Consider the following 42,618-nt stretch of genomic DNA (forward strand, 5'->3'; position numbering starts at 1 on the left):
TAGTGCGACAGCCCCTTTTTTACTATAAGGAAATTATAAAAAGTTTATCAGTGGATGGCTATTTATAATTTCTTTCTTTTAGTTTTCCAGTAGGCATATGTAAGTTTGTGTTGAGCTGGAGTAAAGCTATGGAATAAGCCAATTTACATATATCTACTTTTTATTACAAATAATTAATTATACACATAGTAATTTGCTTTGTCAATGTCATGAAATGAAATAAAATTTCATAATAAAACTATTGAAATATCATTTCAGATATGATAATATAATGTTGTACTGAAAACGTAATCAAAATATTTTGAAAGTTATACTTAGTTCGGAGGTATTATATGAAAAAAATAGATTTAGAAAAATTAACAACTGAAAGTAGAAATCAAAATACCTTAGATATAGATAAGGTTTCAACCTTAGAAATGGTAAAGAAGATTAATGCTGAAGATAAGAAAGTTGCAGAAGCAGTAGAAGTAGAACTTCCAAAAATTGCAGAAGCTATAGATGGAATAGTTAAAGGTATGCACAAAGGAGGTAGACTAATTTATATAGGTGCAGGAACATCAGGAAGACTTGGAATATTAGATGCATCAGAATGTCCACCAACATATGGAGTTTCAGAAGAATTAGTTCAAGGAATTATAGCAGGAGGACAGGAAGCAATCTTCAGAGCAAAAGAAGGTGCAGAGGATTCGAGAGAATTGGCTGTTGAAGACTTAAAAGCTAAGAGCTTAAATGAAAATGATACAGTGGTTGGATTAGCAGCATCAGGTAGAACACCTTATGTAATAGGCGGACTTGAGTATGCTAATGAAGTTGGAGCATTAACAGTAGCAGTTACTTGTAATGCAGGTTCAGAAGTTTCAAAAGCAGCTAAAATTTCAATAGCACCAGTAGTAGGGGCAGAGGTAGTTACAGGTTCAACAAGATTAAAATCTGGAACAGCTCAAAAATTAGTTTTAAATATGCTATCAACAGGAGTAATGATAAAGCTTGGAAAAGTTTATGGAAACTTAATGGTAGATGTAAGAGCAACAAATGCTAAATTAGTTGAAAGAGCTAAAAAGATAGTTTGTGAAGCTACTGGCGTAGATAGAGAAGAAGCAGAACAATTCTTAATAGAAACAAATTTTGATGTTAAGCTTTCAATATTTATGATATTATCAAAGCTAAATAAAGATGAAGCTAAAAATATCCTAGATAATAATAATGGATATATAGCAGAAGCTTTAAAAAGCATAAATTAATAAAAAATTACAAAATATAAGTAAAAAATAATACAATAAGATGGAGGGACTTAAAATGACAAATGCTGAAATTGCTAAAAATTTAGTTGAATTACTAGGCGGGAAAGAAAATATAAAATCAGTTGCTAATTGTATGACTCGTTGCAGATTAGAACTTAGAGATTACTCAAAAGCTGACATGGAAAAAATAAAGAAGTCAGAAGGAGCTTTAGGAGTTGTTAATGCAGAAGGTCAATTACAAGTAATATACGGACCAGGTAAGGTTAATAAAGTTACAGCTGAGGTTAGCAAAATAGTTGGTAAACCTGTTCTTTTAGGAGAAGATGCTGTTAAGGCAACAAAAGAAAAATTAAAAGAAAAAAATGATACAAAGTTTAAAAATTTACTTAAGAAATTAGGAAATGTATTTATACCATTAATACCTTTATTTGTGGCATGTGGACTTGTACTTGCTGTAAATAATATTTGTAATGTACAATTTGGGGATGCTTATAAGACAACTACAGCAGCTCAAATTATAGGACTTGTTGGTAATGGTGTATTCTCAATATTATCAATTTTAGTAGGTGTAAATGCAGCAAAAGAATTTGGTTCAGATATGCCAATGATGGGTGGAGTATTAGGTGGAATACTTTCATCAGCAGCACTAGCTAATATTACACTTTTTGGAAAGCCTTTAACACCAGGTAGAGGTGGAATTATATCAGTTATATTAGTTGTTGTTCTATCAGTTTATATAGAAAAAGCTTGTAGAAAAGTTGTACCAGATGTATTAGATTTATTTGTAACACCATTAGTTACATTAACTGTATCAGTACTTGCAGCATTATTTATTCTTCAACCAGTAGGTGGAGCTATATCAGATTCAATAGGTACTTTAGTTGCTCAAACAATTGCATCAGACAATATGGTTATATCAGTAATTTCAGGAGCAGTTTCAGGTGCTTTATTCTTACCACTAGTTATGACTGGAATGCACCAAGCATTAACACCAATACATGCAGATTTAATAGCTAATGCAGGATTTACAGTATTACTTCCAATATTAGCAACAGCAGGTATGGCACAAGTAGGAGCTACTATAGCAGTACTTAGAAGAACTAAAAATGAAAGATTAAAGAAGACAGCTAAAAATGGATTAGTACCAGGATTCTTAGGAATCGGAGAACCTTTAATATACGGTATAACATTACCACTTGGAAAACCATTCTTAGGAGCTTGTTTAGGAGCTGGAGTTGGTGGAGCTGTAATGGCAATCTTCAAGGTTGGAGCAGTAGCAATGGGAGTATCAGGATTACCACTAGCATTATTAATAGCTAATGGAAAGATGTTTGTATTCTTAATTGGAGTAGTTGTATCATATATAGCAGGATATATATTCACAGAAATGCTTGGATTTGAAGACCCTGTTGAATAATTTACAATTTACAATTGACAATTAATGAAATAATTCAGACGAGCTGAATTATGAAAATTTAATAGTAAAGAAAAACTAATGTAGATAGAGAAATTTGCAAGAATTTCTCTATCTAATTTTTATAATTAAGCATACGCTTAATTATTTCATCTTTAATTTTTTTCATTTTTTAATTAAAAACTGGAGGTTTTTTTATGTATTATGGATTTTCTGTTTATTTCGGACTTGATAACACAAAAGAAGAAAATATTCAATTATTAAAGGATGCGCATAGTTTAGGTTTTGGCAGAATATTTACGTCTCTTCATATACCGGAAGCTAATTATGAAGTTTTAAAGGTAGAAGTTAGAGAGTTTTTTAATTTAGCTAAAGAATATGACATGGATATAATTAGTGACATATCTCCCAATACTTTTAAATTTCTTGATTTAGAAGATATGGATTTAAAAGGATTAAGGGATATGGGAGTAAAAACCATTAGAATTGATTTTGGTTATAGTGAAGAAAATATAGCTAAAATGAGTAGAAATGAATATGGTATAAAAATTCAATTAAATGCTTCAACTATTACTGAAAGATTTTTTGAAGAACTTGATAAATACTCTCCAAATTATAGTAATATAGATGCTTTGCATAACTTTTATCCTAGAATTGGAACTGGGATATCTGAAGAATGCATGATAGATAAAAATAGAATTCTTAAAAAGAGAGGAATAAAGCCTTGCGCATTTGTTCAATCAAACAATAGGAAAAGAAGTCCATTAAAAGATGGACTGCCAACTCTTGAAGATCATAGAGGATTAAGTGTAAAAGAAGCTGCAAATCACTTATTTGCCTTAGAAAATGAATCTGTTTTTATAGGGGATTCTCTTCCTACTTATGAGGAATTAAAAGATTTATCATCATTAAAGCAGGATGTTGTAGAGCTAGATATAGAAATAAAAACTAATGATGAATTAATTCTTAGAATTTTAAATAATATTTATTCGTCAAGAACAGATGAAGCAAGAGATGCTATAAGAGCGAGTGAAAGTAGACTTATTTTAGAAGGGGGTATCATAGAGCCTTTTAATACAGTAAGTAAGAAATATGGAGATATATCTATAGATAATAAAGACTATATGAGGTATATGGGAGAGCTTGAAATATTAAAAAGAAATCAAGATGCAGATACTAGAACAAATATTGTAGCTTCTGTTTTACAAAAGGACTTTTATTTATTAAAATATATATGTAACGGAAAAAAATTTCATTTCAATATAATTAATAAATAAGTCAAAAAGATGGTAGGGTGTGAAAATGAACGTATTGCAGTATATAAAACAAAACTTCGAGAGCTTCACAGATAGAGAAAAATTAATAGCTGAATATTTACTTAGTAATAAAAAGAGTATTATAAATATGTCAGCAAAAGAAATTGGAGATGTTACAAATACTTCAGCTCCAACAGTTGTTAGATTCTCTAAAAAAATAGGTTTTGATTCTTTAAATGAAATGAAACTACGATTATCATTAAATTTACAAAATGATGAAGATAATTCTGATTTTGAATATTTGCATGGAGATTTATCAACTAAAAATATAATTTACGGAATAAAGGCTTCTATTGATTCTATAATGAATCAAACAATTGGAATTTTAAAAGAAGAAGAATTAGAAAAAGCAATAGAAATACTTAACAAGGCTAAAAATATATATATATTTAGTGTGGGTGTTTCTAGCTTAGTAGGAATGGATTTCTATTATAAATTAAGTAGAATAAATAAAAGATGTATTGCACATGCAGATACACATCTTCAAATTACATCTTCAGCACTTATGGAAAAAGGTGATGTAGCAATAGCAATATCATACTCAGGAGAAACTAGAGAAGTTATAAAGTGCGCAGAAAATGCTAAGGAATCAGGAATACCAGTTATATCAATAACAAAGGCAAGTATAAACAATACATTGGCTGATATATCTGATATAGTTCTTCAAGTACCATTTGTAGAAAAGACATTAAGAGAAGGTGCTATGAGTTCAAGAATATCACAACTTGCAATAATAGATATGCTATTTATAGGAATGGCAAAGAATAACTTAAAGGCAGTAGAAGAAAAACTTAGAGTAACAAGAAAAGCAGTAGAAGGACTAAAGAATTAATAAAAAATAAAAATTTATTTGAAATGAAAATTTCAAATTGCAGTGAAAAAGTTAAGGAGAGATTCGTTTGAATCTCTCCTTTTCAATTGTCCTTCAGCTTGTTATTTATGATTGAATTATATATAATTGAATATAGTATTTACCAATTTTTGTGTCATATATAAATTAGGGAGGGAATGAAATGAGAAGAAATTTACGTTTAACAATTATAGTTGTGATGATTTTTTTTATAATGACAGGGTGTATAGTTAGAAATCAAAGTTCAGCACATAATACTATAGAGCAAGGAAGTAAAATAAAAGATACTTATATTTATAATGTTGAAGATAATTTTAAAGGAATGAAGTTAGAAATAAATTTAACTCTTACTAAGGGGAATGTTAAATTTGAGCTTAAAGATCCAAATGGGGATATACAGTGGAGCGAAGAAGTTACATCTGATAAGCCTTTAAAAGAAATAAAAAGTTTTGATAAGATAGTTGGAGATTGGACATTGACATTTGAAAGTATTGATAACTCAGGAGAAGGTGAGTTTGATTTACAATTTAATAGACTATAAAAATAATGAATAATGGATAATTGAAGAATAAACTTCTATAAAGTTTAGAGAATTTAAGTAGAAATTCGAAAGAATTTCTATTTTTTATTTTTATAATTCAACGCAGACTAATTATAACCTGAATTATCAATTATCAAATTTTCATTGTTACACAGCTTGTCTGAATTAGTTTCACTATTTTTCTATGAGTAAAATTCTTCAATAATGTAAATAATAAACTTAGTCGAGTTTTAAAATGCCTTAACTAAAGAATAAGGAGAGGAGTAAGTTTATGAGAGATGAAGTTTTAAATAATACTAGAAGAACTATACTCATAGAGCTTAATGAAGCATTTAAGGGAGTTGTTAATAATCATAAATATTTAAATAAGCTTATTAAGCACGGGGAGGATGTTATTTCTTCAGCTGAATGGTTGCTTGATAATATTTATTTAATTGAAAAGGAATATAAAACAATTAAGTTTAATTTGCCAATAAACTATTTTAATAATTTACCTACAATAGAAATTGATTATATTAGTTATCCAAGGGTTTATATATTGGCTAAAAATTATATTGAGAAAAACCAAAATATAATAGATAAAGATGAATTAGTAAAATTTATAAATGAGCAAGGAGAAAGTTTTACAATAGGAGAATTATGGGCTTTTCCTTTAATGCTTAGGATTGCATTAATAATCAATTTAGGAATAATAACTAATGATATGGTAGTTCTTCAAAAGCAAAGATTGGGAGCTAAGGACTTAGCTAATACAGTTATAGATTCTTATAATAATGATAAGATAGATAGTTTATTATCTAAGCTGGAAAATAAATATCCTATAATTAAAGTTGAAGAGTCTAAAGAGGAATCTAAAAATAACTATATGGGAGATGACGAGAGTCTTCATGATGGACTGTTTTCTCCTGAGTTTATAGATAAGTTTTTTAGTATTTTAAGAGATAATTCAATAGAGGATGAAAGAGTATACAAGTTTGCTTTAGATAGATTGAAAGAAAAAGAAAACACAAGTTTTGAAAAGGAAATAATAAAAGATCATATAAGAGAAGGGAATATTGCTACATCAATAGGAATAACTATAAATTCTTTAAGAATAATGGATTCTATAAATTGGAAAGAATTCTTCTCAGAAACATCAAATGTAGAAAGAATATTAAAGCAAGATCCAGCTAAAATTTATGAGGACATGGACTTTGAAACAAAAGATTATTATAGACATAAAATAGAGGAAATTTCTAGAAAAACTAATATAGATGAACTCAAACTAGTAAAAACAGCTCTAGAACTTAGTAGTTTACATCTAGAAAATAGAGATTTTTATAAAAGACATATAGGATATTATTTAGTAGATGATGGGGTAAGAGATATACTAAAAAGATATAATATAACTAAAAATATAGATAAGAAGATGTCAAGGGGATGTTATTTATCAACTATATTTTTAGGAACAATTTTAGTAGATTTAGTAGTTTTACTATTAACATATCTAATTCCATTAAACTTTAATTTATGGCAATATATATTGGCATTTATTTTGATGATAGTTCCATCTAGTGAGGTAGTAATATCACTATTAAACTGGTTTATAGCAAAGGTTACGCCTGTTAGTTTTATACCTAAGATGGATTACTCTAAGGGAATACCTGAAAGTGAAAGAACTATTGTAGTAATACCAGCAATACTAGGTAATAGCAAGTCTGCAATTGATTTACTAAAAAAATTAGAAATATATTACTTAGCCAATAGAGATAAAAATATTTTCTTTGCTTTACTTGGAGATTTATGTGATAGCAATAATGAAAGTGAGACACAAGACAATGCAATAAATGAGGAAGGAATAAAATTTGTAAATAAGCTGAATAAAAAGTATGCAAAAGATGGAGAAGATAGATTTTTCTTCTTTAACAGAAAGAGATTATATAACGAATCAGAAAAAGTCTACATGGGCTATGAAAGAAAAAGAGGAAAGCTCATGGAGTTTATGGCTTTAATTAGAGGTAGTGAAGAAACTACTTATAATATAATTAGTAGTGATATAGATTCTTTAAAAAGTGCAAAATACATAATAACTTTAGATAGTGATACATTTTTACCAATAGGAAGCGCTAAAAAGCTTATTTCAGCAATGAGCCATGTTTTAAATAATCCTTATATAGAAAATAATTCTGTATTAAGAGGATATAGTATTATGCAACCAAAGGTAAGTGTTAATCTAGAAGATAAGCATAAAACATATTTTTCTGAAATTTTTGCAGGAGATGCAGGAGTAGATGCTTATTCAACAGCATCTTCAGATACATACCAAGATTTATTTGGAGAAGGAATATTTACTGGTAAGGGGATTATAGAAATAGATTCATTCTATAATATTTTAAAAGATCAAATACCAGAAAATAAAGTCCTTTCACATGATTTAATAGAGGGAGTCTTAACAAGATGTGCATTAATAACAGATGTTGAAGTAATAGATGGATATCCATCTAGCTATTTAGCTAGTGCATTAAGACTCCATAGATGGGTAAGAGGAGATTGGCAAATAGCAAGTTTTGCATTTTCAAAGAAGATATCAGCAATATCTAAGTGGAAGATAATAGATAATCTTAGAAGGAGCTTACTTGCCCCAAGCTTATTATTAGGATTATTAGCTATATTAACAGTTTTAAGTGGAGCAGTTCAAATATCTATATTGTTATTTTTAGCTTTAATAACTCCATTAATGTTTACAGTAACAGACTTTGTTGTTACACCTAAGAAAAAGCTTATGGGAACTTTTAAAACATTAAAACAAATAGTATTGATTTTAAGCTTTATTCCATACCAAGCTTGGCTTATGTTTGATGCTATATTTAGAACAATTTATAGGCTTACTATATCTAAAAAGAATTTACTTCAATGGAAAACTGCTGATAGGGTTGAGAAATCAGTAAAGAATACTTATATGTGGTATTATCAAAAAATGTGGATATCAGTAGGAGTATCTTTAGTAGTACTATTACTTAGTTTAGATAATTCTATAGAAATATTAATAGCTACAATAGTAATTTCTATTCTTTGGGCTATAGCACCAGCAATGGCATGCAGAATATCACAAGAAGAAAAGCTTATAAAAGATAGATTAGAATTAGAAGATGAAGAATTTCTTAGAGAAAGTAGTAGAAGAATATGGGCTTATTATGAAGACTTTATAAATGAAGAAAATAATTATTTAGCTCCAGATAATTTTCAAGAAAAACCTTTTAAGGGGTTGGCACACAGAACATCACCAACTAATATCGGTATGGGGCTTATTACTAATTTAACGGCTTATGATTTAGGGTATATATCAATAGGTGAAGTCATTTATAGAGTAGAATCAATTTTAGATGGAATGAGAGGACTTGAAAAATTTAATGGACATTATTTAAATTGGTATGATACAAAGACGAAAGAAGCACTTTGGCCTAGGTATGTATCCACAGTAGATAGTGGAAACCTCTTAGGATATCTTTGGATAATTAAAGATGTTATAAGAAAGTTTAATAATAACCCAATAATAAGAGAAAAAGAAATAACAGCTATAAAAGATACTTACAACATAGTAAGAAAAGATGAAAAAGAAGAATTTTATGATAGGCTTCCAGATAATATTGATTTAAGAGAATATAAGAATATATTATTAGATGAATTAAAAATAGTAAATGATAGACTTGAAAGTGATAAAGATAATAAGAAAAATGATAATGAATATTATTGGATAAAAAAATTAAAAAATGAAATAGAAACAAAAATAGATTTTTATGATTTTATATTCGATGGTATAGAAAAAATAGTCATAGATACCTTTAAAAATTATAAGGCTCCAACTTTATTACAATTGATAGATATATTAGAAGATATAAAGAAGTCATCAGGAGAAGAATTCCAAATAATTTTAGATAAAAAAATTGGTAAGCTTATGGAATTCAATGAAAGACTTAAGCTTCTTGCATGTGAAATAGACAGTATTATGAATGATATGAACTTCAAATTTTTATATAACAAAGATAGAGGGCTTTTTGCAATAGGATACAATGTAGAAGAAAAATCCTTAGGAAATTCCTACTATGATTTAATGGCTTCAGAAGCAAGGATATCATCATTTTTATCAATAGCAAGAGGAGAAATTCCAAAGGAGCATTGGTATAATTTAAGTAGAAATATGACAAAGGTATTTGGGCATAAAACTTTAGTATCTTGGAGCGGTACTATGTTTGAATATTTTATGCCATTTCAAATAATGAAAAGTTTTAAAAATACAATTTGGGATTTGACATATTCATCAGTTGTAAGTGCCCAAATAGGCTATGGAGAAAAGAAAAATACACCATGGGGAATATCAGAATCAGCTTATTATGAGTTTGATGTAAATCAAAATTATCAATATAAAGCTTTTGGGGTACCTGGAATAGGCTTAAAGAGAGGACTTGAACAAGAAGTAGTTATATCTCCATACTCTTCAATAATGGCCTTACCATATGATGCTAAATCTGCAATAAAAAATTTAAAAAAGCTGTATGATATGAAGTTTTATGGTAGATATGGTTTTATAGAAGCAATAGATTATAGTGATGAAAAACCAAAGGAAGAAGCAAAAGAAGTACGTTGTTATATGGTTCATCATTTAGGAATGTCTCTTTTAGCTTTAGATAATATATTAAATAATGATATTTTAAAAGAAAGATTTCATAATATTCCAGAAATAAAGGCGGCTGAAATTCTTTTAAAAGAAAAAGTTCCTGAAAACATAACCTTTGAAAGAGAAGTAGATATTAGTATAGCTAATAATAAAAAGTTAGAAAAGGAAGATTTTATTCCTAGAATATTTAAAGGAAATAAAGGTGAGGATCAAGAAGTTTTATTATTATCTAATGGTACTTATTCAACTATGATAGCTCATGATGGTAGTGGATATTCTAAAAAAGATGATATGACTGTATATAGGTGGAAGGGAGATAGCACTTCAGATTCAAGTGGAACTTTCTTTTATATAAAAAATCTAAATTCAAATGATTATTGGAGTGCTACTTATGAGCCTTGTAAGGAAAGTAATGAAGACTATTTAGTAGAATTTACTCTTGATAAAGCAAAGTATGAAAGAAAAGATGGAAGTATAACTACGAATTATGAAGTAACATTAGCTTCTGAAGATAATGTAGAAGTAAGAAAGTTATCATTAAAGAATACAGGAGAAAAGCTAAGAACTTTAGAAATAACAAGTTATTTAGAAGTAACTCTTCAATCTTTTGAAGGGGATGCTGTTCACCCAAGTTTTTCTAATTTGTTTATTAGTACAGAATATAATGAAGAAACTAAGAGTCTGATAGGAAATAGGAGACCGAGAGCAAAAGGAGCAATTACTAATTATATATTCCATACTATAGCTTCAAATCATGATTTAGATGGTGATTTAACTTACGAAACATCAAGATTAAACTTTATAGGAAGAAATAGAAATCTGAGATCTCCAGAAGTAATGGATAATGATGCCCCACTTCAAAATACAGTTGGAACAGTATTAGATCCTATAATGAGTATAAGAAGTAGAATCACACTTAAGCCAGGAGAAGAAAAATCAATTTACTATTTAACAGGAGTTGGAGAATCAAAAGAAGAAATTTTAGAACTTATAAGATCATATAAAGATGTTCCAAAGATAGAAAAGAGTGCCGATGCTTATAATTATTCTAATCAGTTAGAACTTAAGCATATTGGAATTAGATCAGCGCAAGCAAATATATACCAAAGTTTAGCATCTTATATTTTATATCTTCATAGTGGAAGAAAGAATAGAGAAGATTACATAAGAAATATTAAAATGAATCAAGAAAACTTATGGTCATATGGAATATCAGGTGACTTACCTATAATATTTTTAATTATTGAAAGCGAAGATGATATAGATTTATTAAGGCAAGTTATTAATATGCATTATTACTTTAGAAATAAAGGGATAAAGACAGACTTAGTAATTTATAATGAAGAAGAGTTATCCTATGAAGAACCACTCCAAAAAAATATAATTTCAACAATTAGAAATTCTGTTGCAAGAGAAAATATAAATAAATCAGGAGGTATTTTCATTCATAATAAATCTACAATGAGTGATAATATAAGAGATTTTATTATAGGTATTTCAAAACTATATATAAATTCAAAAGAAGGAGCTCTTGCTAAGCAGTTAACGGAAGCAGTAGAGTATAAGTATAATGAATATAGAAACAAAGAAGAATTATCACACATTAATAGAATAAAAGTAGATATAAATGAAAGTGATTATATAAAGGGTTTTGTAGATAGACAAATAAATAAGGTTGATAATGATTCAGATGAAGTATTAAAAGAAGTAAAACATAGTAATCATGAAAAAGAAAATATGAATAAAGCATCAGAATTAAGGAAAACTGAAATTGGAAACAATCATTTTGATATTAGTGAGTTAGACTTCTTTAATGGATATGGAGGATTTAAAAAATCAGATAAAAGCTATATCATAAGACTTAAAGATTATGAAAATACTCCAGCACCATGGATAAATGTAGTTTCTAATAAGGATTTTGGATTCCATATTTCCGAGGTGGGTTCAACTTATACCTGGTGTGGAAACAGTAGGGAAAATAAAATAACGCCTTGGAGCAATGATTGGGTAAGTGATCCAACAGGAGAAGCTTTATATATAAGAGATAATGATATGGGAGCATACTTTACAATAACTCCTATGCCAATAAGAGATGGAGGAGAATACATAATCGAACATAGCTTTGGGTATTCAACCTTCAAACATACTGCATACAATATATGTAGTGAAATGAAAGTATTTTGTCCTAAGGAAGAAAAGATAAAATTATGTAAAGTATCTCTTAAGAATTTATCTAATGTAGATAAGAATTTATCAATATTCTATTATGCTCAATTAGTACTTGGTGTATATAATTATGGAAGTGCTAAATACATAAGCACATCAATCCAAGGCCAATATATATATGGCCAAAATCCTTATTCAAAATATTTTGGGAAATTAAAAGCTTATTTATCTATTAATGGCGATAAAAATCAAAGTTTTACTGGTAATAGAAAAAGCTTTTTAGGAGTTGGAGGAGAATTATCTAGCCCTAAAGCATTACTAGAAAATAGTTTAGATAACTTAAGTGGAAGTATATATGATCCTTGTTTAGGAGCTAAGCTAGATATAAAATTAAAAGCTGGTGAAGAAAGAGAGATTATAATAATTTTTGGGCAAGAAGAAAGTGAAGAATTAATAAAAGAAAAAATAAATAAATACAGTAATATAGAGAATGTTGATGAAGAATTAAGAAATGTGAAAGATTATTGGTCAAATTTCCTAGGAAATATACAAGTAAAGACACCAGATTTATCAATGGATTATATGTTAAATGGATGGCTTATGTATCAAACCTATAGTTGTCGATATTTATCAAGAACAGCATTTTATCAAAGTGGCGGAGCCTATGGTTTTAGAGATCAACTTCAAGACTCTATGTCCATAGGAATATTAGATCCTAATATAACTAGAGAACAAATTTTAAGGAGTGCATCAAGACAATACCTTGAAGGTGATGTACAACATTGGTGGCATCCAGTAATAAACTCAGGAATAAGAACAAGATTTTCAGATGATTTGTTATGGTTGCCATATGTAACTTCTGAATATATAAAATCTACAGGAGATTATAGTATATTAGATGAAAAAGCTCCTTATTTAGAAGATGAACCACTAAGAGATGGCGAAGATGAAAGATACACGATAGTAAATCAATCCAATAAAGAAGGAAGCATATATGAACATTGTTTAAAAGCAATAGATAGAGGTTTAAAGTTTGGAAGACATAATATTCCTCTTATGGGTAGTGGTGATTGGAACGATGGAATGAGTACTGTTGGAAATAAGGGAGAAGGAGAAAGTATTTGGGTAGGTTGGTTTTTATATAAAATACTAGATAGCTTTAAGGAAATATGCAAGCATAAGAATGATAAAGAAAAAGAAGATGCATATAGCACATTCCAAAGCTTTATACAAGAAAATCTAGAAGAAAATGCTTGGGATGGAGGCTGGTACAGAAGAGCGTATTTTGATGATGGAACACCTTTAGGCTCAAGAGAAAATGATGAGTGTAAAATAGATGCCATTGCACAAAGCTGGTCAATAATTTCTAATGCGGCTAAGATTACTAGAGCACAAGAAGCCATGGAAGCAGTAGATAAATATCTTGTAGATAAGGATAAGGGTCTTATTAAGTTATTAGCACCACCTTTTGATAAATCGCCTACCTTAGAGCCAGGATATATAAAGGGATATGTACCTGGAGTTAGAGAAAATGGTGGTCAATATACACATGCAGCAGTGTGGGTTATCTTAGCATTAACAAAGCTTGACCTAGGAGATAAGGCATGGAAATATTATAATATGATAAATCCAATTAATCATACAAATACAGAACTTGAAGCAAGAAACTATAAAGTAGAACCCTATGTAATGGCTGCAGATGTATATATAAAAGAGCCTCATGGCGGAAGAGGTGGATGGAGCTGGTACACAGGAGCATCAGGATGGATGTATAAAGTTGGTCTTGAAGACATATTAGGTTTAAAGAAAATAGAAGGTAAAGGATATAAAATAGATCCGTGTATCCCTGAAACTTGGAAGGAATATGAAATAAATATTAATAATGAAAACGAAGATTACAATATAAAGATTAAGCGTGGAGAACATAAAAAGATTATAATTGATGGAGAAGAAGTTAAAGATAATTTAATTCCGAAAGATAAAGGAAAGCTACATATAGAAGTCGTAATATAATTAACAGTTAATGTAATTAACAATTATGGATTTTTTGCTGCACAAAACTTAAAATTCATTAAACTGTTAATAGTTAAATGTATAAAAATGTATTGACATTGTAAAAAGATGGGCTTATTATAATAATAAATGGATAATAATAAAAATTCTATGAAGAGAAAAAGTAAGTTATTAATTTGTTCAACAGAGAGTTGGTGTATGCTGAAAGCCAATGTTCAAAGTTAACCGAATATCATCTCTGAGAAGCAGTACTGAAACAATTTGTAGTAAGTATTGACGGAGTCTTTCACCGTTAAAAGATAAGCGTATTGATAGATATGTAGCTAAGTGCTATAAAAGGTTTATGAAAAATAAGCTAATTTTATAGAATTAGGGTGGTAACGCGGATATTTCCGTCCCTTGTTTTCAAGGGACGGTTTTTTTTGTTTAAAAAAGGGGGCGATTATTTGGATATTGAAGGTGAGATTATTAATTAAAAAATAATTATGAGCAAAATATTATATATGAATTTTAATTAAATTATTATTTGTTAATTAGAATATACTTAGGGGGATTTTGACATGGAGAAATTATCAAAAAGAGATTTAATATTAATAGGACTGATGCTTTTTTCTTTATTTTTTGGAGCAGGAAATTTAATTTTTCCTCCTTTTATGGCTGAGGCAGCAGGGGAAAACACTTGGATAGTTACAAGTTCATTTTTTATAACAGCAGTTGGTTTTCCTGTATTAGGAGTTGTTGCGGTAGCAAAATCTGGAGGTTTAACTAATTTATCAAGAAGGGTAAATCCTTTATTTGCCACAGTATTCACTATTTTAGTATATTTATCAATAGGACCATGCTTAGGTATTCCAAGAGCAGGAAGTTTACCATTTGAAATGGCAGTAGCACCATATTTGCCTGAAAATATATCAATAGCATTAGCATTATTTATATATACATTTATATTTTTTGCAATAGCATATTGGCTTTCATTATCGCCTAGTAAGTTAGTAGATCGTATGGGAAAAGTACTAACTCCTGCTTTATTAATTCTAATTTTAATTATGGTAATTGGATCTATAATTAAGCCAATTGGAGGATACGGAGCAGCAACAGGAGATTATGCAACCTCTCCATTCGTTAAGGGATTTTTAGATGGATATTTAACAATGGATACAATAGCTGCACTTAATTTTGGAATAGTTATTGCAGTAGCTATAAAATCTAAAGGAATTAATGATGAAAAAGAAATAGTTAATACATCAATAAAAGCAGGAATAATAGCAGGAATTTTATTAGCTGTTATATATGCCTTACTTGCACATTTAGGAGCTGCTAGCGGAGGAAGATTTGGAGCAACTGAAAATGGAGCTCAAACTTTAACAAATATCACAACATATATATTTGGAAAGCCAGGAGCTATATTATTAGCATTAATCTTTACATTAGCATGCTTAACAACTTGCGTTGGACTTATTACTTCATGTAGTCAATATTTCTCGACATTAACTGAGAAAATATCATATAAAAACTGGGTAAGAATATTAACTATATTTAGTATGACTTTTGCAAACATGGGACTTACAAAGATTCTTAGCGTAACAGTACCAGTATTAAATGCCATTTATCCAGTAGCTATAATGCTTATAATACTTGCAATGATGGACAATATACTTAAAGGAAGTTCTGTAGTTTATAAATTAACAATATTATTTACAGGAGTAATAAGCGTAGTCGATGCTTTAGGACAAGTTGGATTGACTTTAGGATTTGTTACAAGCTTTATTAGTAAACTACCTTTTTATAAAGAAGGACTAGCTTGGATAATTCCAGCTATAGTAGGAATGATTTTAGGTGTATGTATTAAATTTGCAAAAGAAAGTTTTAACTCTAATAAAGTTTTAAGTGATAAAGCAAGTAATTAATTTGATAAAGTGTTTATTCCTATATCAATACAAGCACACCATGCTATTTGTGATGGATATCATTCTAGTAGATTTATTAATGAGATGCAAGAATTAGCATTTAATTTTCAAGTATGGCTAAAAGATAAATAGTTATTGATTAAATATCGCATATCAGAAATGAATATGCGATATTTTTATATTGTTGTAAACTAATATTTAATTATGTATAATTTTAGTATTAGGTAAAGTTATATAAATGATTTGAGTCTAGTTTAAGAAAGCTTACTATATTAAGATTCATATAAAAATTAACAACTTTATTTAAAAATAAATATTTTATAAGAACTAGGGGGAGCATTATGGGAGACTATATTATGGGTAAAGCAAAAAAAATAGCACTTATAGCTCATGACAATAGAAAATCCGCTTTGATTGAATGGGCAGAAGAAAATAAAGAAATGCTAAGTAAACATATACTTTGTGGTACTGGTACAACTGCTAGTCTTATTAGCGAAAAAACTGGATTAAAGGTTCAAGGATTTAAAAGTGGACCAATGGGAGGAGATCAACAAATTGGAGCCGCTATTGTAAATGGAGAAATTGATTTAATGGTATTTTTCTGGGATCCATTAACATCACAACCTCATGATCCAGATGTTAAAGCTTTGCTAAGAATAGCTGTATTGTACGATGTAGCGATAGCAATGAGCAAATCTACAGCAGATTTTCTTTTAAGTTCTAATAAATTTAATGAAGAATATGAGAGAAATATGATAGATTATTATGGTAGAATAAGAAAAGATAATTTCTAAGAAGGTGAAAATTAGATGAACAAAACTAAAAAGGCTATTTTTGAATCAGCTATAAAAGTTTTTTCAAATTATGGCTATACAGGAGCAACAATGGATGATGTTGTGGCTAGAGCTGGAGTAGCAAAGGGAAGCTTATATTATCATTTTAAAAGCAAGGAAGAACTTTTTATTTTCATAATTAAAGAGGGAATAAATCTTATAAATGAAGAAATAGAAGAAGCAACCAAAGATGTTACAGATCCATATGAAATAATAAAAGTTTCAGCAAAGGTTCAACTTAAATATGTTTATGAAAATAAAGATTTATTTAAAGTAATAATAAGTCAACTTTGGGGAACCGGAGAAAGAAACAATATGTTAAGGGAAGAAATAAGAACTCTTATAGATAAGAGTTCAGTTAAATTCAAAGCCGTTATGGACGGAGGCTTTATAGAAAATGATGATCCAATATTATTAAGTTATGGATTAATAGGTGTATTAGTTTCTTCGGCTCTTTATGAAATTTTAAATGAAGATAAGTATAATCATGAAGAGGTAGTGGAGAAATTTATGAAGTATTTTCAATATGGAATAAACGTAAAAAGATAATGAAATCGTTATTATGATGATATAATTTATCTATTTCAAGATGAAAACAATTAAAAAATAAAATTGTAGGAGAATAGTATGAGAGAAAAAGAAAAAATGATGCAAGGATTACCATATGATCCAAGTGATGAAGAGTTAACAAATGGAAGATTAAAGGCAAGGAAATTAACTAGATTATTTAATAATACTATAGAAACAGAACTGGATGAACGTAAAAAGATTTTAAAAGAACTTTTAGGATCAACAGGTGAAAATTTATATGTAGAGCCTAATTTTAGATGTGATTATGGGTACAATATACATGTTGGTGAAGGTTTTTATGCTAATTTTGATTGCGTAATGCTTGATGTGTGTGAAATAAGAATAGGAAAGAATTGTTTTATTGCACCAGGAGTACATATTTATACAGCAACACACCCAATAAATCCTAATGAAAGGCTTAAATATGAATTTGGAAAAAGCGTTAGTATAGGAGATAATGTTTGGATTGGTGGACATTCAACAATAAATCCAGGAGTAACTATAGGAAATAATGTAGTTATAGCATCAGGTTCAGTAGTTACAAAAGATATTCCAGATAATGTAGTAGTTGGAGGAAATCCAGCTAGAATAATTAAAAATGTAGAGTAATTAAAAATTAAGATAACTTAGAATTAAATTTGTTTTAATTAATATTTTTTAGTTTTGATTTTTAATTTTAAAAGCTAGATTGATACATGTAAGTATTAGTCTAGTTTTTTTTGTAAAAAAATTTAAAAAAATAATATTGACTACTTAGTACAAAAGTAGTATAAATATATCATACTGATTGACTGACTATTCAGTACAAAAAATTAAACAGAAGGTGATTGTATGAATTTCCTAAAGATTGCAAGGGAAGACATCAAGAGCATATTTAAAAACAGATTCATACGAGTATCGATAATTGCAATTATAATTGTACCGCTATTATACTCATTATTATACTTATATGCATTCTGGGACCCATATGCAAAACTTGAAGATGTCCACATTGCAGTGGTAAATAAAGACGAAGGAGCTACTTTAGATGGCTCAAAGGTAAACTATGGTAAAGATATTGAGGAAGAACTCAAAGGGAACCATGAAATTGGATGGGAAATAACCTCGGAAGTAAATGCTAATGATGGTTTAGAGGGAAAAGGATACTATGCAAAAGTAGTTATTCCAGAAGATTTTTCATCTAAGATTATAGCAGCAAAAGAAGGGGCTCCCAAAGTTGCAAAAATTGATTTTATATCAAATGATAAGAAAAACTTCTTAGCATCACAAATAAACTCAAAGGTAGAGCAAGAACTTAATGCCAAAATAACAAAAACAATATCACAAAATTATGTTGAAGTAGCTTTTGATAGTTTATATGAAGCTAAAGATGGATTAACACAAGCAGCTGATGGAAGCAAACAAATTTATGATGGCATGAATACTTTAAATGAAAAAGTCCCAACCTTAGCAGAAGGTGCAACTAAGTTAAGTGATGGATCATCTCAATTGTTAGATGGGCAAGCAACTTTAAACAATGGTATAGGCTCAATAATCAATGGAGCAAATGCACTAAATTCAGGACTTGGACAAGTATATGAAAAAGTTCCAACATTAAGTAGTGGAGTTAGCGCTTTAGCAAATGGAACTAATGAATTAAAATCAGGAACATCTGAAGCTTTAGCAGGTTCAAAGCAACTAGCTGATGGAAATAAAAATTTATATAATGCTTATATAGAGAAAATATATCCATCTATTGGTCAACTAAAAGCAGGAGCTAATAAAATGAGTTCAGAATTAGAAGCTGGGCAAGGAGATATAGTTAAGCTAAATAATGGAGCAAAATTAATAACTGATAGCTCAGATTCAATAGTTACAGGATATGATGAAATACAAGATGGAGTAAATAAGTTAATTAAAGGCGTATCAGATTCAACAAAGGCAAATGCTACGATACAAGATATTTTGACAAAAGCATCTGATAGTTCTATCACTGTTGAAGAAAAAAATTCATTAATACAACAAGCATTACAAATAACTCAAAAAGTTCAATCTGATGCTTCAGAAAATGCAACAAAAGTTAAATTGTTATCAGAAGGAACAAATTTATTTAAATCTTCATTAGTTGAATATACCACTGGATCAAAAGATTTATCTAAAGGTACAGTTAGCTTAATATCAAAGATTGGAGAAGTTAAAACCGGAGTTTCAAAATTAGATGTAGGATTAAATGGCTTATATACTAATTTAGATCCTCAAACTAGTGAGTTTGGAGTAGGATTAAAATCAGTATCAGATGGAGCAAGCAATTTAAATACTGGATTAACTAAATTAAATGCAGGAGCTAATGCATTAAATGATGGAACTAGTGCTTTAAAATCTAATATTCCAACATTAACTTCAGGAATATCAGCACTTTATAATGGTTCAAATGAATTAGCAAATGGATCAGTTAAACTTCAAGATGGTTCAAGCAAATTATTAGATGGACAAAAATCATTAAATTCTGGTATTTCAGAATTAGCATCAAAGGTTCCAGAATTAACTGATGGAGTTAAAAAACTTTATGATGGAAGTAATGAATTAAGCACAAAGCTTAATGAAGGTGCAGATAAAATGAAAGATGGATTAAAAAATTCATCAGAAACAATGGGAGAATTTGTTTCGGAACCAATAAATATGAATTTCGATTCAATAAATAAGATTCCGAACTATGGAACAGGATTTGCACCATACTTTATTCCACTTTCATTGTGGATAGGTGCTATAATGATGTTCTTTGTAATTCCTTCAAAATTGAAAGAAGAAGAAAATTTATCTAAATTCGATAGAGTTATGGCTAAATATTTATCTTATGCATTTGTAGGAATTTTACAAGCAATTTTAGTAAGTATAGTAGTGCTAATTCTTGGATTAGAAACAAGTAATCCAGCAGCATATATAGGAACAAATATATTCCTATCATTAGTTTTTGTTTCAATTATTCAATGTTTAATTTCATTACTAGGGGATGCTGGAAGACTATTAGGTATAGTTTTATTAATACTTCAACTTACTGCATGTGCAGGTACATTCCCATTAGAAGTAGTACCTAAATTCTTTAGAGTATTAAATCCATACATGCCATTTACTTATGCAGTTGAAGCTTTAAGAGAAGTAATATCAGCTGAGGTAATAAATAGCAGTGTAGTAGGAAAAGATTTCTTAATTCTAGGAGTAATACTAGTAGTATTTTTAGCTATTTCAGTTTCACTAAAAAATGTTGGAGAAAAAATAGCAGAAAAAATAGAAGGAAGAAAATCAGATATAGTAGCTTAATACTAATGTGATGGAAATATAAATAAAAAGATACTAATAAAGCATAATGATGTTTTATTAGTATCTTTTTTAATATTTAGAAATTATAAAAAGTTTATCACGTGGATAATTATTTGTAATTTTATTCTTTTAAAAAATATTTTAGTATTAACTTTCGTAACTTGATAAATGTATTTAGCTGCTATATTATTTATAAATAAGTATTGAATAATATTAATATAAGATATATAAATTAATATAAGCACAAGTGTAAATTATTAGCATTAAATAACTAGATTATTATTTTATTAGAAAGTATTAGATAATTTATATTTTATCTTATAATTGGAGGGTATATGAAAAAAATTCTAATAGCAGAGGATGAAAAGCAAATAGGAAAAGTTATGAAGTTATATCTTGAAAAAGAGGGTTATAATGTTACTTTAGCTAATGATGGAAAAGTAGCAGAGAACTTAATTGAAGAAAATATATATGACTTGGCCGTATTAGATGTAATGATGCCATATAAAGATGGATGGTACCTTTTAAAGAAAATAAAATCTTTAAATAAATATACACAAGTTATTATAACTAGTGCTAGAGGAGAAGAGGAAGATAGAATTTTTGGCTTTGAGCTTGGAGCAGATGATTATATGGTAAAGCCTATTAGTATGAGGGAATTAGTTTTAAGAGTTAAACTAAGAATTAATAGTTTCAAAAATGAAGATATTAATGAGATTAAACTGTGTGACTTAAGAATAGATGATAATAATAGAAGGGTTTTTGAGAAGGAGAAGGAAATTATTTTAACACCTAAGGAATATGACTTATTAATGTTTTTAATAAAAAATAAAAACAAGGTTTTTACAAGAGAAGATTTAATAACTAGTGTTTGGGGATATGATTTTTATGGAGATACTAGAACTATAGATACTCATGTAAAAAAACTTAGAGAAAAAGTAGAATTTTTTAGATGTAATTTAAAAACTGTATGGGGGGTAGGCTATAGCCTAACTATAGAATAATGAACAAGATAAGTAAAAGAATAATAAAGTATATGATATTAATGAATGTAATAGTAGCAATTGTTAGCTTGATTTTAACATCATTTATATTACCAAAGATATATATAAATAATGAGTATATTGATTTAGAAGAGGCCAGCGAATATGTTTTAGAAGCGGCAAAAAACAATACGGTTACAGAATTTACCAATATATATGCAGTATTAATTAATGATGGAAAAATTATTAATATGTGCAAATCAAGTAATGGTAATGGACATATGAATCAAATGGGAATGATGGGTCAAGGTAAATCTATAAACTTTGAAAAAATAGAAGGAAAACAAATTTTTAAGTCAAATAATGGCGATACATATATAGGTATAAAAAAGAATTCTAGTTATGGAGATATAGTTGTTTATAAAAGTTATGAAGGAACAAAGTCATTAATAAAAAGCGTTAATTTGATAATGGTAGCAATATTTTTATTTTCAGCAATAATATCAACATTTATTGCTATTTATCTTGGCGAAAAGTTTACAAAACCAATAGTATTTTTACAAAAGAGAGCTAATGATATTTCAAAGGGTATATATGAAAGTAGGTTTCAAATTAAAACAAAAGATGAAATTCAAGAACTAAATGATAGTATAGATAGCATGGCAAGAGAACTTGAAGTAAAGGATAATATGCAAAAAGAATTTATTGCAAATGTAAGCCATGATTTAAAAACTCCATTAAGTGTTATAAGAGCAAATAGTGAAGTTATAAGAGATAAATTAGTTTCTGGCAACGAAACTGTTGAATATGCATCTAGTATTATTGAAGAAGTTGATATATTAACAGAACTTGTAGGAGAAATATTAGTTTTAAGCAAACTAAGAGATAATAAAAAAATAATTAAATTATCAGAGTATGAGCTAGATAACTTCATAAAAGAAACTTATAGTAAGTTAAATAATTATTTAAATAAAAATAGTTATAGTAATTTTAGTTTAAAGCTTAAAATACAAGAAAGTCTAAAAAATAGGGGGATAGTTGTTTATATAGATAATAATTATTTATTTAGGGTATTATCAAACTTCTTTATAAATGCAATAAAACATTCTAAAAGTGATAATAAGAATATAGTATTTGGAGTAATAGAAAATGAAGAAAATATAGAAATATATATAAAGGATTATGGAAAAGGAATAGAAAAAGAATGTATAAAATATATTTGGGATAGATACTATAAGGAAGATAAAAGTGGAGGAATGGGTTTAGGTTTAGCTATTTCTAAGGAAATAATATTAGCACATGGATTTAATTATGGAGTAGAAAGTAAAATAGGGGAGGGAAGTAAATTTTATTTTATTATCCCTAATAACCTAATAAAACAAAAATAAATTTCACAAATTAATCACAAATTAATCATTAACTTATAAAAAATAAAAGTTATTATATTATTAAAGAACTTAAAGTAAGAATAATTAATAAAAATTCTTGCTTATAAAGTAATATTTAATGGAGGTATAATAACTATGAAAAAATTAATTTTATCATTATCAATAATAGGGGCTATTACAATAGGTACAGGAGCCATAGCCTTTGCAGCAGAGGAAGAAAGTCCAGTAATAAATTCAGGTGAAGCAGTAGTGAGTGATACAGAAAATTACAATATATCTGAGGATAATAATTCCGGCTTAGGAAATCCAAACTGTCCTTATTATGGGGAAGAAAACAGGGGTCAAGGGCAAGGAAATGGAGAAGGAAATAGATATGGATTAAATTCAGAAAATAGAGGAAGAGGAAACTGTGGAAGATCTGGCTCTATGATGGGATTTAGATACGGAGTAGAAAAATAATAGTAGGTAGATTCTAATGAATCTACCTACTTGATTTAAAATTTAAATTGAGATAATAAACTTCTAAGTTTTATAGCCAATTCAGCTTGATTTATAGCTGTTTCGGACATTTTTTCTATAGCACTAGTAGTATCATTTATACTATTCTTTACTGAATTTACATTTGCTGATGAATTTTGAGTCATAGATGCAACTGATTGAACAGCATTACTTAGCTCATTCATCGTAGCAGATACTTCTTCAGACATAGCAGCAATGTCCTCACTCATCTTTCTAATAAATACTCCATCTTTTTCATATTTATCACCTATTTTTATGAACTGTTTAAATTCTTTCATTATTTCACTATCCATAAATTCAAGTAATTTATTACTACTATCAGTGATATTATTAAAGGCAAGTCTGACTTGATTTATTGTCTCTTTTACGCTTTGAACTGAACTCCTGGATTGTTCTGCAAGTAGTCTTACTTCCTCAGCAACAACAGCAAATCCTCTACCTTGTTCTCCAGCTCTAGCAGCTTCAATTGATGCATTTAAAGCAAGAAGATTAGTTTGTTCAGCAATTTCCTCAATAGAATTAGTCATATTAACTATTTCATTAACTATTTTTGCTTTTTCAATAGATAGTTTTATATCATTTTCTACACTTTCATATAAAGTTGACGTATTATCGATTACGAATTCAGTATCTTTCTTTATAGTGGTTGCTCTTTTTTGAATTTTTTCTGAATTAATATTACCATCAGTAGCTTTTTCAGAAAGAGTATCTATGCTTGCATTTACTTCTAAAATAGATGCAGATAATTCTTCTGTTATAGCGCTAGTTTCCTGAATTGTAGAGTTAATTTCACTTGATGAATCATTTATTAAATCAAATTGACAAGTTACTTCTTCAATAGATGAAGCTAAATCTTCACTTGATAAATTAACTTCATCGGCGCTAGAGATAACTGAATGTACTATTTCTTTTAAGTTATCTTGTGCTATATTAAGAGCCGTAGCTATTTGTCCAAATTCATCATTATGCTTTATTTCAATCTTTTCAGACAAGTCATATTTAGCTATTCTATTAGATAAAGACATTATTTTAGATAAAGACTTAGTTATTCTTAAAGTTATACTAGCAGCAGACAGTATAGAAATAAATATTGAAAGCCCTAAAATAATAGACGTAAGTATTAATGAATCATTATATGTATCTTTATTCATTTGTAAAGTTTCTTCAGCCCATTTGCTGTTTAATTCTACAAGTCTATCTAATTTAATTATAAAGTCTCCACGAATTTTATCTAAATCATAAGAAGATAGAGTAGCATCATTTAATCTATTTTCATTTACAGCTTTAATTATATTATCAGATTGCTCTTCTAATTTAGCTAAAGAAGATATTATTTCATCAAAACGTTGTTTATCTTCATCTTTAGTAATTAAGTCTTTATAAAGCTGAACAAGTTGGGAATTTCTTTTGTTATTATAATAAATGTTTTGAGTTAAAATCTTCTTTTCAGCCTCATCCTTGCTTGTTATTAAAAGTTTGCTGCTAAGATAATTATATGTAGAATTTTCGCTTAATTCATTTATATATATAATTCCTAAAGTGTTATTTGAGTAAAGCTTTTCAGAAGAACTATTAATTTTATTCATATTATATAGTCCAAGTCCCCAGATAAATAATAATAAAGCTATAATTAATGCAAAGCAACTTCTAAGTTTATTAGATATTTTAATTAGCTTTTTATTGTGACTTTTTTTAGTTTTATTAATATTTTTAGTTTTTTCTTTTTTAGTATTTTTGTCTTTTAGTATTTTTCTCATATGCCCTCCCCCTAAATTGCGATAAATTTAAAATAAAAATGAACAACTACTTAAATTATCGATACATAGATAGAAAAATTTAGTAGTTGTTCATTAAAAGATTTCCTTTATTTATTTTTATTAACGTTTTTGATTAGATTTAGAAACTCTATCTATATTTTCTAAATCTGTATATTCATAAGCAGAACTAGATGTATTATTTGAATTAACAGGAGTAGCAACATCTTTATTTTTCATAGGAATTGTTCCATCTGTTCTATTTTTCTTATTGTTAGACATATCGAATCTCTCCTTTGTGATATTTATTTCTTACTATTTTTACTTGTTTCAGTTTTAGTATCACTTTCATTGTCTAGTTCAGGTTGTTCTGTATAATCAAATTCCATATAAGCAATATTATTTACTACTATATCATCTTCTACAGTACTAGGTAATGGACTTGGTTCAGAATCAACTTTTCCATGACTAATTAAAGCATGTTTTTCCGGAGCATACCCAGTTCTATCATTAGGTAAATAAATTTTTTTACTGTTAGGTTTTGTTGGCATAATAATCCCTCCTTATGTTTATATTATTTGAGTTATATTTTTTTTAATCCCTAGTATTATCTTCTAAAAATGCATAAAGATTTATTTGAATTTTAGGGTAAAATATAATATCTTTAAAATTTGAAATTTAAATTTGTAGGTAGGAAATTTCCTCTACATAAGGCAATTATATATATTTGAATATGTTTTCATAAAATATATAATTTTAAAAGGTGATGATTTATGATAAATAGTGAAAGACAAAAACAAATAATTGATATATTAATGAATAAAAATAAGATAGTAAAAGGTGAAGATTTATGTACTACAATAGGAGTTTCTTCGAGGACTATAAGAAGTGACATAAAAGAGTTGAATGATACATTAAAAAATCATGGAGCAGTTATATCATCAGAAAAGGGAAAAGGTTACTTTTTAGATATTCAGAAAAATGATATTTTTAAAGAGTTTTTAAATCGGTTAAATGATAATAAAAAAAGTTATTATATTAATCTAAGCACTAAAGAAAGAGCAGAATATATAATAATAAGACTTCTTTTGAATGAGATTATTGGATTTGATGGAATTATTCAAATGGATTTAGCAGATGAACTTTTTATAAGTTTATCTTCATTAAAAAATGATATTAAATTAAGTAAGAATATTTTACATAATATGAAGTTAGATATTGTAAAAAATAGTAATAAAGGCATAGTTATAAGTGGTAAAGAAGATGATATACGAAAATGTATATTAAAATATCTAAAATCTAATAATAAGTTTTTTATTAGTGAATTTAAAATCATCTTTGAAAGGGAATTAGGCAAAGGAGCTTTAAATAATATAGAAAGAATCTTAATAGAAAACCTACAAAAATATAAATTAAGATTAACAGATATAGCCTTTAATAACTTATTAAACTTTACGTACATAATGGTAATAAGAAATATTAAAAATAAAGATGCAAAGTATGATGATAAAGAAATAGCGTTATTACATAAAGAAAACAAGATAGAGATAGCACAAAGTTTGTGTAAAGATTTGGAGAATAGTTTAAATATAAAGCTAGATAAGCAAGGAATTTGCTATATAACAAGGTATATTATTTCAAGTAACTTAATAATAACAGACTCAGAAAAATCGTATTTAGAAACAGAAAAATCTAATTTTAGTTTAATAAATGAAATATCAAAAGAGATTTTAAAAATATATAATATAGATTTAAGTAAGGATGATATACTAATAAACTTTTTAGATAATCATTTAAGAGCTGCAATAAATAGAGCTAAATATGAAATTAAAATTGAAAATAGCATGCTTTCGACAATAAAAAATAATTACCCCTTTGCATTTGAATTAGGTGTTTTAGCAAATAAAACAATTGAAAGAATTGTCGGTATAAGACTAAGCGAAGATGATATTGGATTCTTAACATTACATTTTGCAGCATCCTTAGAGAGAATAAAAGGTAAAAAGGTAAATGTGAAAAAGGGTATATTAGTTTGCACCACAGGAGTTGGAACATCTTTATTACTTAAAGTTAAATTAGAAAGTAAATTTAAAGATAAGTTAGATATAGTTGATACTATTCCTTGGTATGAATTTGATAAAGATATACTTGAAAATATAGATTTAATAATTACAACAATCCCTTTAGACATAGACTCTAAAAAGGTTATATATATTAAAAACTTATTAGATAAGGAAGAAGTTAAATTAATAAAAGATATAATATATGATTCTAATATATATAGTACGAGATTATTAGATATATTTAAAGAAGAGTTATTTATGAAATCAATAGATGGATTGGGTAGATACGATGTTCTTGAAAAAATAACTAATAATTTATTAAAGTTAAATTATATAAATAATATTGTGAAAGAAGAAATATTTAAAAGAGAACAATTATCTAGTACAGAGATTGGAGATTTGGTGGCAATTCCGCATACAATGCATGATGGAATAGAAAAGTCATTTATAGCTGTGGCAATATTAAGAAAAGCAATTACATGGGAAAAGGAAAAAGTGCAAGTAGTATTTTTAGTTGGCATTGCTAAAAAAGATCATCAATTATTAAAGGTAATTTTAGAGCAAGTTTATAAAAAAATTTTAGATATTGACTTAGTATTTGAATTAATAAAGGCCAATAATTTCGATGAGTTTATAAAAATAATTGATTAAAAATTTCCTCTAGTAGGTGAAATTATATAACTGTGAATATGTTTTCATCGGCTATATAATTAAATCATCAAAGGAAGCAAAACGATATAATAAAATTTGTAGGAGGAGATAAATATGAAATTATTAGCAGTTACATCATGTCCTGTAGGAATTGCACATACCTATATAGCAGCAGAAAAGTTAAATAAGATTGCAAAGAAAATGGGAGTAGAAATAAAGGTAGAAACTCAAGGATCAACAGGAGCAGAAAATATTATAACCGATGAAGATTTAAAAGAAGCAGATGGTGTTATAATAGCGGCGGATAAATCAGTAAATTTAGATAGATTTGAAGGAATGGCAATTTACGAGTGCCCTATAGCAAAGGCTATAAAAGAACCAGATGCTATAATTCAACTGTTTTTAGATGGAAAGGTTGAAAAGAAAAAAACAACTAAAATAAAATCAGTTGATGAAGCTAAAAAAGAAATGAAATCAAAACAACCATCATTTTATAAGCATTTAATGGGTGGAGTTTCATACATGATTCCAGTTGTTGTCGTAGCTGGATTACTTATAGCAATAGCACTAGCTTTTGGTGGTGAACCAACACCTAATGGATTAGCAATACCAGAAGATTCATTTTGGAAAACTATTGAGAAGATAGGTGGAGCAGGATTTACATTTATGGTTCCTGTATTATCAGGATTTATAGCATTTTCAATTGCAGATAGACCAGGTTTAGTTCCAGGATTAATAGGTGGGTATATAGCAGCAAACGGATCTTTCTATGGATCAGAGGCAAATGCAGGGTTCTTAGGTGGAATAGTAACAGGATTCTTAGCTGGATATGTTACTAAAGGTTTAAAATCTATAAAAGTTCCAGAAATAATAAAACCAATTATGCCAATAATAATAATACCAATAATATCAACATTAACAACAGGCCTAGCGTTTATACTAGTTTTAGGTGGACCTATAACATCAATATTTGAAGGATTAACTAACTTCTTATCAGGATTATCAGGAGCAAGTTCAGTAGCTTTAGCCACAATACTAGGTGCGATGATTGCATTTGATATGGGTGGTCCAGTAAATAAAGTTGCATTCTTGTTTGGAGTAGCAATGATTACAGAAGGAAGACCGGAGATAATGGGACCAATAGCTGCTGCTATAGCTGTACCTCCAATTGGAATGGGGATAGCAACATTCATAGGAAAGAAACATTATAGTAAAGATGAAGTAGATGCAGGTAAGGCTTCATTTGCAATGGGACTTTGTGGAATTACAGAAGGAGCAATACCTTTTGCATCAGTTGATCCATTAAGAGTTATTCCATCATTAATTGTTGGATCTATAGTTGCAGCAAATATAGCGATGTTTGCAAAAGTAGCAGATAGAGTTCCTCATGGTGGACCTATAGTAGCACTAATGGGTGGAGTAGATGGAGTAGTAATGTTCTTAGTTGCAATAGTAGTAGGTTCAGGAGTAACAGCTATTATGGTAAACTATTTAAAATCTATAAGAGATAGAAAAGCAGAAAAATAAAGTAAGATAATTTAAGAAGAGGCTAAAGAGAGGTAAGCAAAATGAGCAATAAATTATTCGATATAAAATACATGGATTTAGATTTAGAAACAAATGAAAAAATAGAAACAATAGGCTACCTAGCACAATTAGCTAAGGATAGGTTAATAGATGTAAATAAGTATATAGAAGACGTGAAAAAGAGAGAAGCTATTTCAACAACAGGAATAGGTGATGGAGTAGCAATCCCTCATGCTAAATCTAAGTGGGTAAAGGTCCCTACAGTTATTGTAGGTAAAAGTAAAAGAGGAATAGAGTGGGAAAGTTTAGATGATGAAAAAGTAAAGATGGTATTTTTAATAGCAGTTCCAGATGGAGAAGGAAATGAACATTTAAAGATTCTTCAAATTTTAGCAGTAAGCTTAATGGATGATGAATTTAGGGAAGAAATTGAAAATGCCACAGATAAATCAGTAATAGAAAAACTATTACTTGAAAGAACAATTATATAAATTAGTTGTAATAATAGACTTAAAAGTTAATCTTTTAAGTCTATAACTTTATTCCTTATAAAAATATACAAAAGTTATATTAGTTAATAATTTTTATAATCCTTTGTTAGTTTTAAAGTTGATATATTCAATTATTTATTAACTTCAAATAGAGTAATTAAATAAGTAAAGTTACATATTTTACTTTTATATTTATGAAGAAAAGAATTATTGTGGTAAAATTATATTATAAAAATATATACTTACAAACAAGTAAATTTGGAGGTAGAAATGAATAAACTATTTGCTACAGACTTGGATGGAACATTAATAAATAATAATAAAATTAAATCAGATGATAGACAAGCATTACTTAATCTTCAAAATAAGGGGAATTTAGTAGTTGTTTCAACAGGAAGACCTTATAATGCAATTCAAATGTTAAAAGAGCAATACAAAATACATGCGAATTATTTCGTTTTATTAAATGGTGCACTTATAATGGATTCAACAGGAAGTAAAATAAAGCAAGAATTAATAGAAAAAGAATTAATAGAAAAAATATTATATGAAATAAATGAGGATAATGTTGATATATCTGTTGAATCAGGTTTTAAGACATATATATTAACAGAGTGTAATAACTTGCCTTATCCTAATAAAATAAAGGTTAATTCAATACAAGAAATAGATGATGATTTAAGCTTAATTTCTCTGCATATGCCAAATAAAGAAAAAGCTGAAATAGAAGAATTAAAAAATGAAATAAATAACAAATATGGAGACAAAATAATTGCATATAGAAATGATATTTATATAGATATTGTTCCAATAGGATGTTCTAAAGGAAATGGAGTAGAATATCTAGCAAATCAAGAATTAATAAAATCAGAGAATTTATATACTATAGGGGATTCATGGAATGATATTAGTATGTTTAATATAACACCAAATTCATTTACTTTTAATCATGTAGAAGAAGAATTAAAAAAACATACAAGATATATTGTAAATTCAGTTTCTCATTGTATAGAAGATTATATATTATAACTATAAATTTTTATGAAAATCTATAATTATGATACTTAAAAAATGTGGCAATATGGTTTAATATAAAATTACATGAAACTTAAGTAATAATTAACTTAGTAAGTTTCACTAAAATGCTACAAGACATATAATAACAAAACGTTTTAAATTCAATAAATTTTGAATGGTATAGATAATAAAGAATATTTAAAGTAAGGTGGTAATTTAATGTATCCAATTAGATTTGAAAATTTATATTATGAAAAAATATGGGGTGGAAGAGATTTTGAAACTTTTAGAAACAATATGCCAGAGGGTGAAATAGGGGAGAGCTGGGATATAGCATGTCATCCTAATGGAACAGGAATAGTTGAAAATGGTTCATTAAAAGGAACTAAGTTTGATGATTTGATTAAAGAATATGGAGATAAACTTGTTGGAGAAAAGATAACTCTTGAAAAGTTTCCATTACTTATAAAGCTTATAAATTCAAAGGAAAAGCTTTCAGTTCAAGTTCACCCAGGAGATGAATATGCAGCAAAGTATGAAAATGATTATGGTAAGACAGAGGCTTGGTATGTTATTGATGCCAAACCAGGTGCTTCATTAATAGTTGGCACAAAGGATTGTACAAAAGAACAGTTTGAAGAATCTATAAAAAATAATAATGTAGAAAGTTATTTAAATAAAATTGAAGTTAAAAAAGGAGATTGCTTCTTAATAAATAGCGGATTGGTTCATGCTATATGTGAAGGAGTTATAATTGCAGAAATTCAACAAAATAGTGATGTAACATATAGAGTTTATGATTATGGAAGACCAAGGGAAATACATGTTGAAAAGGCTTTAGATGTTATAAACTTTGATCTGCAATGCGAAAATTTAAGTGAAAAGAAAGAAGTTAGCCATGAAGGATATAAGCATAGTTTATTATGCAAAAATGAATATTTTGGAATAGAGAAAATATCAATAACTTCAGAGTATAAAGATGTAAGTGATATAGAAAAGTTTGATATGTACACTTGTGTTGATGGTGAAGGAGTAATAGTAGGAAAAGATTTTGAAGAAGTAATAAAAACAGGAGATAGCTATTTAATTCCTGCTACTTTAGGAGAATATAAAATAAAAGGAAATGCTACAGTATTAAAAAGTTATCCAGTAATAGCTTAAAATTGCAAAGAAATTTTATTCAGTTCACAGTGTACAATTCATAGTTCACAGTTTCTTGGATAAAGTAACAGGTAACAGTGTTAGCTCTTTTTTAGAAAAATAATGACTAAATATATAAGGGAAAGCTTAATTTAGTTTTAAATAAGACCTACCTTATATCAATTAAATTCTAAATTTTAAACAGCAGGCATTGAATACTTAGTGAAGTTGAGTGTAAGGATAACTAAACTTAGTATGAAAGCCCATCTACTGAAGCTTATCTGAAGTAGATGTTCATTTGACGAATACTTAGTGAAGTTGAGTGTAAGGATAACTAAACTTAGTACTTGTTACCTGATACCTATTCCCTGTTACCTAAAAAATGAAAACAACTGTGAACTGTGCCTTGTGAACTGTGCACTAGAAAATTGCTTCGCAATTTACATTCTTACAGAAAAAGATGTAAATTGAAATTTATCATATCTATGTCTAGAAATAGAATATTCAAAGGCTCTTCCATTATTTAAATAAGCTATTTGTTCAACTTCTAAAATTGGATCATTGTCGTATAGATTTAAGTATCTTTTATCTATATCAGTACTTTTATCAGCACGAATAACTTTATTTGCGCTACTTATTTTTAAGTCCAAATCATTTTCTATAAAATCATAAATAGATTTTTTTAATATATCCTTATTAAGACCAGTTATTAGTGTTGCATCTAAGTAAGTATTTTCTATAACAACAGGTTCATTATTTATTAATCTAAGACGTATTATTTCATAAATTGGAGAATTTTCATTAATATTTAACTTAGTTGATATATTATAATCAGCAAAGATTAATTTAAATTCTATAATTTCAGTTTTAACATTATTATTAACTAATCTAGTTAATCCCTTCAAATCTCTATCAGAAATATTTATTCTTGAATCCACAGGAAGAACATCCATAATAAAGCTTCCATGACCTCTTTTTCTATAAATTATTCCATCAAAAACTAGTAAGTCAAGAGCTTTTTTCATAGTCATTCTGCTACAATGAAATTCCTTACATAGTGTTATCTCATCAGGAATTTGATTAGTCGGAGAATTATATATTCCATTTCTTATACGTAATCTAATTTCATCACTTATATCTTTGTATTTGGGCATAGTAAATATCCTTTCGTCCTTTACTTTAAGATTGTTAAATAAGTTAGTAATTTTTCAAATTTCACACTTTTACTATCTATATATTATTTTTAATAAAATATAAATACAGTATATAAATATATTACTATAAAAAATAAGTTTTACAATAACATAAGTATATATAGTTATATTAAATGTCTAGACAAATAAAAAATATGGCTATATAATTTTCTTGTAATGTTTAAAGAATATATAAATTTATTTTATATAAAGTTTTAATTTTACAACAAAAGGAGGAATTAGTATGAACAAGAATTTTATATTTCCTAAGAACTTTTGGTGGGGATCGGCTACATCAGGACCTCAAAGTGAAGGATCATTTAATAAAAAACATAAAAGTGTATTTGACTATTGGTATGAAATAGAACCAGAAGTATTTTTTAATAAAGTGGGACCAGAAGTTACATCTAATTTTTATAATAGCTATAAAGAAGATTTAGCAATGCTTAAAGAAATAGGATTAAATAGTTTTAGAACATCAATTCAATGGACAAGACTTATAAAGAATTTAGAAACTGGTGAAGCAGATGAAGATGCAATTGAATTTTATAATAATGTCATAGATGAAACTATAAAAAATGGAATTATTCCAGTAATAAATTTACATCATTTCGATTTACCAGTTGAATTATATGATAAGTATGGTGGATGGGAATCAAAGCATGTAGTAGATTTATTTGTAAAGTTCGCAGAAACGGCATTTAAATTATTTGCAGATAGGGTTAAATATTGGACTACTTTTAATGAACCTATAGTAATTGTAGAAGGACAATATTTATATCAATTCCATTATCCAAAAGTAGTTAATGGTAAGAAGGCGATGCAGGTATTATATAATATAAACTTAGCATCTTCGAAGGTAGTAAAGGTGTTTAAAAGTAGGGGGTATAATAAAGATGGAGGGCAAATAGGTACAATACTTAATTTAACGCCATCATATCCAAGAGATATAAATAATAGTGAAGATGTAGAAGCAGCTAGAATTGCTGATACATTCTTTAATGAATCATTCCTTTCTCCTGCAGTAAAAGGGGAATTTCCAAAATTATTAATAGAGATTTTAGAAAAAGAAGGAGTAATTTGGCAATCAACAGAAGAAGAACTTAATATAATAAAGGAAAATACCATAGACTTCCTAGGAGTAAATTATTATTTTCCTAGAAGAGTAAAGGCAAAGGAAACAACATGTAACAGTAAGGAATGGATGCCAGATAAGTACTTTGATAATTATGAAATGCCAGGAAGAAGAATGAATCCATATAGGGGATGGGAAATATATCCTAAAGCAATTTATGATATAGCTATAAATATAAGAGATAACTATAACAATATACCATGGTTCATTTCAGAAAATGGAATGGGAGTAGAAGGTGAAGAAAGATATATAAATACAGAAGGTATTGTAGAAGATAATTATAGAATAGACTTTTTTAAGGAGCATTTAGAAAATCTTCACAAAGGAATAGAAGAAGGAGCAAATTGTTTTGGATATCATACTTGGACTCCTATAGATTGTTGGTCTTGGTGTAACGCATATAAGAATAGATATGGATTTATTGCACTAGATTTAGAAACACAAAAGAAAACAATAAAGAAATCAGGAAGATGGATAAAAGAAGTTACAGAGAACAATGGATTTTAATGGACCTTTATGGTCCATTAAATTGGAAATTTACAAGAAAACGTTTTATAATTTATATATAATATATTAAAGAATGAGAGGGAAATATATGAGTAATTATATAGTATTTGATATAGGTGGTAGTAGTGTGAAGTATGCCATAATGTCAGAAGAGGGAGACTTTATTACTAAGGGAAGTTATAAATCAGAAAGAAATAATTTTGAACTTTTTAAAACTGATATGGAAAATGCAATTAATAAGGCTAAGGAAGAATACTCAATTTCAGGGGTAGCTGTTAGTGCGCCAGGTGGAGTAGATAGCGATACTGGAATAATAGGAGGCGCTAGTGCACTACCTTGTATTCATGGACCTAATTTCAAAAAAATCTTTGGTGAGGATTTAGGGGTTAATTTAGAAATAGAAAATGATGCAAATTGTGCAGCTTTAGGGGAAGTTTGGAAGGGGGCAGCTAAGGATAATAAAGATGTACTATTTGTAGTATGTGGAACAGGTATTGGAGGGGCAGTTATAAAGGATAAAAAGATTCATAAGGGAAATAATCTTCATGGCGGAGAATTTGGATATTGTATTTTAAATACTAAGAAAGAAGGAGAAAATATAATATTTGAAACTTGGAGTACCATTGCTGCAACAGGAGGATTATTAAATACCGTAGCAAAATTAAAAAATATAGATGTAGAAGAATTAGATGGGAGAAAGATATTTGATTTAGCCGAAAAGGGTGATTCTGACTGTATTAATGCTATAGATGAATTTTATTTAAATAACGCTAAAGGAATATTTAATATTCAATATATGTATGATCCTGAAAAAATTGTTATTGGTGGAGCTATAAGCAGCAGAGAAGATTTTATAGATAAAATAAATGAAAAATTAGATTTAATAATGAAAAATATCCCTGTTGCAAAAGTAAGACCTATAATTGAAAAATGTAAATTTGAAAATGATGCAAATCTTTTAGGAGCATTATTTAATTATTTACAAAGAAATGGTGAATGTTAAAAAATAAACACAAGCCTTTAAGTAAGTATTCTTTATAAAAGATATTTACTTAAGGCTTTTTTATTTTAATTGAAATAAAAATCTACATATTAGTATAATGTATCTAGATTTAGTTAATTAAATATAAAATAAGTACACTATAAAATAATATACTAAAATATTATAATCATCTTGTAAACGTTATTAAATTAAGGGGGAAGAAAAAATCATGAGAAAAATAAAAAAGATGATTGCATTAGCAGCTTGTGCTATAATGGCAACTTCAGCTATTTTTACAGGATGCGGTAAGGCAACAAATGATTCTAACTCAAAAGGTAACACACCAACTAAACTAACTTGGTATGCAATCGGTGAAGAACCAAAAGATTTAGACAAGGTTTTAGCTGAAGCAAATAAATACTTAGGAGATAAAATAAATGTCAACCTAGACATGAAATTTATAGGCTTTGGAGATTATAATCAAAAAATGTCAGTAGTAATAAATTCTGGCGAAGATTATGATTTAGCATTTACATGTTCATGGGCTGGTGACTATTTAGGAAATTCAAGAAAGGGTGCTTTTTTAGCATTAGATGATTATCTAAATTCAGAAGCAGGAAAAAATTTAAAAGAAACTGTTGATTCAAGATTCTGGGAAGGTGCAACTATAGATGGAAAAATTTATGGAGTACCAAATCAAAAGGAGCTTGGAGTAGCACCAATGTGGGTATTTACTAAAGAATATGTTGATAAATACAATATACCATATCAAGACCTTCATAGCTTAAAAGATTTAGAACCATGGTTAAAGGTAATAAAGGAAAATGAACCAGATGTAACTCCTTTATATATAACTAAGGGATTCTCATATACAGTATTCTTTGATCAATTAGTTGATCCAGTTGGAGTAGAAGTAAATGATAATTCACTAACTATAAAGAATATGTTTGAAACACAACAAATGAAAGAAGACTTAGAAACTTTAAGAAAGTATTATAAAGCAGGATATATAAATGCAGATGCAGCAACAGCACAAGATGATAAATCAGTTAAACGTCTTGTAACAAAAGGTGACGGACAGCCATATGCAGATGTACTTTGGTCAAAAGCATTAAATTATCCAGTAGTATCATCTCCTATCGGTGATACATTAATTACTAATGGATCAACTACAGGATCATTAATTGCTATATCTAGTAATTCAAAAAACAAGGATAAAGCTTTTGAAGTATTATCTTTATTAAGTACAGATGAATATTTTAGAAATTTAATCAACTATGGTATTGAAGGAGTTCACTATAATAAAGTTGGAGATCAACATATAAAGTTAATCAATCCAGATCAAAAGAATTATGATGTACCATACTTCTCAGTAGGAAACTTATTCTTAACTTATAAATTAGAAGGTGAGCCAGAAACTAAATGGGAAGAATTTAAGGATTTCAACGATAAATCAAAAGTATCACCAGCATTAGGATTTAAATTTGATTCTTCAAGTGTATCTACTGAAATTGCAGCAATAAATAATGTTTTAGAAGAATTTAAAGCAACTATTTATAGTGGTTCTGTAGATGTTGATGAGTATTTAGGAAAGTTAAATTCTAAATTAAAAGAACAAGGAATAGATAAAGTTATTGCAGAAATGCAAAAACAAATAAATGAATGGAAAAAGTAGTAGATAATAATAAGGGGCTGTCGCATAGACAGCTCCTTTATTAATAAACTCTGTCCTTAAGAATTTTTAAATTTTAAGGACAGAGTTTTATTTATTAAACAATTTTTCTAGCTTTATTTGGAGAAATTCCATAGTATTTTTTATAAAGCTTGCTAAAGTAATAGGGATCATTATACCCAACCATCTTAGCTATAGTTTTTATTGAAAGTTTTGAATCCTCTAAAAGATTCTTTGCTTTTATAAGTCGTATTTGTATTAAGTAATTTATTGGAGAATCCCCCATAAGTTCTTTAAAAATTTTAGAAATATATACAGGACTTAAATACATATTTTTTGATAATGTATATAAAGAAATATCTTCTGTATAGTTTTCATTTAAGTATTTAGTTATACTTTCCACCAATACCTTCTTTTCACGAGATTTAAAGGAAAATTCTTGTGAATTTAAATTGGGGATTTCTTCATTTATTTCTCTATGTAAAAGTACAAGTACTTTCATAACAAGAGATTTTAGCATAAAGGGAGAAGTTTGTTTATGATTCTTCTGTTCATCAACTATATCTTGGCATGTTTTCAAAATTTCATCCTTATAAGTATTAAGTGTTAATACATTTTTATCACCTATATCTATAAAATCCTTTTTACAGTTATTAAATATATTAATGTTAGTTAGCCCAAGGTGAAGCTCTCTACAATTTGTATTTGAATTAAATAATTCTTTGTGATAAATTCCAGGATTAGATATTAAAACTTGTCCCTTCTTTAATGTGTACTCTTCACCTTCAATTAAATAATCAACTGAACCAGAAGTTACAAAGGAAAGCTCTATAAAATCTTCGTGACAATGGTAGTTAGTTTCTGGGACAGGTATATCCGGTGAACAATATCCATCTATCACAAAGAGTATTTGAGGATTATAGCTATCTATATTTGTATAGGTATTACTCATTTTAAATCTCCAAAATAATTATTAGTTATTAGTATAATAATATACATTTAAAGTTTAATATAATACATTTTTATTTTCAATAACTTCTATATAATCATACTTAGAAAGAAATAAAGGAGAATATAAGGAGAGACTTAATTATGGACAATTTAAGATGGATATTTGGTTATTTAAAGAATTACAAATACAAATATATTTTTGCATTATTGTTAGTATTATTTACATGTGCAATTAATATGGTTAATCCATTTATATCAGGAAAGATAGTAGATAAAGTTTTAGGAGAAAATGAAACTAATTTATTGCTTCCTCTTATAACAGTTATGATTTCTATTGTTGTATTTAAGGGAATTATAGCTTATATATATCAAATGATATTGGAAAAAATATCTCAAGATATATTATTTAAAATAAGAAAAGATTTATATGACAAATTAATGGAGTTAGATATTAATTTTTATAGTAAGGTTAAAACAGGAGATCTTATGGCAAGGATGACAGGAGATACAGATGCAATAAGACATTTTGTTGCTTGGGTAGTCTATAACATTATATCTTCTATAACTACATTTTGTTTTGCAATAATTTCTATGATGTATGTTAATGCAACTTTGACAATTTTTATGCTTTTAATATCTCCACTAATAGGTTTATTAACTTACAAAATGAGTAAAGAAATTTCACCAACTTTTCATAATATAAGAGAAGCTTATTCAAAATTAAATTCAATTGTTCAAGAAAATATAAGTGGAAATAGAGTAGTAAGAGCATTTGGAAGAGAAAAGTTTGAAATAGATAAGTTTAATGTAGAAAACAAAAATTATAAGGAAAGAAATTTGGATACAATTAAAGTTACTAGAAAATATATTCCAAAACTAGAGTTTTTATCAAACAGCTTATCTGTTGTTATGATATTAGTTGGGGGAATATTAGTAGCTACAAATAAAATAACCTTTGGAGAATTAATAATTTTTAATAGTTTATTATGGGCATTAAATAATCCAATGAGAATGTGTGGATATTTAATAAATGATACCCAAAGATTTATAGCATCATCAGAAAAAATCATAGAGTTATTAAAAACAGAAAGTAGTATAAAAAATAATGAAGAAACAATAAATCTTAGGAAGTTTAAAGGTAATATAAGATTTGAAAATGTAAGCTTAGATATAGATGGAAGAAGAGTTATAAATAATGTTTGCTTTGAAGCTAATGCCGGACAAACAATAGGGTTAGTTGGACATACTGGTTCTGGTAAATCATTAATAATTAATTTATTATCTAGATTTTATGATGCTACTGAAGGTGAAATATATATAGATGGAATAAATATAAAGGATATAGAGTTAGATACATTAAGAGGAAATATAGCAACTGCTATGCAAGATATATTTTTATTTTCAGATACAGTAAAAGATAATATAGCTTTTAGTAATCCGAAAGCAAGTTTTTCAGAAATAAAAAAGATATCTAAAAAGGCACAAGCACATAATTTTATTAAAAATTTAGAAGATGGATATGAAACAATTATAGGGGAAAGAGGAGTAGGTCTTTCAGGAGGACAAAGGCAGAGGGTATCTTTAGCTAGAGCAATGATGAAGGATGCGTCAATATTTGTATTAGATGATGTAACTTCAGCTGTTGATATGGAAACTGAGAAAAAGATACAATATGAGCTTAAAAATATGGAAGAAAAGAAAACAACTTTTATAATAGCCCATAGAATATCATCTTTAAAACAAGCAGATTTAATTCTAGTTTTAGATAATGGAGAAATAGTAGAAAGAGGTACCCATGATGAATTAATAAGAGAGCATGGATATTACTCAAATATATTTTATACTCAATATGGAAATTTGAATTTAAAGGTAGAAGGAGTATAAGGAATGGCAAGAAATAAATATAACGTTGATGAAGAATTAGAAACTGGCTTTAATTTAGGATATTTAAAAAGACTATTAGGATATATGAAGCCATATAAAGTTAAAATTTTTATATCTGTTTTATTAATGTTATTATCAAGTTCAATTTCATTAATTGGACCAGTAATAGCAAAAACAGCATTAGATAACTATATACCAAATAGAAATATTAAGGGATTAATAGTACTTTCTACTTTATATGTATTAATATTTATATCAATAGCTATAATAATGAGGCATAGAATGTTCACAATGGGGGAAGTTGGACAAAGTATATTGGTGGATATGAGGCATGATTTATTTAAGAATCTACAATATGTACCATTTAACTATTATGATTCAAGACCACATGGAAAAATATTAGTAAGAGTGGTTAATTATATAAATTCACTAAGTGATATTTTATCTAATGGATTTGTAAACTTAATTGCAGATATGGTTACACTTATTATGACTATAATATTTATGTCATTTTTAAGCATAAAACTAACATTAGTAACATTAATAGGTATTCCTATACTTCTTGCAGTTATGTTATCTATTAAAAATGCTCAAAGAAGAGCCTATCAAAAATTAAGTTCAAAGCAATCAAATTTAAATGCGTATATACATGAAAGTATAAATGGAATAAGGGTAACACAGTCATTTTCAAGAAAAAAAGAAAATATGAATATATATGAAGAATTATGTACAGATTGTAGTGATTCTTGGATGAAAGCAGTAAGTTTAAATTTTCTTGTATGGCCAAGCATAGAAACTATATCTGTAATTTCAATCTCACTTATTTATATTTTTGGTATATTAGTTTTTAAAGGTGGAATTTCTGTTGGGCTTTTAGTAGCATTTATATCATATGTTTGGATATTTTGGGCTCCAATAACCAATATAGGAAACTTCTATAACACCTTAATAAATGCTATGGCTTACTTAGAGCGTATTTTTGAGGCTATGGATGAAAAGCCAGAATATGATAAAGAGGATGCAAAGACTTTCAAAGATGTTAAAGGTGATGTAACTTTTAAAGATGTTTACTTTGAATATGAAAAAGACATTCCTATTCTAGAAAATATAAATATGAATATAAAATCTGGAGAAAAAGTCGCATTAGTTGGACCAACAGGAGCAGGCAAAACAACTATAGTTAATCTTTTATCTAGATTCTATAGGATAAAGTCTGGAAATATTTTTATTGATGGAACAGATATAAATGATGTTACCTTAAAATCTCTTAGAAAAGAAGTTGGTGTTATGCTACAAGATCCATTTGTCTTTTCAGGAACAATAATGGAAAATATAAGATATGGAAGATTAAGTGCTACTGATGAGGAAGTAATAAATGCAGCTAAAATAGTAAGAGCAGATGATTTTATAAAGGACTTTAATGATGGATACAACACATATTTAAATGAGCAGGGAAGTGGTCTTTCAGTTGGTCAAAAACAACTTATATCCTTTGCCAGAGTTTTATTAGCAGATCCTAGGATATTAATTTTAGATGAAGCTACATCAAGTATAGATACAGAAACAGAAGCATTACTTCAAGAAGGAATAGAAGAACTTTTAAAAGGAAGAACATCTTTTGTTATTGCTCATAGACTATCAACAATAGTAAATTCAGATAAAATAATGTATGTTGGAGATAAGAAAATATTAGAAGAGGGAACACATGAAGATTTACTTAAAGTAAAAGGAATGTATTATAACTTGTATAAATCACAATACATTGAAATTTAAGGAAAAGTTAAACAATCATTTTAAGTTCATAGTGCACAATGAACAATTCACAGTTGGTTTCTTAGTTAAGAATTGAAAGGTGAAAGTGGAGAGTTTAGGAAGTGATTTAGCAGAACTAAATTAAGAATTTGCTTGGAACAATGTGAAATTTATAAGATAAAAATTAAAGGGGCTGTCGCACTAATA

The 42,618-nt window shown here is 27.8% G+C and carries 29 protein-coding genes, 1 pseudogene and 1 other annotated feature; of the genes and pseudogenes, 25 read left to right on the top strand and 5 right to left on the bottom strand.

Translation table 11 applies throughout. The features are described from left to right. Nucleotides 1-332 precede the first annotated feature (332 nt). The 15 genes and pseudogenes from murQ (at nt 333) to AAT22_RS09360 (ending at nt 23,632) form a co-directional block, all read left to right on the top strand. On the top strand, nt 333-1,241 hold the full coding sequence (gene murQ / locus AAT22_RS09295) for an N-acetylmuramic acid 6-phosphate etherase (RefSeq protein WP_047000997.1): 909 nt from the start codon (nt 333-335) through the stop codon (nt 1,239-1,241). Between the two features lie 55 nt (nt 1,242-1,296). Then, nucleotides 1,297-2,658, top strand: coding sequence for a PTS transporter subunit EIIC (locus AAT22_RS09300; protein WP_016205668.1), 1,362 nt, complete (start codon nt 1,297-1,299; stop codon nt 2,656-2,658). Nucleotides 2,659-2,852: 194 nt separating this feature from the next. After that, on the top strand, nt 2,853-3,932 hold the full coding sequence (locus AAT22_RS09305) for a MupG family TIM beta-alpha barrel fold protein (RefSeq protein ID WP_047000998.1): 1,080 nt from the start codon (nt 2,853-2,855) through the stop codon (nt 3,930-3,932). Nucleotides 3,933-3,957: 25 nt separating this feature from the next. Further along, nucleotides 3,958-4,803 (top strand): MurR/RpiR family transcriptional regulator, encoded by an 846-nt coding sequence (locus AAT22_RS09310; protein WP_016205666.1) that lies wholly within the window; start codon nt 3,958-3,960, stop codon nt 4,801-4,803. Between the two features lie 181 nt (nt 4,804-4,984). Next, nucleotides 4,985-5,362, top strand: coding sequence for a hypothetical protein (locus AAT22_RS09315; RefSeq protein ID WP_016205665.1), 378 nt, complete (start codon nt 4,985-4,987; stop codon nt 5,360-5,362). Nucleotides 5,363-5,633: 271 nt separating this feature from the next. Continuing rightward, complete coding sequence (locus AAT22_RS09320) at nt 5,634-14,195, top strand: glucoamylase family protein (protein ID WP_047000999.1); 8,562 nt, start codon at nt 5,634-5,636, stop codon at nt 14,193-14,195. Between the two features lie 141 nt (nt 14,196-14,336). Beyond that, nucleotides 14,337-14,598 (top strand) — a binding site (T-box leader). A 157-nt stretch (nt 14,599-14,755) separates the two neighbouring features. Further along, entirely contained in the window at nt 14,756-16,102 is a 1,347-nt protein-coding gene (brnQ, locus tag AAT22_RS09325) for a branched-chain amino acid transport system II carrier protein (RefSeq protein ID WP_016205664.1), read from the top strand. Between the two features lie 6 nt (nt 16,103-16,108). After that, nucleotides 16,109-16,234: pseudogene (locus tag AAT22_RS18785) on the top strand (CatA-like O-acetyltransferase); the annotation flags it as partial. A 209-nt stretch (nt 16,235-16,443) separates the two neighbouring features. Continuing rightward, a complete protein-coding gene (locus tag AAT22_RS09330) occupies nt 16,444-16,896 on the top strand; it encodes a methylglyoxal synthase (protein WP_016205663.1) in 453 nt (150 codons plus the stop codon). Nucleotides 16,897-16,911: 15 nt separating this feature from the next. Beyond that, nucleotides 16,912-17,484, top strand: coding sequence for a TetR/AcrR family transcriptional regulator (locus AAT22_RS09335; RefSeq protein ID WP_016205662.1), 573 nt, complete (start codon nt 16,912-16,914; stop codon nt 17,482-17,484). Nucleotides 17,485-17,562: 78 nt separating this feature from the next. Further along, entirely contained in the window at nt 17,563-18,114 is a 552-nt protein-coding gene (locus AAT22_RS09340; RefSeq protein WP_016205661.1) for a sugar O-acetyltransferase, read from the top strand. A 222-nt stretch (nt 18,115-18,336) separates the two neighbouring features. Then, nucleotides 18,337-20,802 carry a YhgE/Pip domain-containing protein gene (locus tag AAT22_RS09345; protein ID WP_047001000.1) on the top strand — a complete coding sequence of 822 codons (2,466 nt, stop codon included), beginning with the start codon at nt 18,337-18,339 and terminating at the stop codon, nt 20,800-20,802. A gap of 335 nt (nt 20,803-21,137) precedes the next feature. Next, the gene (locus AAT22_RS09350; RefSeq protein ID WP_047001001.1) at nt 21,138-21,806 is read left to right on the top strand and encodes a response regulator transcription factor; all 669 of its coding nucleotides are present in this window, start codon (nt 21,138-21,140) and stop codon (nt 21,804-21,806) included. After that, complete coding sequence (locus tag AAT22_RS09355) at nt 21,806-23,173, top strand: HAMP domain-containing sensor histidine kinase (protein WP_047001002.1); 1,368 nt, start codon at nt 21,806-21,808, stop codon at nt 23,171-23,173. Before AAT22_RS09350 ends, AAT22_RS09355 begins: the two co-directional genes overlap by 1 nt. Before the next feature lie 135 nt (nt 23,174-23,308). Further along, nucleotides 23,309-23,632, top strand: coding sequence for a hypothetical protein (locus tag AAT22_RS09360; protein WP_047001003.1), 324 nt, complete (start codon nt 23,309-23,311; stop codon nt 23,630-23,632). Between the two features lie 35 nt (nt 23,633-23,667). Here AAT22_RS09360 and AAT22_RS09365 read toward each other — a convergent pair whose 3' ends face one another. From AAT22_RS09365 to AAT22_RS09370, 3 genes are all read right to left on the bottom strand, one after another. Beyond that, the gene (locus tag AAT22_RS09365) at nt 23,668-25,449 is read right to left on the bottom strand and encodes a methyl-accepting chemotaxis protein (RefSeq protein ID WP_084820745.1); all 1,782 of its coding nucleotides are present in this window, start codon (nt 25,447-25,449) and stop codon (nt 23,668-23,670) included. A 120-nt stretch (nt 25,450-25,569) separates the two neighbouring features. Next, nucleotides 25,570-25,728 carry a hypothetical protein gene (locus AAT22_RS19055; protein WP_156174307.1) on the bottom strand — a complete coding sequence of 53 codons (159 nt, stop codon included), beginning with the start codon at nt 25,726-25,728 and terminating at the stop codon, nt 25,570-25,572. Nucleotides 25,729-25,751: 23 nt separating this feature from the next. Then, the gene (locus AAT22_RS09370; RefSeq protein ID WP_047001004.1) at nt 25,752-25,997 is read right to left on the bottom strand and encodes a hypothetical protein; all 246 of its coding nucleotides are present in this window, start codon (nt 25,995-25,997) and stop codon (nt 25,752-25,754) included. A gap of 222 nt (nt 25,998-26,219) precedes the next feature. On the opposite strand from AAT22_RS09370, the gene AAT22_RS09375 reads away from it, so the two are divergent. The 5 genes from AAT22_RS09375 (at nt 26,220) to AAT22_RS09395 (ending at nt 32,356) form a co-directional block, all read left to right on the top strand. Then, a complete protein-coding gene (locus AAT22_RS09375) occupies nt 26,220-28,160 on the top strand; it encodes a BglG family transcription antiterminator (protein ID WP_047001005.1) in 1,941 nt (646 codons plus the stop codon). Nucleotides 28,161-28,274: 114 nt separating this feature from the next. Beyond that, complete coding sequence (locus AAT22_RS09380) at nt 28,275-29,687, top strand: fructose-specific PTS transporter subunit EIIC (protein ID WP_047001017.1); 1,413 nt, start codon at nt 28,275-28,277, stop codon at nt 29,685-29,687. A 41-nt stretch (nt 29,688-29,728) separates the two neighbouring features. After that, a complete protein-coding gene (locus tag AAT22_RS19060) occupies nt 29,729-30,178 on the top strand; it encodes a fructose PTS transporter subunit IIA (protein ID WP_047001006.1) in 450 nt (149 codons plus the stop codon). Nucleotides 30,179-30,448: 270 nt separating this feature from the next. After that, nucleotides 30,449-31,207, top strand: a complete 759-nt coding sequence (locus AAT22_RS09390; protein ID WP_047001007.1) for an HAD-IIB family hydrolase — start codon at nt 30,449-30,451, stop codon at nt 31,205-31,207. Nucleotides 31,208-31,414: 207 nt separating this feature from the next. Next, nucleotides 31,415-32,356, top strand: coding sequence for a type I phosphomannose isomerase catalytic subunit (locus AAT22_RS09395; RefSeq protein ID WP_047001008.1), 942 nt, complete (start codon nt 31,415-31,417; stop codon nt 32,354-32,356). A gap of 419 nt (nt 32,357-32,775) precedes the next feature. Here AAT22_RS09395 and AAT22_RS09400 read toward each other — a convergent pair whose 3' ends face one another. Then, nucleotides 32,776-33,489 carry a GntR family transcriptional regulator gene (locus AAT22_RS09400; RefSeq protein WP_047001009.1) on the bottom strand — a complete coding sequence of 238 codons (714 nt, stop codon included), beginning with the start codon at nt 33,487-33,489 and terminating at the stop codon, nt 32,776-32,778. Nucleotides 33,490-33,772: 283 nt separating this feature from the next. On the opposite strand from AAT22_RS09400, the gene AAT22_RS09405 reads away from it, so the two are divergent. The 3 genes from AAT22_RS09405 (at nt 33,773) to AAT22_RS09415 (ending at nt 37,827) form a co-directional block, all read left to right on the top strand. Then, entirely contained in the window at nt 33,773-35,170 is a 1,398-nt protein-coding gene (locus AAT22_RS09405; protein WP_047001010.1) for a glycoside hydrolase family 1 protein, read from the top strand. Nucleotides 35,171-35,258: 88 nt separating this feature from the next. Further along, nucleotides 35,259-36,173 carry an ROK family protein gene (locus AAT22_RS09410; RefSeq protein WP_047001011.1) on the top strand — a complete coding sequence of 305 codons (915 nt, stop codon included), beginning with the start codon at nt 35,259-35,261 and terminating at the stop codon, nt 36,171-36,173. 208 nt (nt 36,174-36,381) lie between these two features. After that, the gene (locus AAT22_RS09415) at nt 36,382-37,827 is read left to right on the top strand and encodes an ABC transporter substrate-binding protein (RefSeq protein ID WP_047001012.1); all 1,446 of its coding nucleotides are present in this window, start codon (nt 36,382-36,384) and stop codon (nt 37,825-37,827) included. Nucleotides 37,828-37,921: 94 nt separating this feature from the next. On the opposite strand, the gene AAT22_RS09420 is transcribed toward AAT22_RS09415, so the two are convergent. Continuing rightward, the gene (locus AAT22_RS09420; protein ID WP_047001013.1) at nt 37,922-38,776 is read right to left on the bottom strand and encodes an AraC family transcriptional regulator; all 855 of its coding nucleotides are present in this window, start codon (nt 38,774-38,776) and stop codon (nt 37,922-37,924) included. A 140-nt stretch (nt 38,777-38,916) separates the two neighbouring features. On the opposite strand from AAT22_RS09420, the gene AAT22_RS09425 reads away from it, so the two are divergent. Then, a complete protein-coding gene (locus AAT22_RS09425) occupies nt 38,917-40,659 on the top strand; it encodes an ABC transporter ATP-binding protein (protein WP_047001014.1) in 1,743 nt (580 codons plus the stop codon). A 3-nt stretch (nt 40,660-40,662) separates the two neighbouring features. Further along, nucleotides 40,663-42,432 carry an ABC transporter ATP-binding protein gene (locus tag AAT22_RS09430; protein ID WP_047001015.1) on the top strand — a complete coding sequence of 590 codons (1,770 nt, stop codon included), beginning with the start codon at nt 40,663-40,665 and terminating at the stop codon, nt 42,430-42,432. Nucleotides 42,433-42,618 lie beyond the last annotated feature (186 nt).

The sequence above is a fragment of the Clostridium sp. C8 genome (assembly GCF_001010885.1).
Taxonomy (GTDB): Bacteria; Bacillota; Clostridia; order Clostridiales; family Clostridiaceae; genus Clostridium; species Clostridium sartagoforme.

Coding starts and splice junctions, on each gene's coding strand:
- murQ (WP_047000997.1), top strand. CDS start 333: ATGAAAAAAATAGATTTAGAAAAATTAACAACTGAAAGTAGAAATCAA.
- AAT22_RS09300 (WP_016205668.1), top strand. CDS start 1,297: ATGACAAATGCTGAAATTGCTAAAAATTTAGTTGAATTACTAGGCGGG.
- AAT22_RS09305 (WP_047000998.1), top strand. CDS start 2,853: ATGTATTATGGATTTTCTGTTTATTTCGGACTTGATAACACAAAAGAA.
- AAT22_RS09310 (WP_016205666.1), top strand. CDS start 3,958: ATGAACGTATTGCAGTATATAAAACAAAACTTCGAGAGCTTCACAGAT.
- AAT22_RS09315 (WP_016205665.1), top strand. CDS start 4,985: ATGAGAAGAAATTTACGTTTAACAATTATAGTTGTGATGATTTTTTTT.
- AAT22_RS09320 (WP_047000999.1), top strand. CDS start 5,634: ATGAGAGATGAAGTTTTAAATAATACTAGAAGAACTATACTCATAGAG.
- brnQ (WP_016205664.1), top strand. CDS start 14,756: ATGGAGAAATTATCAAAAAGAGATTTAATATTAATAGGACTGATGCTT.
- AAT22_RS09330 (WP_016205663.1), top strand. CDS start 16,444: ATGGGAGACTATATTATGGGTAAAGCAAAAAAAATAGCACTTATAGCT.
- AAT22_RS09335 (WP_016205662.1), top strand. CDS start 16,912: ATGAACAAAACTAAAAAGGCTATTTTTGAATCAGCTATAAAAGTTTTT.
- AAT22_RS09340 (WP_016205661.1), top strand. CDS start 17,563: ATGAGAGAAAAAGAAAAAATGATGCAAGGATTACCATATGATCCAAGT.
- AAT22_RS09345 (WP_047001000.1), top strand. CDS start 18,337: ATGAATTTCCTAAAGATTGCAAGGGAAGACATCAAGAGCATATTTAAA.
- AAT22_RS09350 (WP_047001001.1), top strand. CDS start 21,138: ATGAAAAAAATTCTAATAGCAGAGGATGAAAAGCAAATAGGAAAAGTT.
- AAT22_RS09355 (WP_047001002.1), top strand. CDS start 21,806: ATGAACAAGATAAGTAAAAGAATAATAAAGTATATGATATTAATGAAT.
- AAT22_RS09360 (WP_047001003.1), top strand. CDS start 23,309: ATGAAAAAATTAATTTTATCATTATCAATAATAGGGGCTATTACAATA.
- AAT22_RS09365 (WP_084820745.1), bottom strand. CDS start 25,449: ATGAGAAAAATACTAAAAGACAAAAATACTAAAAAAGAAAAAACTAAA.
- AAT22_RS19055 (WP_156174307.1), bottom strand. CDS start 25,728: ATGTCTAACAATAAGAAAAATAGAACAGATGGAACAATTCCTATGAAA.
- AAT22_RS09370 (WP_047001004.1), bottom strand. CDS start 25,997: ATGCCAACAAAACCTAACAGTAAAAAAATTTATTTACCTAATGATAGA.
- AAT22_RS09375 (WP_047001005.1), top strand. CDS start 26,220: ATGATAAATAGTGAAAGACAAAAACAAATAATTGATATATTAATGAAT.
- AAT22_RS09380 (WP_047001017.1), top strand. CDS start 28,275: ATGAAATTATTAGCAGTTACATCATGTCCTGTAGGAATTGCACATACC.
- AAT22_RS19060 (WP_047001006.1), top strand. CDS start 29,729: ATGAGCAATAAATTATTCGATATAAAATACATGGATTTAGATTTAGAA.
- AAT22_RS09390 (WP_047001007.1), top strand. CDS start 30,449: ATGAATAAACTATTTGCTACAGACTTGGATGGAACATTAATAAATAAT.
- AAT22_RS09395 (WP_047001008.1), top strand. CDS start 31,415: ATGTATCCAATTAGATTTGAAAATTTATATTATGAAAAAATATGGGGT.
- AAT22_RS09400 (WP_047001009.1), bottom strand. CDS start 33,489: ATGCCCAAATACAAAGATATAAGTGATGAAATTAGATTACGTATAAGA.
- AAT22_RS09405 (WP_047001010.1), top strand. CDS start 33,773: ATGAACAAGAATTTTATATTTCCTAAGAACTTTTGGTGGGGATCGGCT.
- AAT22_RS09410 (WP_047001011.1), top strand. CDS start 35,259: ATGAGTAATTATATAGTATTTGATATAGGTGGTAGTAGTGTGAAGTAT.
- AAT22_RS09415 (WP_047001012.1), top strand. CDS start 36,382: ATGAGAAAAATAAAAAAGATGATTGCATTAGCAGCTTGTGCTATAATG.
- AAT22_RS09420 (WP_047001013.1), bottom strand. CDS start 38,776: ATGAGTAATACCTATACAAATATAGATAGCTATAATCCTCAAATACTC.
- AAT22_RS09425 (WP_047001014.1), top strand. CDS start 38,917: ATGGACAATTTAAGATGGATATTTGGTTATTTAAAGAATTACAAATAC.
- AAT22_RS09430 (WP_047001015.1), top strand. CDS start 40,663: ATGGCAAGAAATAAATATAACGTTGATGAAGAATTAGAAACTGGCTTT.